Annotated in this window: 48 protein-coding genes and 1 tRNA gene (1 of these 49 running past the window's edge); 10 read left to right on the top strand and 39 right to left on the bottom strand. The window is 66.2% G+C overall.

Annotated elements, in window-relative coordinates; translation table 11 throughout:
- From CCR84_RS03995 to CCR84_RS03985, 3 genes are all read left to right on the top strand, one after another.
- Nucleotides 1–293, top strand: a 293-nt coding sequence (locus CCR84_RS03995) for a F0F1 ATP synthase subunit delta (protein WP_201209879.1), incomplete at its 5' end; no start/stop codon positions are given.
- Nucleotides 283–1,806 (top strand): F0F1 ATP synthase subunit alpha, encoded by a 1,524-nt coding sequence (locus tag CCR84_RS03990; RefSeq protein ID WP_201209877.1) that lies wholly within the window; start codon nucleotides 283–285, stop codon nucleotides 1,804–1,806. The genes CCR84_RS03995 and CCR84_RS03990, both read left to right, overlap by 11 nt.
- Entirely contained in the window at nucleotides 1,790–2,647 is an 858-nt protein-coding gene (locus CCR84_RS03985) for a F0F1 ATP synthase subunit gamma (RefSeq protein WP_201209874.1), read from the top strand. The genes CCR84_RS03990 and CCR84_RS03985 overlap by 17 nt, the downstream gene beginning before the upstream one ends.
- A 42-nt stretch (nucleotides 2,648–2,689) precedes the next feature.
- Here the strand turns inward: CCR84_RS03985 and CCR84_RS03980 are convergent, their stop codons facing one another.
- The 3 genes from CCR84_RS03980 to CCR84_RS03970 form a co-directional block, all read right to left on the bottom strand.
- Nucleotides 2,690–2,884, bottom strand: a complete 195-nt coding sequence (locus tag CCR84_RS03980) for a hypothetical protein (protein WP_207186202.1) — start codon at nucleotides 2,882–2,884, stop codon at nucleotides 2,690–2,692.
- A gap of 375 nt (nucleotides 2,885–3,259) precedes the next feature.
- The gene (glgP, locus tag CCR84_RS03975; protein ID WP_201209871.1) at nucleotides 3,260–5,797 is read right to left on the bottom strand and encodes an alpha-glucan family phosphorylase; all 2,538 of its coding nucleotides are present in this window, start codon (nucleotides 5,795–5,797) and stop codon (nucleotides 3,260–3,262) included.
- The gene (locus CCR84_RS03970) at nucleotides 5,794–8,196 is read right to left on the bottom strand and encodes a phosphoketolase family protein (RefSeq protein ID WP_201209870.1); all 2,403 of its coding nucleotides are present in this window, start codon (nucleotides 8,194–8,196) and stop codon (nucleotides 5,794–5,796) included. Before CCR84_RS03970 ends, glgP begins: the two co-directional genes overlap by 4 nt.
- Before the next feature lie 234 nt (nucleotides 8,197–8,430).
- Here CCR84_RS03970 and CCR84_RS03965 point away from each other — a divergent pair, with 234 nt between their 5' ends.
- Genes CCR84_RS03965 through CCR84_RS03950 form a run of 4 tightly spaced genes read left to right on the top strand, consistent with a single transcriptional unit; the run spans nucleotide 8,431 to nucleotide 13,128 of the window.
- Nucleotides 8,431–9,888, top strand: coding sequence for an efflux transporter outer membrane subunit (locus tag CCR84_RS03965; protein WP_201209869.1), 1,458 nt, complete (start codon nucleotides 8,431–8,433; stop codon nucleotides 9,886–9,888).
- On the top strand, nucleotides 9,885–11,180 hold the full coding sequence (locus tag CCR84_RS03960) for an efflux RND transporter periplasmic adaptor subunit (protein WP_201209868.1): 1,296 nt from the start codon (nucleotides 9,885–9,887) through the stop codon (nucleotides 11,178–11,180). The genes CCR84_RS03965 and CCR84_RS03960 overlap by 4 nt, the downstream gene beginning before the upstream one ends.
- Nucleotides 11,177–11,926, top strand: a complete 750-nt coding sequence (locus tag CCR84_RS03955; RefSeq protein ID WP_201209867.1) for an ABC transporter ATP-binding protein — start codon at nucleotides 11,177–11,179, stop codon at nucleotides 11,924–11,926. The genes CCR84_RS03960 and CCR84_RS03955 overlap by 4 nt, the downstream gene beginning before the upstream one ends.
- Entirely contained in the window at nucleotides 11,920–13,128 is a 1,209-nt protein-coding gene (locus CCR84_RS03950; protein ID WP_201209865.1) for an ABC transporter permease, read from the top strand. The genes CCR84_RS03955 and CCR84_RS03950 overlap by 7 nt, the downstream gene beginning before the upstream one ends.
- Nucleotides 13,129–13,194: 66 nt before the next feature.
- On the opposite strand, the gene CCR84_RS16680 is transcribed toward CCR84_RS03950, so the two are convergent.
- The 29 genes from CCR84_RS16680 to rlmE form a co-directional block, all read right to left on the bottom strand.
- Nucleotides 13,195–13,323, bottom strand: a complete 129-nt coding sequence (locus tag CCR84_RS16680; RefSeq protein ID WP_274610776.1) for a hypothetical protein — start codon at nucleotides 13,321–13,323, stop codon at nucleotides 13,195–13,197.
- 110 nt (nucleotides 13,324–13,433) lie between these two features.
- The gene (gene galE / locus CCR84_RS03945; RefSeq protein ID WP_201209863.1) at nucleotides 13,434–14,450 is read right to left on the bottom strand and encodes a UDP-glucose 4-epimerase GalE; all 1,017 of its coding nucleotides are present in this window, start codon (nucleotides 14,448–14,450) and stop codon (nucleotides 13,434–13,436) included.
- Nucleotides 14,451–14,483: 33 nt separating this feature from the next.
- Nucleotides 14,484–15,551, bottom strand: coding sequence for an NAD-dependent epimerase/dehydratase family protein (locus CCR84_RS03940; RefSeq protein WP_201209861.1), 1,068 nt, complete (start codon nucleotides 15,549–15,551; stop codon nucleotides 14,484–14,486).
- Nucleotides 15,552–15,627: 76 nt separating this feature from the next.
- Nucleotides 15,628–16,188: an NUDIX domain-containing protein gene (locus CCR84_RS03935; RefSeq protein WP_201209859.1), complete on the bottom strand. Its 561-nt coding sequence runs from the start codon at nucleotides 16,186–16,188 to the stop codon at nucleotides 15,628–15,630.
- 25 nt (nucleotides 16,189–16,213) lie between these two features.
- On the bottom strand, nucleotides 16,214–17,698 hold the full coding sequence (gene nuoN, locus CCR84_RS03930; protein WP_201209897.1) for an NADH-quinone oxidoreductase subunit NuoN: 1,485 nt from the start codon (nucleotides 17,696–17,698) through the stop codon (nucleotides 16,214–16,216).
- 30 nt (nucleotides 17,699–17,728) lie between these two features.
- Entirely contained in the window at nucleotides 17,729–19,213 is a 1,485-nt protein-coding gene (locus CCR84_RS03925) for an NADH-quinone oxidoreductase subunit M (protein ID WP_201209857.1), read from the bottom strand.
- A gap of 17 nt (nucleotides 19,214–19,230) precedes the next feature.
- Entirely contained in the window at nucleotides 19,231–21,258 is a 2,028-nt protein-coding gene (nuoL, locus tag CCR84_RS03920) for an NADH-quinone oxidoreductase subunit L (protein ID WP_201209855.1), read from the bottom strand.
- Nucleotides 21,259–21,262: 4 nt separating this feature from the next.
- A complete protein-coding gene (gene nuoK, locus CCR84_RS03915) occupies nucleotides 21,263–21,568 on the bottom strand; it encodes an NADH-quinone oxidoreductase subunit NuoK (protein ID WP_201209854.1) in 306 nt (101 codons plus the stop codon).
- A gap of 73 nt (nucleotides 21,569–21,641) precedes the next feature.
- On the bottom strand, nucleotides 21,642–22,244 hold the full coding sequence (locus CCR84_RS03910) for an NADH-quinone oxidoreductase subunit J (protein ID WP_201209852.1): 603 nt from the start codon (nucleotides 22,242–22,244) through the stop codon (nucleotides 21,642–21,644).
- Nucleotides 22,245–22,256: 12 nt separating this feature from the next.
- Nucleotides 22,257–22,745 carry an NADH-quinone oxidoreductase subunit NuoI gene (nuoI, locus tag CCR84_RS03905; protein WP_201209850.1) on the bottom strand — a complete coding sequence of 163 codons (489 nt, stop codon included), beginning with the start codon at nucleotides 22,743–22,745 and terminating at the stop codon, nucleotides 22,257–22,259.
- Between the two features lie 10 nt (nucleotides 22,746–22,755).
- On the bottom strand, nucleotides 22,756–23,808 hold the full coding sequence (gene nuoH, locus CCR84_RS03900) for an NADH-quinone oxidoreductase subunit NuoH (RefSeq protein WP_201209895.1): 1,053 nt from the start codon (nucleotides 23,806–23,808) through the stop codon (nucleotides 22,756–22,758).
- Entirely contained in the window at nucleotides 23,808–26,183 is a 2,376-nt protein-coding gene (gene nuoG, locus CCR84_RS03895) for an NADH-quinone oxidoreductase subunit NuoG (RefSeq protein WP_201209848.1), read from the bottom strand. The genes nuoH and nuoG overlap by 1 nt, the downstream gene beginning before the upstream one ends.
- Nucleotides 26,184–26,188: 5 nt before the next feature.
- The gene (gene nuoF / locus CCR84_RS03890; protein ID WP_207186201.1) at nucleotides 26,189–27,523 is read right to left on the bottom strand and encodes an NADH-quinone oxidoreductase subunit NuoF; all 1,335 of its coding nucleotides are present in this window, start codon (nucleotides 27,521–27,523) and stop codon (nucleotides 26,189–26,191) included.
- Nucleotides 27,523–27,996, bottom strand: coding sequence for an NADH-quinone oxidoreductase subunit NuoE (gene nuoE / locus CCR84_RS03885; RefSeq protein WP_201209847.1), 474 nt, complete (start codon nucleotides 27,994–27,996; stop codon nucleotides 27,523–27,525). Before nuoE ends, nuoF begins: the two co-directional genes overlap by 1 nt.
- Nucleotides 27,996–29,249 (bottom strand): NADH-quinone oxidoreductase subunit D, encoded by a 1,254-nt coding sequence (locus CCR84_RS03880; protein ID WP_201209846.1) that lies wholly within the window; start codon nucleotides 29,247–29,249, stop codon nucleotides 27,996–27,998. Before CCR84_RS03880 ends, nuoE begins: the two co-directional genes overlap by 1 nt.
- Nucleotides 29,242–29,847 (bottom strand): NADH-quinone oxidoreductase subunit C, encoded by a 606-nt coding sequence (locus CCR84_RS03875; RefSeq protein ID WP_201209845.1) that lies wholly within the window; start codon nucleotides 29,845–29,847, stop codon nucleotides 29,242–29,244. The genes CCR84_RS03880 and CCR84_RS03875 overlap by 8 nt, the downstream gene beginning before the upstream one ends.
- A gap of 12 nt (nucleotides 29,848–29,859) precedes the next feature.
- Nucleotides 29,860–30,336: a NuoB/complex I 20 kDa subunit family protein gene (locus CCR84_RS03870; protein ID WP_201209844.1), complete on the bottom strand. Its 477-nt coding sequence runs from the start codon at nucleotides 30,334–30,336 to the stop codon at nucleotides 29,860–29,862.
- 3 nt (nucleotides 30,337–30,339) lie between these two features.
- Entirely contained in the window at nucleotides 30,340–30,714 is a 375-nt protein-coding gene (locus CCR84_RS03865) for an NADH-quinone oxidoreductase subunit A (RefSeq protein ID WP_201209843.1), read from the bottom strand.
- A 60-nt stretch (nucleotides 30,715–30,774) separates the two neighbouring features.
- Nucleotides 30,775–30,859, bottom strand: a tRNA-Leu gene (locus CCR84_RS03860).
- Between the two features lie 74 nt (nucleotides 30,860–30,933).
- A complete protein-coding gene (secG, locus tag CCR84_RS03855; protein WP_201209842.1) occupies nucleotides 30,934–31,323 on the bottom strand; it encodes a preprotein translocase subunit SecG in 390 nt (129 codons plus the stop codon).
- Between the two features lie 9 nt (nucleotides 31,324–31,332).
- Nucleotides 31,333–32,088: a triose-phosphate isomerase gene (gene tpiA, locus CCR84_RS03850; protein WP_201209840.1), complete on the bottom strand. Its 756-nt coding sequence runs from the start codon at nucleotides 32,086–32,088 to the stop codon at nucleotides 31,333–31,335.
- A gap of 207 nt (nucleotides 32,089–32,295) precedes the next feature.
- Complete coding sequence (pstB, locus tag CCR84_RS03845; protein ID WP_274610775.1) at nucleotides 32,296–33,081, bottom strand: phosphate ABC transporter ATP-binding protein PstB; 786 nt, start codon at nucleotides 33,079–33,081, stop codon at nucleotides 32,296–32,298.
- A gap of 25 nt (nucleotides 33,082–33,106) precedes the next feature.
- Nucleotides 33,107–34,030, bottom strand: a complete 924-nt coding sequence (pstA, locus tag CCR84_RS03840) for a phosphate ABC transporter permease PstA (protein ID WP_201209833.1) — start codon at nucleotides 34,028–34,030, stop codon at nucleotides 33,107–33,109.
- Between the two features lies 1 nt (nucleotide 34,031).
- Nucleotides 34,032–34,970 (bottom strand): phosphate ABC transporter permease subunit PstC, encoded by a 939-nt coding sequence (pstC, locus tag CCR84_RS03835; protein ID WP_338052561.1) that lies wholly within the window; start codon nucleotides 34,968–34,970, stop codon nucleotides 34,032–34,034.
- 82 nt (nucleotides 34,971–35,052) lie between these two features.
- Nucleotides 35,053–36,039, bottom strand: coding sequence for a PstS family phosphate ABC transporter substrate-binding protein (locus tag CCR84_RS03830; protein WP_201209831.1), 987 nt, complete (start codon nucleotides 36,037–36,039; stop codon nucleotides 35,053–35,055).
- Between the two features lie 63 nt (nucleotides 36,040–36,102).
- Entirely contained in the window at nucleotides 36,103–37,479 is a 1,377-nt protein-coding gene (gene glmM / locus CCR84_RS03825) for a phosphoglucosamine mutase (protein ID WP_201209830.1), read from the bottom strand.
- 113 nt (nucleotides 37,480–37,592) lie between these two features.
- Complete coding sequence (gene folP / locus CCR84_RS03820) at nucleotides 37,593–38,414, bottom strand: dihydropteroate synthase (protein WP_201209829.1); 822 nt, start codon at nucleotides 38,412–38,414, stop codon at nucleotides 37,593–37,595.
- Nucleotides 38,415–38,772: 358 nt separating this feature from the next.
- Nucleotides 38,773–40,662 (bottom strand): ATP-dependent zinc metalloprotease FtsH, encoded by a 1,890-nt coding sequence (ftsH, locus tag CCR84_RS03815; protein ID WP_274610774.1) that lies wholly within the window; start codon nucleotides 40,660–40,662, stop codon nucleotides 38,773–38,775.
- 101 nt (nucleotides 40,663–40,763) lie between these two features.
- Entirely contained in the window at nucleotides 40,764–41,384 is a 621-nt protein-coding gene (rlmE, locus tag CCR84_RS03810) for a 23S rRNA (uridine(2552)-2'-O)-methyltransferase RlmE (protein WP_201209819.1), read from the bottom strand.
- Here rlmE and CCR84_RS03805 point away from each other — a divergent pair.
- Nucleotides 41,362–41,805 (top strand): YhbY family RNA-binding protein, encoded by a 444-nt coding sequence (locus tag CCR84_RS03805; RefSeq protein WP_242508518.1) that lies wholly within the window; start codon nucleotides 41,362–41,364, stop codon nucleotides 41,803–41,805. The two genes, rlmE and CCR84_RS03805, sit on opposite strands and share 23 nt — an antisense overlap.
- Before the next feature lie 134 nt (nucleotides 41,806–41,939).
- On the opposite strand, the gene CCR84_RS03800 is transcribed toward CCR84_RS03805, so the two are convergent.
- The 6 genes from CCR84_RS03800 to CCR84_RS03775 all read right to left on the bottom strand — a co-directional run bounded on the left by CCR84_RS03800 (nucleotide 41,940) and on the right by CCR84_RS03775 (nucleotide 48,893).
- Entirely contained in the window at nucleotides 41,940–42,428 is a 489-nt protein-coding gene (locus CCR84_RS03800) for a DUF4149 domain-containing protein (RefSeq protein WP_201209817.1), read from the bottom strand.
- A gap of 3 nt (nucleotides 42,429–42,431) precedes the next feature.
- Complete coding sequence (gene greA / locus CCR84_RS03795) at nucleotides 42,432–42,908, bottom strand: transcription elongation factor GreA (protein ID WP_201209816.1); 477 nt, start codon at nucleotides 42,906–42,908, stop codon at nucleotides 42,432–42,434.
- Nucleotides 42,909–42,976: 68 nt separating this feature from the next.
- Nucleotides 42,977–46,183: a carbamoyl-phosphate synthase large subunit gene (gene carB, locus CCR84_RS03790; RefSeq protein WP_201209815.1), complete on the bottom strand. Its 3,207-nt coding sequence runs from the start codon at nucleotides 46,181–46,183 to the stop codon at nucleotides 42,977–42,979.
- Nucleotides 46,176–47,357, bottom strand: a complete 1,182-nt coding sequence (gene carA, locus CCR84_RS03785) for a glutamine-hydrolyzing carbamoyl-phosphate synthase small subunit (RefSeq protein ID WP_338052560.1) — start codon at nucleotides 47,355–47,357, stop codon at nucleotides 46,176–46,178. Before carA ends, carB begins: the two co-directional genes overlap by 8 nt.
- A 326-nt stretch (nucleotides 47,358–47,683) precedes the next feature.
- On the bottom strand, nucleotides 47,684–48,490 hold the full coding sequence (dapB, locus tag CCR84_RS03780) for a 4-hydroxy-tetrahydrodipicolinate reductase (RefSeq protein WP_201209812.1): 807 nt from the start codon (nucleotides 48,488–48,490) through the stop codon (nucleotides 47,684–47,686).
- A 1-nt stretch (nucleotide 48,491) separates the two neighbouring features.
- Nucleotides 48,492–48,893, bottom strand: a complete 402-nt coding sequence (locus CCR84_RS03775) for an outer membrane protein assembly factor BamE (RefSeq protein WP_338052559.1) — start codon at nucleotides 48,891–48,893, stop codon at nucleotides 48,492–48,494.
- Between the two features lie 289 nt (nucleotides 48,894–49,182).
- Here CCR84_RS03775 and fur point away from each other — a divergent pair, with 289 nt between their 5' ends.
- Both fur and CCR84_RS03765 read left to right on the top strand, forming a co-directional pair.
- Nucleotides 49,183–49,653 (top strand): ferric iron uptake transcriptional regulator, encoded by a 471-nt coding sequence (fur, locus tag CCR84_RS03770; RefSeq protein ID WP_201209810.1) that lies wholly within the window; start codon nucleotides 49,183–49,185, stop codon nucleotides 49,651–49,653.
- 86 nt (nucleotides 49,654–49,739) lie between these two features.
- Complete coding sequence (locus CCR84_RS03765; RefSeq protein WP_201209806.1) at nucleotides 49,740–50,303, top strand: TMEM165/GDT1 family protein; 564 nt, start codon at nucleotides 49,740–49,742, stop codon at nucleotides 50,301–50,303.
- A 317-nt stretch (nucleotides 50,304–50,620) separates the two neighbouring features.
- On the opposite strand, the gene recN is transcribed toward CCR84_RS03765, so the two are convergent.
- Nucleotides 50,621–51,145 carry the final stretch of a DNA repair protein RecN gene (recN, locus tag CCR84_RS03760; RefSeq protein ID WP_201209805.1) on the bottom strand. The gene runs 1,128 nt beyond the window's last position, so the window shows 525 of its 1,653 coding nt (coding positions 1,129–1,653); its start codon lies off the right edge, out of view; it ends in the stop codon at nucleotides 50,621–50,623.

Here is a 51,145-nt window from a genome sequence, read left to right as displayed (position 1 = left end):
CCCCAAATGGCATAAAACGACCTAGATATGTTCGTTATGCGCCTGACAACCTCTATTTCTGCACAAAATTTAGGCAGATTGCCCCAAATCCACCTGCCGACGGACTCAAGTCCGACAGGCTGCTAGGCCAAGGAATCGCGCTAAATTTCGTCGTCGATCCCGCGCTGCTCGCTGGCGTGCGCCTGTCGCTCGGCGCCTGGCAGCTCGACTTCAGTCTGGCCGGCGAACTGGCTTTCTTTGCGCAGGCGTCGACGTCGGGTGAATGTGCGGAGGCCACGCATCGTGCCCAGTGAGTTACGCGATGGCTTGCGCGTTGCGTTGCCCGATGAGGCAAGTGAGCCGCCTGGCAGCGCATGGCGTTCCGACTACCGGCCGCAACTGCGTATCAGCGAAGTCGGCAAGCTGGTTGCCATCGGCGACGGCATCGCCCGCATCGAAGGACTGCCTTCGGCGGCCATGGATGAAATCCTGAGCTTCGAGGACGGCAGCGAGGCGCTGGTCTTCGATCTCGGACGCACGCGCATCGGCGCCATCCTGCTCAACCAGCGCGAGGGACTGGCAGCAGGCAGCTCGGCCAGTCTCACCGGGCGACGACTCGACATCGGCGTCGGCGATGCTTTTCTCGGTCGGGTGGTGGACCCGCTGGGACATGCGCTCGACGGCGGTTTGCCCATCCAGTGCAGCCGCCGGCGAGCGCTGGAGGTCTCGTCGCCGCCGATCACGGCGCGGGATTTCGTGCACAAGCCCCTGCTCTCCGGCAACAAGATGATCGACACGATGATCCCGATCGGCAAGGGCCAGCGTCAGCTGATCATCGGCGACGCGGGCACCGGCAAGAGCTCGCTCGCGCTCGACACCCTCGTCGCGCAGAAGGGGCGCGATGTCCTCTGCGTCTATGTGCTGATCAGCCAGAAGCGTTCGGCGGTGGTCGCCACCATCGAAACCCTGCGCGAGGCCGGCGTGCTCGACATTTCCTGCGTCGTGGTCGCCGAGGCCACGACCACGCCCGGACTGAAATTCCTCGCGCCCTTCGCCGGCTGCGCCCTGGCCGAAGAGTGGATGGGCGCCGGGCGCGACGTGCTCGTCGTCTATGACGACCTCACCACCCACGCGCGCGCCTACCGCGAGCTCTCGCTGCTGCTGCGCCGGCCACCGGGACGCGAGGCCTACCCCGGCGACATCTTCTACCTGCACTCGCGCCTGCTCGAACGCTCGACCTGTCTGGCAGCAAGTCTCGGCGGCGGCAGCATGACGGCGCTGCCGATCGTCGAAACCGAACAGGGCGAAATCGCCGCCTACATTCCGACCAATTTGATCTCGATTACCGATGGCCAGATCTACCTCGATCCGGCTCTGTACGCACGCGGTTTCCTGCCCGCGATCGACATCACCCGCTCGGTATCGCGAATCGGCGGCAAGGCGCAACTGCCGGCGATCAAGAGCGAAGCCGGCCGCATGAAGCTCGATTTCCTGCAGTTTCTCGAACTGGAGGTGTTCACCCGTTTCGGCTCGCGCTTGGAAGCCAGCGTCGACGCCAAGATCCGGCGCGGTCGTCTGTTACGCGAACTGCTCAAGCAGGACCGTCTGGCACCGCTGTCGCCCGAGCAGCAGATGGCCTGGCTGGTCGCCTATGGTGACGAGTTCTTTGACGGACTCGAAGGAACAGCGGTTCAGGAGCGCCTGCGCTCGCTGCTCGAACAAGCCGCCGGCAAGACCCCGGAACTGTCCGCGGGCGCGGAGGCCTGGCACGCCGCCGTCGCGGCCTGGTTACCCGCCGAGGTGAAGGTCGATGAGCCGTCGGCGTGAGATCGCCCGCCGTCTCGACGCGCTCGCCGACATCGCCGGCATCATGTCGGCGATGAAGGGACTGGCGCTGATGGAAGTGCGCATCCTGAGCGACCTGATCGCCAGCCAGCACCTCATGGTGGCGGGAATCGAGGCCGCCGCCGCCGAGTTTCTCGCGGCGCACGGCGAATTCGCCAGCTCGCCGAGCCCACTGCGCGAACTCTGGATCCTGGTCGGATCAGAACAGGGCTTCTGCGGAGATTTCAACGAATCCCTGCTGGCACGGATGGAGTCGCTGTGCCAGGACAAGGATGCCCCACCACGCTGGGTGGTGGTCGGGCGCCGCCTGGCGTCGCGAATCGGCGAACGCGACTGCGTCGAACACGCCCAGGCGGGGGCAAGCGTCGCCGACGAGGTGCCGGCAGTCCTGCTCCGCCTGACACGCGAAGTGAGCCGGATTCTCGCCCGCCCGGAACTGGCAGGCTTCGGCCTGTCGGCGCTCTACCACTGTGTCGGCACCGGTGAGATCCGCCTGCGCCCCCTGCTGCCGCTGCGCGATCTGCCGCCGACCGAGCGCGCTCTTCCTTACCCGGCAGAACTGAATCTCGCTCCGGAAGTATTCATGCGCGGACTGACCGGCCATTACCTGTACGCAGCGCTCAACCAAGTGCTCTACGCTTCGCTGATGACCGAGAACCAGCAGCGCGAGAAGCACATGGATCAGGCGCTGCGCCGGCTCGACGAAGACAGCGCGCGCCTGAAACTCAGCTACAACATGCGGCGCCAGGAAGAAATCACCGAGGAGATCGAGCTCATCCTGCTCTCGGCGGGGATGCTGAAGGAGGACGAACGCGGCGGCTGAGCTGCACCTTTGCGCGAGATCGAGCAGCTCAAACTGCGCACATTACTGTCTTGACGCGGGGATCCACTTCAGGACGAGCTTCACGACACCGCGCGTTGTCGGATCAGCCTTGACCCAGGCACCGACCAGAGCGTCTGCCCTGCCGATGTTGTTGACCGCTGCCGTCTCGGCAGAAGCCGTCGCTTGCGGCGCAGCGAAGTCTTCAAAGGCATTGGATGCGTACTTTGGCGTCATCATTCTCTCCTTGAATATCAGAGATTTTCATCTGCCCGACCGCTCTGCTTGAGGTGCAACCAGAGCGCCATAAAAATGACATCCGGCAATACGAAAACAGTATAGTCAGTTACGATGAGCGCCTCAATATCTATTTTGCATTTATTTCTGTCATTTGAATGCAGCGAATCGCCGTCTGCCGCGGCCGCCATAGGTCGGGTTAGCGCTGGGAAACCCGAGTATTGACCGTTGGCGGCAAACTCCGCGACGGTGGCGGTAGTACCGGATGCGGGCCGGCGCCGGCCAACACGGGCAGCTTGGCCTCCTCGCCGCACGCCGACAAGACCAGAAGTAGCGCCGCGACCGAACAAGACGCGAGTGCCCGGGGCGCCCACAGGATCAGCTTGAAAACCACCCGATCAGCCCGAGTTCGGCGGGCAGCACGGCTTCCGGGTGCGCGGGGACGACGCGCGGGGTGTAGTGCTCGGCGGGCCGGTCGGCCGGGACCAGGGCAACGTAGAGGAAGCCGCCGGTCGCGCCGCTGAGAGCATGGTCGCGGCGCATGTCGACGACGAGCGGCTGCCCGGGCGTGCTTTCGGCGTAGAGCTGGACGGCGACCGCGTCCGGATCGATGTCGCCGAGGTAGACCTGCACGCGGAAGCAGTGACCGCCCTCGCCCGTTTCGACCTCGCGGTTGCCCCAGTGGATGAAGGGCCAGTGCTGGATCAGTGCGCGGCTCCAGGCCTGCAGTTCGCTGGCCAGGCGGTGCCGGTCGGCGCGGCGCCTGCGGAAGCTCTCGGCAGCGGGCAGGTAGCGCTTTTCCAGGTACTCGGCGAGCATCCGGTTGCTGGAGAAGCGCGGCGTCAGCGCCGACAGGCTCGCGCGGATGCGCGCCACCCAGCGGCCCGGGATGCCCTCGGTGTTGCGCTCGTAGAACTCGGGAACCACCTGCTGTTCGAGCAGCGCAAAGAGTTGCTCGGTCTCGGCCTGATCCCAGCCGGTGTCGGCGTGCTCGTGGCCGTCGCCGATCGCCCAGCCGACCTCGGGCGAGTAGGCTTCGGCCCACCAGCCGTCGAGTTCGGAGAGGTTGAGCCCGCCGTTGACCAGCACCTTCATGCCGCTGGTGCCGCTCGCTTCCCACGGCCGGCGCGGCGTGTTGATCCAGATATCGACACCCTGCACCAGTTCGAGCGCCAGCGCGATGTCGTAGTCCTCGATGAAGACGACGTGCGAACGGATCTCGGGACGCCTGGCGAACTGCGCCCACTGGCGCACGAACTCGTGCCCTGGCTGGTCGCGCGGATGCGCCTTGCCGGCGATGATCAGCTGCACCGGGTGCGAGGGGTTGGTGAGCAGGCGGACGAGGCGCTCGGGCTGCGCCAGCAGCATCGTCGGCCGCTTGTACTCGGTGAAGCGGCGCGCGAAACCCAGGGTGAGCACGTTCGGGTCGAGCACTTTCCGGACTTCGGCGGCCGTCTCCACGCTCTCGCCGCGCTGGCTGACCTGCAGTTCCAGGCGCTTGCGCGCATACTCGATCAGGTCGCGCCGCTCGAAGGCGCGGAAATCCCACAGTTCGGCGTCGCTCAGCTTGGCCACCAGGTCCGGCAGATGCTCGTGCGCGCCCAGCCAGCGCGCCTTGCCGCAGGCGTCGGTCCACAGGCGGTCGGCCCAGGGCGAGTCCCAGGAGGGGACATGCACGCCGTTGGTCACGTGCCCCACGGGCACCTCGGCTTCGGGCCAGCGCGGGAAGAGCAGCGCGAAGATCGTCCGGCTGACGCGTCCGTGCAGCTCGCTGACGCCGTTCAGGCGCGCGCAGCAACGTGCGGCGAGGTAGGCCATGTTGAACCTGCCCTCACGATCGTCCGGATTCGCCAGCCCGAGCGCCAGCATCAGCGATCCCTCGATGCCGGCACGCCGCGCGTAGTCGGTGCCGTACTTCTGCAGCAGTGGTACCGGGTAGGTGTCGAAAGCGGCGGCGACCGGAGTATGCGTGGTGAATACGTTGCCGCCGCGCGTCGCCCACAGCGCGGTCATGAAGTCGCAGCCCTCGCGCTCGGCGAAGCTGCGCGCGCGCTCGAGCGTGGCCAGCGCCGCGTGGCCTTCGTTGAGGTGACAGACGTCGGGGTCGAGGTCGAGCGCCTGCAACGCGCGCCAGCCGCCGACACCGAGGACGATCTCCTGCATCAGGCGAGTCTCGCCGTCGTCACCGTAGAGCTTGGCGGTGATGCCGCGGTCGAACGGCGAATTGAGCGGGTCGTCGCTGTCGAGGAGGTAGAGCGGGATGCGGCCGACATCGACGCGCCAGATGCGTAGCCGCAGGCTGCGTCCCGGCAGCTCGATGGCCACGCGCAGCGGCGTCCCCTCGGCGTCGGTGACGAGGCGTACCGGCAGCGACGAGACTTCGTTGAGCGCATAGATTTCGAGCTGCCTGCCGTCGGCATCGAGCATCTGGCGGAAGTAGCCTTCGCGATAGAAGAGCCCGACCGCGACCAGCGGAACGCCCAAGTCGCTGGCGGTCTTCAGGTGGTCGCCGGCGAGCACGCCGAGTCCGCCGGAGTACAGCGGCAGCGCGTCGGAGAGGCCGTACTCCATGCTGAAGTAGGCGATCAGCGGCGGCGGATCGAGCGGCGTCCTTGGCGACGAACTGCGCTCGAACCAGCTCTCCCGCGACAGGCAGTCGCACTCCTGCCGTTCGAGCTGCTGCAGGCGGGCGATGAATGCCTCGTCCTGGGCGAGTTGGGCGAGCCGGCTGCGCGGCGTGTCGCGGATGACCAGGACGGGGTTGCGCGTGCGTCGCCAGACCTCCTTGTTGAGCGCCTCCCAGACGAAGTCGGCGGAGTGGCTCCACACCCAGCGCAGGTTGAAGGCCAGCGGCTCGATGCATTGCAGGACCTCCGGCCATTGCGCCGTCAGCGACAGGTGCGCGGCCGGGCTCATGGCCGCCCCCAGCGCCAGTCGCGCAGCTCGGGGCGGTCGACGCCGTACTCGTGCGCGTAGTTGCGGCAGTCGATCTGCAGGTCGCGCAGCTTCTCCTTGACGTGCGCGCCGGCCACCTGCAGCCGCGGCACGCGGTCGATCGCGTCGATTGCCAGGCTGAAGCGGTCGGTCTGGTTGTTGATCGCGAGTTCGAGCGGCGTGTTGATGTTGCCCTTCTCCTTGTAGCCGCGCACGTGCAGGTTGGCGTGGTTGCGCCGCCGGTAGGCCAGCCGGTGGATCAGCCAGGGGTAGCCGTGGAAGTTGAAGATGATCGGGCGGTCGGTGGTGAACAGCGAATCGAAGTCGCGGTCGGACAGTCCGTGCGGATGCTCGCTGGCCGGCGTCATCCGGTAGAGGTCGACGACATTGACGAAGCGGATCCTGAGGTCCGGGAAATGGCCGAGCAGGATTTCGGTCGCCGCCAGCGCTTCCTGCGTTGCGACGTCACCGCAGCCGGCGATCACCAGGTCCGGAAGCGAGCCGGCGTCGCTGCTCGCCCACGGCCACAGTCCGATGCCCTTGCTGCAGTGGCGGACGGCCTCGTCCATCGACAGGTACTGCAGGTGCTTCTGCTTGTCGCAGACGATCACGTTGATGTTGTCGCAGCTCTTCAGGCAGTGGTCGGCGACGGCGAGCAGGCAGTTCGAGTCGGGCGGCAGGTAGATGCGCGTCACCGCCGGGCTCTTGTTCACGACGAGGTCGAGGAAACCGGGATCCTGGTGCGTGAAGCCGTTGTGGTCCTGACGCCAGACGGTCGAGGTGATCAGGAGGTTCAGGGACGAAACCGGCGCCCGCCACGGGATCTGCCGGCTCATCGCCAGCCACTTGGCGTGCTGATTGAACATCGAGTCGATCACATGGACGAAGGCTTCGTAGGTCGAGAAGAAGCCGTGGCGGCCGGTGAGCAGGTAGCCTTCGAGCCAGCCTTCGAGCGTGTGCTCGGAGAGCATCTCCATGACGCGGCCGTCGGCAGCGAGTTCGCCGCCGTCCGCATCGACGGGCAGGAGGTCGGCAAGCCAGGTCTTCTTGCTCGCCTCATAGACCGCCTGCAGCTTGTTCGAAGTCGTCTCGTCGGGGCCGAAGACGCGGAAGTTGTCGGGATTCCCGAGCAGGATGTCGCGCAGGTATTCGCCGAGGCGACGCGTGTTCTCGGCCTCGCTGCGTCCACGCTCGGAGACCGTCACCGCGTAGTCCTGGAAGTCGGGCAGGCGCAGGGCACGGCGCAGGCGGCCGCCGTTGGCGTGCGGGTTGGCGCTCATCCGTCTCTCGCCGGAAGGCGCCAGCGCGCGCAGCGCCGGGTCGAACCTGCCCTCGGCCGAAAACAGCTCCTGCGGCCGGTAGCTCTGCAGCCACTGTTCGAGTTGCGCGAGGTTCTGCGGGTTGTCGCGGACGTCGGCGAGCGGAACCTGGTGCGCGCGCCAACTGCCTTCGACCTGGTGCCCGCCGACCCGCGCCGGCCCGGTCCACCCCTTCGGGCTGCGCAGTACGATCATCGGCCAGCGCGCGCGCCGGGCGAAGCCGCTGCTGCGGGCTTCGAGCTGGATCTGCCGGATGTCTTCGACGCAGCGCTCCAGCGTCGCTGCCATCAGCGCGTGCATCGTCGCCGGGTCGTCGCCCTCCACGAAATGCGGCGTCCAGCCGTAGCCGCGGAAGAGGTTGTCGAGCTCGTCGTGCGAGATGCGCGCCAAGAGCGTCGGGTTGTTGATCTTGTAGCCGTTCAGGTGCAGCACCGGCAGGACGGCGCCGTCGCGCAGCGGATTGAGGAACTTGTTCGAGTGCCAGGCGGTGGCCAGCGGCGCCGTCTCGGCCTCGCCGTCGCCGACGACGACCGCGACCAGCAGTTCGGGGTTGTCGAAGGCCGCGCCGAAGGCGTGCGCGATGCTGTAGCCGAGCTCGCCGCCCTCGTGGATCGACCCGGGCGTCTCCGGGGTGCAGTGGCTGCCAATGCCGCCGGGGAAGGAGAATTCCTTGAAGAATTCCCTGAGTCCGGCGAGGTCCTCGCCCTTGTTCGGATAGACCTCGCCGTAGGTGCCTTCGAGCCAGACCGGGGCGAGCACGCCCGGTGCGCCGTGACCGGGGCCGGCGAGGAAGATCGCGTCGAGGTCGTACTTCCTGATCAGCCGGTTGAGATGCACGTAGATGAAGCTGAGGCCGGGGCTGGAGCCCCAGTGGCCGAGCAGGCGTTGCTTGATGTGCTCGGGGCGCAAGGGTTCCTGCAGCAGCGGATTGTCCTGCAGGTAGATCATGCCGGCGGCGAGGTAGTTGCAGGCGCGCCAGAAGGCATCGATCCCTGCCAGCTCGCCGGGACTCAGGTTCGCGCCACCCGGATCCGGCGCCGATTGCGCTGCACTGTCGTCCATGCTGAAGTCCTCCCTTGGTCGAAGCGGATCCGCCGCCAGGTCTGGCGGGAAACCAGTCCTGATTATGGCCGTCATAATCGCCAATGTCATCAATCTTCCTGTATGCGGGGCGCGCCAGGACCGTCCCTGCTGCGACGTCTGCCGGCCTCCCGAAGAAAGGCGGATGCCGCGCGCGTGTTTACCGGCGGTTTTCGCGGTAGGATGAAGGGTTACCTTGCCGGCATCGGAGAATAGATGAACAGAGCTGTCTCAGGCCTGCTGATAATTTGCGCTGCCTCCCTGTCGGGTTGCACGCAGCTGCCGTCGCTCGGCCCGGACTTCCGCTCGCCCACCCTGCAGCTCCCCGAGCGCTGGGCCAACGCCCCGGCGGCCGGCAGCGCGAGCGCCCATTTGTCCGACTGGTGGCGCCAGTTCGGCGACGCGCAACTCGATGCGCTGATCGACGAAGCACTGCAGGGAAGCCTCGACCTGCAGCTGGCGCAGGCGCGCCTGCGCCAGGCACGCGCCCTGCGCGAACAGGCGATCGGTGGCTTCTTCCCGACCCTTTCGGCCTCGACCGGCGCCAGCGACAACTCGCCGGCAATGAACAGTCTGGCGACGCCGACCGTCTACGACGCCGGCTTCGACGCGAGCTGGGAAATCGACATCTTCGGAGGCTCCCGGCGCGCGCTCGAAGCGGCGACTGCCGAGCAGGAGGCGAGCGCCGCGTCCCTCGACCAGGCGCGCGTCTCGCTCGTCGCCGAAGTCGCGCGCAACTACGTCGAACTGCGCTCGTACCAGCGCCGGCTGCAGATCGCGATCGACAACCTGGCGAGCCAGAGCGAGACGCTGCAGATCACCGACTGGCGCTACCAGGCCGGGCTCGCCGCGGCCAGCGACGTCGAGCAGGCGCGCACCAGCCGCGAACAGACGCGTGCCTCGCTCCCCGACCTCGAGGTCGGCATCGCCAACGCCGGGAACCGCCTCGCCGTGCTGCTCGGTCTCAATCCCGGAACGCTGCGCGAGCGGCTCGCCGCGCCGGCGCCGCTACCCGAGTTGCCGGATTCGGTCGCCACGGGGATCCCCGCCGACGTCATGCGCCAGCGGCCCGACCTGATCGCCGCCGAGCGCAAGCTCGCCGCCGAGACCGCGCGCGTCGGGCAGAAACTGGCGCAGCGCTTTCCGAGCCTCAAGCTCGGTGGCTCGTTCGGCTGGCAGGCATACAGCTTCGCGGCGCTCGGCGGTGCCGACACCCTCGCCCGTGGCGCCAGCGCGACGCTGGCGGCGACCCTGTTCGATGGCGGCCGCCTGCGCACCGCGGTCGAGGTGCAGAGCGCGGTCCAGGAGCAGGCGCTGATCAGCTACCGCAGCAGCGTCCTCGGCGCGCTCGAAGAGGTCGAGAATGCCCTGAAGGCCTACGCCGCCGGGCGCGACCGGGTCGATGCACGGCGCGCCGCCGCCGTCGCCGCGCGCAACGCCGCGCAACTGGCGCGGCAGATGTACCAGTCAGGGCTCGCCGACTTCCAGAAGGTGCTGGAGACCGAGCGCACGCGCCTGTCCACCGAAGACAATCTGGCGAGCGCCGAAGCCGGCATGCGCCTGCAGCTGATCGCGCTGTACAAGGCGCTCGGCGGCGGCTGGGCCCTCGCCGCGCAGCGCCCGGACGCCGGCGCAACCTCCCCCGCACAACCCACCGCGCAGAACGCATCATGACCGACACGCCCGAAAAATCGCGCGACGAGCTCGTCGCCATCCTTGAATCGGCACCCCAAGGCTTGCTCACCGGCAGGAAGCTCTGGCTGGCGGTCGGCGCGGGCGTGCTCGTGCTGCTCGCGCTCTTCTGGATCTTCGCCTCGGGCAACAAGAACGGCAGCGGCCAGTACATCACCGAGGAAGCGACGGTCGGCAAGCTAGTGGTGACGGTCTCGGCGAGTGGCACCCTGCAGCCGACCAAGGCGGTCGATGTCGGCAGCGAGATGTCGGGGATGCTCGCCAGCGTCCTCGTCCAGGAAAACGACAAGGTGACGAAGGGTCAGCTGCTCGCCCAACTCGACACGGCCAAGCTCAAGGACGCGGTCACCAAGTCGCAGGCGTCACTGGCTTCGGCACAGGCCGCGGTCGCGCAGGCGCAGGCGACCGTCGCCGAGGCGAAGGCCTCGCTGTCGCGGATGCGCCAGGTGGCCGAGCTTTCCGGCGGCAAGGTGCCGGCCAAAACCGAGCTGGAAACCGCCGAGGCGGCGCTGCAACGCGCGCAGGCCAACGAAGCGAGCGCACGCGCGTCGGTGGTGCAGGCCCAGGCGGCGCTGAAGACCGACGAAACCAACCTCGCCAAGGCGACGATCCGCTCGCCGGTCGACGGCGTCGTGCTCACGCGCAAGGTCGAACCGGGACAGACCGTGGTCGCGGCGATGACCATCCCGGTGCTGTTCACGCTCGCCGAGGACCTCTCGCGCATGGAGTTGCAGGTCAAGGTCGACGAGGCCGACGTCGGCCACGTGCAGCTCGGCCAGGCCGCGACCTTCACCGTTGCCGCCTGGCCGGGCAGGAAATTCCCGGCGAGCATCAAGCGCGTCGGCATCGGTTCGACGATCAGCGACAACGTCGTCACCTACAAGACCGTGCTCGACGTCGCCAACGACGATTTCGCGCTGCGTCCCGGAATGACCGCGACCGCGTCGATCGTCACTGCCGAGCGCGAGAGCGTGCTGCTGGTGCCGAACGCGGCGCTGCGCTTCACGCCGCCACAGGCGAGCGCGCCGAAGCAGGGCGGCGGCAGTTTCGTCGGCAGCCTGCTGCCACGCCCGCCTTCGGAGCAGAAGCGCGTGACCGTGAGCGCCGCGCCGGGCGCGGCGCAGGTCTGGGTCCTCGGCGAAAAGCCGGAAAGCGAGCCGCAGGCCGTCCCGGTCAGCATCGGGGTCAGCAACGGTCGCCTGACCGAGGTGCTCGGCGGCGAACTGAAGGCCGGCATGGCGGTGATCACCGACTATCAGGAAGCGAAGCGATGAACGCGCCGGCGGCGAGCGACGCACTGATCGAGCTGCGCGGCATCACCAAGACCTATGGCCAGGGGCCGGCTGCCTTCCAGGCGCTGCGCGGCATCGACCTCTCGATCGCCGCCGGCGAGTTCGTCGCCGTGATGGGGCCTTCCGGGTCGGGCAAGTCGACGGTGATGAACATCGTCGGCTGCCTCGACACGCCGACCACCGGCGAATACCTCTTCCGCGGCATCCACGTCGAGAAGCTGCAGCGCAACCAGCGCGCGCTCCTGCGTCGCCACAGCCTGGGCTTCGTCTTCCAGGGCTTCAACCTGCTGGCGCGCACCTCGGCGCAGGAGAACGTCGAGTTGCCGCTGCTCTACCGCGGCGAGGAAGCGGCGGCGCGGCACGCGGCGGCGCGCGCGGCGCTGGCTCAGGTCGGGCTCGCCGGCTGGGAGTCGCACACGCCGGCCGAGCTTTCCGGCGGCCAGCAGCAGCGCGTCGCGATCGCGCGCGCCATCGTCACCCGCCCGCTGGTGCTGCTTGCGGACGAGCCGACCGGCAACCTTGACAGCCGGCGCGGGCACGAGATCATGGACCTGCTGGTGCAGCTCAACCGCGAACAGGGGATCACCGTGGTCATGGTCACCCACGAGGCCGACATGGCGGCCTATGCCAGCCGCTGCGTGCATTTCGTAGACGGGCTGGTCGACATCGACGAATCACGCGCGCAGCGTCCCGCCGGGGTCAGCCGGCAGGAGGGACCGACATGCTGATCAACGCGCTCCTGCTCGCGCTGCGCGAGATCCGGCGCAACCTCCTGCGCTCCTTCCTGACCGTGCTCGGCATCGTCATCGGCGTCGCCGCGGTCATCACCATGGTCACGCTCGGCAACGGCGCGACGCAGATGGTCTCCGACCAGATCTCCAGCCTCGGCAGCAACCTCCTCGTGCTGCGTCCGGGACAGAGGATGGGACCGGGACGCGATACCGCCGGCTCGCCCAACTTCAAGAAGTCCGACCTCGAGGCCATCCGCACGCAGGTTAACGGTCTGGAGGTGGTGGCACCGGTCGCCGGCAGTTCGGCGACGCTGGTTGCCGGCAACAACAACTGGTCGGCGACGATCAACGGGACGACCAACGACTACCTGTTCGCGGGCAACTGGAAGATCGGCGCCGGTCGCGAGTTCCAGGACGACGAGGAGCGTGCCGGCAAGGCCGTCTGCATCATCGGCGCGACCGTGAGGCGGGAGCTGTTCGGCAGCCGCAACCCGCTCGGCGACGAGATCCGCGTCAAGACATTCAGCTGTCAGGTCGTCGGCCTGCTCGCTGCAAAGGGCCAGGGCGCGATGGGGATGGACCAGGACGACATCGTGCTGATGCCGCTGGCGACCGTACAGCGCCGGCTGACCGGCAACCCGGACGTGCCGACGGCGCTGATCTCGCTCAAGGACAACGCCGAGCCGGCGGCGGTGATGGCGCAGATCCGCTCGCTCTTGCGCGAGCGGCGCAAGCTCGCCGAGAACGAGGCTGACAACTTCACGGTGATGGACACCAAGCAGATCGCCGAGACGCTCTCCGGGACGATCCGCACGATGACGGGCCTGCTCGGCGCCGTCGCCGCGGTGAGCCTCCTGGTCGGCGGCATCGGCATCATGAACATCATGCTGGTATCGGTCACCGAGCGCACGCGCGAGATCGGCATTCGCCTGGCGATCGGCGCGCTCGAACACGAAGTGCTGCTGCAGTTCCTGATCGAGGCCGTGGTGCTCTCGGCCTTCGGCGGGCTGGTCGGCATGGTCCTCGCCTTCGTCGCCTGCTTCGGTCTCTCCTCGCTGCTGGGGATGCCCTTCCTCTTCAACCCGGGGATCAACCTGCTCGCCTTCGGCTTCTCGGCGGCGATCGGCGTGATCTTCGGCTTCGTCCCGGCCAGGCGCGCCGCGCAACTCGACCCGATCGTCGCCCTCAGGCACGAGTGAGTTGCGGCGCTGACTACGGGAACGAGCAGGCGCCCGGGCTCGTGCCCTGCCCGGGGAGGGACGTGCTCAGCAGGCGCCGGCCGTGGCGCGGCGTGGCCAGCTCAGGCGAATCTGGCAGTCGACGCCCAGGTAGTCGCGCGAGGTGGACAGAAAATTCCCGATCGCATTGAGCAGTGGCAGGGCAGGAGGATTCATTGGGCGAGTCTCCGGAAGGATGGCGAAGCCCATTCTGCCGAAAGCCGGCCATGCCGGCTGTTGGAGTTGTGCGCCCAGTTGTTTCGCGGTGTTTCAGGCCCGCGACGAGCTCACGCCAGGTTCGCGGCCGCCCACTGCTGCCAGCGCCAGGCGTCGGCGCACATCGCGTCGAGACCGCGCTCGGCCTGCCAGCCGAGCAGTTCGCGCGCCAGCGTCGGATCGGCGTAGCACGCGGCGATGTCGCCGGGACGCCGGTCGACGATGCGGTAGGGAACCGGGCGAGCGCTGGCGCGCGCGAAGGCCTCGACCACCTGCAGCACGCTGTAGCCCTGCCCCGTCCCGAGGTTCACGGTGAGCACACCGGGATTCTTCGCCAGCGCGTTGAGGGCCGCGAGGTGGCCGCGCGCGAGGTCGACGACGTGGATGTAGTCACGCACGCCGGTACCGTCGACGGTCGGGTAATCGCCACCGAACACGGAAAGCTCTTCGCGCTGGCCGACCGCGACCTGGCTGATGTAAGGCATCAGGTTGTTGGGGATCCCGTTCGGGTCCTCGCCGATCAGTCCCGACGCGTGCGCGCCGACCGGGTTGAAGTAGCGCAAGAGCGCGATGCGCCAGGCGTCGTCCGAGCGCGCGGTGTCGCGCAGGATCTCCTCGATCATCAGCTTCGAGCGGCCGTAGGCATTGGTCGCCGACAGCGGGAAGTCCTCGCGGATCGGCACCGCATGCGGGTCACCATAGACGGTCGCCGACGAGGAGAAAACCAGCGTCTTCACGCCCGCTTCGGCCATCACCTCGAACAGCGCGACGCTGCCGGAGACGTTGTTGTCGTAGTAGCGCAGCGGCTGCGCGACCGACTCACCGACCGCCTTCAGGCCGGCGAAATGGATCACCGCGTCGATCGGGTGCGCGGCGAAGATGGCGCGCAACGCCGCGCGGTCGCGGATGTCGGCACGATGGCAGGCGAGCTTGCGGCCGCTGATCGCCTCGATCCGCTCGAGCACCGCCGGCTTGCTGTTGCAGAAGTTGTCGATGACGACGAGGTCGAAGCCGGCAGCGAGCAATTCGACGCAGGTGTGCGAGCCGATGTAGCCGCCACCGCCGGTGACGAGGATGGTCGATTTCATGGCGTCCTTGACAGGGAGAAGTGCGCTTGAACCTCAGCCGAGGAAGCGGATGTACCAGGGCATCGCGCTGCGGATTCCGGCTTCGATGTCGAAGCGCGGCGCGTAGCCGAGCAGGCGCCCGGCCTTGCCGATGTCGGCCTGCGAATGGCGCACGTCGCCGGCGCGGAAGTCGCGGTGGACCGCCTCCCTGTCGTAGCGGACGCCGTTATCGGCGAGCGCCTGCTTGAGGTAGGCGAACAGCTGCGTGAGGCCCGTACGCCCGCCGACGGCGACGTTGTAGACCTGGTTGCGCGCCGCCGCATCGGTCGTCGTCGCGGCGAGCAGGTTGGCCTGCACGGCGTTATCGACGAAGCAGAAGTCGCGGCTCGTCTCGCCGTCGCCGTTGATGAACACTTCTTCGCCCCTGATCATCGCCGCGGTCCATTTCGGGATCACCGCCGCGTAGGCGCCGTTCGGGTCCTGGCGCGGGCCGAAGACGTTGAAGTAGCGCAGGCCGATGGTCGTGAATCCATAGCAGCGCGCGAAGACGTCGGCGTACAGTTCGTTCACGTACTTGGTGACCGCGTACGGCGACAGGGGCTTGCCGATCACGTCCTCGACCTTCGGCAGTCCCGGATGATCGCCGTAGGTCGAACTGCTCGCCGCGTAGGTGAAGCTCGCCACACCCGCATCGCGTGCGGCGACCAGCATGTTCACGAAGCCGTCGATGTTGGCCGCGTTGCTGGTGATCGGGTCGTCCAGGCTGCGCGGCACCGAGCCGAGCGCCGCCTGGTGCAGCACGTAATCGACGCGCTGCGCCAAGCCCTCGCCTTCCTCCGGCGAGCGCGGCTGCCAGCACATTGCCGCACGGCAGTCCGCCAGGCTGCGGATATCGCCCTCGATGAAACGGAAGCGCGCCCATTGCTCGGCGCTCACCAGGCGCTCCACCTCGTCGAGGTTGCGCTGGTGGCCGGTCGCAAAATTGTCGAGGCCGACGACGCGCTGGTCGAGCCTGAGCAGGGTTTCGAGCAGGTTGCTGCCGATGAAGCCGGCGACGCCGGTGACGAGCCAGGTCTTGGGCGCGGCTTGCAGGCCGGTTTTCAGGGTTTCGTAAGCGGACATGGGCCTTCGGTCGGAGTAAGCTGCCGCCCCTGCAGCGACGCCCTTGCTGCGGACGCCAGCAGCACGGCAGACGGGTTCAGGCGCGCAAGCGGCGGTCGGCGTGGAACAGCGCGGCGATGGTCTTGGCGTCGGTGATCTCGCCACGATCGACCGCGGCCAGCGCCGCGTCGAGCGGCAGGGTCAGCAATTCGAGGAACTCGCCGTGGTCGAACTGCGGCTCGCCCACCTTGCGCACGCCGCGCGCGAAGAAGATCTCGATGCGCTCGTCGGAGTAGCCGATGCACGGATGCATGACACCGACGCGTTGCCAGTCGTCGGCGACGTGGCCGGTTTCCTCGAGCAGCTCGCGCTGCGCGGTGACGAGGATGTCCTCGCCGGGGTCGATCTTGCCGGCGGGAAGTTCGATGAAGGCGCGACGCAAGGGGTAGCGGAACTGGCGCTCGAAGAGCAGCCCGCCGTCAACCTCGGCGACCACCACCACGGCGCCGGGATGGACCACGTATTCGCGGGTTGACTCCGAACCGTCGGGCAGGCGCACGCGGTCACGGCGCACGTCGAGCAGGCGACCGCGGAAGACCTGCTCGCCGGCCAGAGTCTCCTCGTGCAACGAATCGCGAGTTAAATCCTGTGTCGCCATGCGCGCGGCCTCGCTCAGGGAAAACTCAGCCGAGCACCGCCAGCGAGAGGCGGATCGCCAGCAGGCAGAACCACATCAGGAGGTCGGGGAAGATCCCGAGCACGGCGACGGCGAGACCGTTGACCGAGATCAGTGCCTTCACCTCGAAGGGCGTGTGGATCGGCGTATCGTCGGTCGGCGCGTCGAAGTACATGAGCTTGACGACGCGCAGGTAGTAGAAGGCACCGATCAGCGACATGAGAACAGCGAAGATCGCCAGCCACAGGTAGCCGGCGGCGACCACCGACTGCAGCACCGAGAACTTGGCGAAGAAGCCGACGAAGAACGGGATGCCCGCCATCGAGAACATCAGCATCATCAGGATCGCCGCGTACCACGGGTTGCGCTTGTTCAGGCCCTTGTAGTCTTCGAGGCTGTCGGCCTCGAAACCCGAGCGCGCGAGCAGCAGGATCATGCCGAAGGTGCCGGCCGTCGACAGCACGTAGACGACGACGTAGAACATCGCCGAGCTGTAGGCGTTGAGCGCGTAACGCGGGTCGCCCTCGACGACGCCGCAGGCGAGCGCCAGCACCATGAAGCCCATGTGCGAGATCGCCGAATAGGCCAGCATGCGCTTCAGATTGTGCTGCGCGATCGCGGCGATGTTGCCGATCGCGATCGAGAGCACGGCCATCAGCATCAGCATCAGTTGCCAGTCGTGCGAGAGGACGATCAGCCCGTTGCCGAGCATGCGGATGACGATCGCGAACGCAGCGAGCTTCGGCGCGCTGCCGATCAGCAGCGCGACCGGCGTCGGCGCACCGTGATAGACGTCGGGGATCCACATGTGGAAGGGGACGAGGCCGAGCTTGAAGGCGAGGCCGGCGATGAGGAAGACCAGGCCGAAGACTAGGATGGTGTGGTTGGCGACGCCGGCGTTGATGCGCTCGGCGACCTCGCCGATCTCGAGCGAGCCGACCGCGCCGTAGATCATCGACATGCCGTAGAGCAGCAGCCCCGAAGCGAGCGCGCCGAGCACCAGGTACTTCATCGCCGCCTCGGCGGCCTTGGGCGAATCGCGGTCGAGCGCGACCATCGCGTAGAGCGACAGCGACAGCAGTTCGAGGCCGAGGTAGATGGTGAGGAAGTGATTGGCCGAGATCATCACCATCATGCCGAGGGTCGCGAACAGCGTCAGCGAGTAGAACTCGCCGCGACCGAGCAAGGGCCGCGCGATCACGTACGGGCGCGCATAGACGAGGACCACCATCACCGTCAGGTAGAGCATCAGCTTCAGCACGTCGCTCAGGAGGTCATGGACGTAGGTGTTGCTGAAGGTGTAGCTGACCTCGCCCGAGAGGCCGGACCAGGTGACGAAGGCAGCGCCGAGCAGGGTGAGCTGGGTCAGCGCGAACAGCGCGGTGCGCCGCGTATCCTTGACGACGATGTCGACGAACAGGATCACGCAGCTCATCGCCAGGACGAACAGCTCCGCGGCCGCAGGACGCAGGTCGGGGAGGATGAATTGCATTTCGGCGAGGGTCATGGCGCGGCTGCGTCCTTACTGGATCTTGCTGACGGCGATGTGGCGAACGAGTTCATTGACCGAGCTGTGCATCACTTCGGTGAATGGCTGAGGATAAAGGCCCATGCCCAGCACGGTCACGGCGAGCAGCGCGAGGATCGCGAACTCGCGGGCATTGACGTCGGTAAGCGCGGCGACGTGGTGGTTGGCCACGGCACCGAAGATGACGCGCTTGACCATCCACAGCGTATAGGCGGCGCCGAGGATCAGGGTGGTCGCGGCGGCGAAGCCGACCCAGAAGTTCGACTGCACCGCGGCGAGGATGACCATGAACTCGCCGACAAAGCCCGAGGTCGCCGGGAGGCCCGCGTTGGCCATCGCGAAGAGCATGAAGAAGGCGGCGAACTTCGGCATGGTGTTCACCACGCCGCCGTAGTCGGCGATGCGGCGCGAGTGCACGCGGTCGTACATGACGCCGATGCAGAAGAACATGGCGCCCGAGACGAAGCCGTGCGAGATCATCTGCACCAGCGCGCCCTCGATGCCGATCGCCGAGAAGACGAAGAAACCAAGGGTGACGAAGCCCATGTGCGCGATCGACGAGTAAGCGACCAGCTTCTTCATGTCCTCCTGCACCAGCGCGACGAAGCCGATGTAGACGATCGCGATCAGCGACATGGCGACGATCAGCCAGGTCAACTCGTGCGCGGCATCGGGGGTGATCGGCAGCGAGAAGCGCACCAGACCGTAGGCACCGAGCTTCAGCGCGATCGCCGCCAGGACGATCGAGCCACCGGTCGGTGCCTCGACGTGCGCGTCGGGCAGCCAGGTGTGCACCGGCCACATCGGAATCTTCACCGCGAAAGCCACGAGGAAGGCGAGGAAGATCCAGAACTGCTCCTGAGCGTCGAGCGGCACCTGGTGCCAGTCGAGGATCGCGAAGCTGCCGCCGGAGCTGAAGAACAGGTAGAGGATCGCGATCAAGAGCAGCAGCGAACCGGCCAGCGTGAACAGGAAGAACTTGAAGGCCGCGTAGATGCGGTTGGCACCGCCCCAGATACCGATGATCAGGTAGAGCGGGATCAGCGAGGCTTCGAAGAAGACGTAAAAGAGGACGCCGTCGAGCGCCGAGAAGATCCCGTTCAACAGCCCCGACATGATCAGGAAGGCGGCGTTGTACTGCGCGACCTTGTTGTCGATCACCTGCCAGCCGGCGAGGACGACGATCACCGTGATGAAGCTGTTGAGGATCACGAACAGCATCGAGATGCCGTCGACGCCGAGCAGGTAGTGGATGTTGAAACGTGCGATCCAGGTGTGCTGTTCGACGAACTGCATCGCCGGCGTCGTCGGGTCGAAGCCGGCATAGAGCGGCAGGGTCACCGCGAAGCCGACCAGCGCACCGGCGAGCGCGAGCATGCGCGCGAGCGGCGCGTTACGGTCGCCACCGGTCGCGAGCACGGCGAAGCCGGCGAGGATCGGTATCCAGATGGCGAGAGAAAGCAGCGGAGCCTCTGACATGGTATTCCCGTTCCGGATCAGGCGCGTCCGACCCAGAGCATCAGGCTCAGGAGGAGGAGCAGTCCGAAGATCATCGTGAAAGCGTACTGGTAGATGCGTCCGGTCTGGAAGAAGCGCAGCAGCGAAGCGCCCCAACCGACCAGTCTGGCCGCGCCATTGACCAAGCCGTCGATGGTGCGCACGTCACCGCCCTGCCACAGGCCGCGACCGAGCAGGCGGGAACCGCCGGCGAGGACCACCTCGTTGAAGCGGTCGAAGTAGTACTTGTTCTCCAGCAGCACGTAGAGCGGTTCGAGGCGCGCCTTGAACACGGCCGGCAGCTCGGGACGCTTGATGTAGAGGAACCAGGCGAGGACGACGCCGGCGGTGGCCAGCCAGAAAGGTGCCGTGCTCAATCCGTGCACCGCCATCGCCGCCGCACCGTGGAACTCGTGCGCGAGTTCGCGCATTGCCGGGTGCGCGTCGAGGTCGACGAAGATCGCGTCGGCGAACCAGTCACCGAAGAGCATCGGCTCGATCGTGAAGTAACCGATCAGGAGCGAGGGGATCGCCAGCAGAATGAGCGGCAGGGTCACCACCAGCGGGCTCTCGTGCGGCTTCTCGCCGGGCGCGAGGCCGTGGTGCTCGTCGTGCCCGTGCTCGTCGTGGTGCGCATGGGCGTGGGCGTCCTCCTGGCCGAAGCGCTCCTGGCCATGGAAGACCAGGAAGTACATGCGGAACGAGTAGAAGGCGGTGACGAAGACGCCGGCCAGCACCGCCGCGTAGGCGAAGCCTGAACCCGGGATGTTCGACGCGGCGACCGCCTCGATGATCGAGTCCTTCGAGTAGAAGCCGGAGAACAGCGGCGTGCCGATCAGTGCCAGCGAACCGATCAGCGAGGTGATCCAGGTGATCGGCAGGTAGCGCGCGAGCCCGCCCATCTTGCGGATGTCCTGCTCGTGGTGCATGGCCAGGATCACCGAGCCGGCGCCAAGGAAGAGCAGCGCCTTGAAGAAGGCGTGCGTCATCAGGTGGAAGATGGCCGCCGAGTAGGCGGAGGCGCCCAGCGCGACGGTCATGTAGCCGAGCTGCGACAGCGTCGAGTAGGCGACGACGCGCTTGATGTCGTTCTGGATGATGCCGAGGAAGCCCATGAACAGCGCGGTGATGGCGCCGATGACGATGACGAAGGACAGCGCCGTCTCCGACAACTCGAACAGGGGCGACATGCGCGCGACCATGAAGATGCCGGCGGTGACCATCGTCGCCGCGTGGATCAGCGCCGAGATCGGCGTCGGGCCTTCCATCGAGTCGGGCAGCCAGACGTGCAGCGGCACCTGCGCCGACTTGCCCATGGCGCCGACGAAGAGCAGGATGCAGATGGCTGAGAGCAGCGCGACGCCCTCGGCGTTCACGCCGAACAGCGAGATCGTCCGGCCGACGAGTTCGGGCGCCTTGGCGAAGACGTCCGCGTAGTCGAGCGTGCCGCAGGCGCCGAGCACCAGCGCGATGCCGAGGATGAAGCCGAAATCGCCGACGCGGTTGACCAGGAAGGCCTTCAGGTTGGCGAAGATCGCCGTCGGCCGCGTGTACCAGAAGCCGATCAGCAGGTAGGAGACGAGGCCGACCGCTTCCCAGCCGAAGAACAGCTGCATGAAGTTGTTGGCGGTCACCAGCATCAGCATCGAGAAGGTGAACAGCGAGATGTAGCTGAAGAAGCGGTTGTAGCCGGGGTCGTCGCGCATGTAACCGATGGTGTAGATATGCACCATCAGCGAGACGAAGGTGACGACCAGCATCATCGACGCAGTCAGGGGATCGACCAGGAAGCCGACCGCGAAGCTGTAGTCGCCGCTGGTCAGCCATTCATAGACCGGACCGTTGAAACGCGCGCCTTCCCTGACCTGCTGGAAGACCAGCAGCGAGGCGAGGAAGGAGACGGCGACGCCGGCGATCGTCGCACTGTGCGCGAGCGCACGCGGGATGACGCGGCAAAAGAGGCCGGCAACGGCGGCGCCGGCGAGCGGCGCCAGCGCGGCGAGGAGCGTCAGGCTTTTGAGATCCATGCGCTCAGCCCTTCAGTTGGTCGAGGTCATCGACATGGACGGTCCTCAGGTTGCGGAAGAGGACGACCAGGATGGCCAGGCCGATGGCGACCTCGGCCGCTGCGACGACGAGGATGAAGAAGACGAACACCTGCCCATCGACGTCGTTCATGAAGCGCGAGAAGGCGACGAAGTTGGTATTGACCGCGAGCAGGACCAGCTCGATCGACATGAGCAGCACGATCAGGTTTTTCCGGTTGAGGAAAATCCCGACGATGCCGATGGCGAAGAGGATCGCGGCAAGGATCAGATAATGCGACAGTGTCAGCAAGGCATCTCCTGTTCTTCCTGGCGTTGCAGCGACGCGGAAAGGGGCCTGGCGGCAGGCTTCATTCCGGTGCACTTCATTCTTGTTTCTCGATCGGCATGCTGACGATACGCAGGCGGTCGCTGGCCTTGACCCGCACCTGCTGCGCCGGGTCGATCGCCTTGTTGCCCGCCTTGGGCTTGCGCCCGGTCAGCGCGATGGCGGCGATGATGCCGACGAGCAGGATGATCGAGGCGAGCTCGAACGGATAGACGTAGTCGGTGTAGATCAGGCGACCGACCGCCTTGACGTTCGATTCGCCGCTGCCGGCGCCGATCGCGTGCTCGAACAGGCCGAGGTAGGAACCGGCGAGGATGACGCCCATCTCCAGCACCATCAGCGCGCCAACCGTCGCACCGAGCGGCAGGTAGCTCCAGAAGCCCTCGCGCAGGCGGTCGATGTTGATGTCGAGCATCATCACGACGAAAAGGAACAGCACCATCACCGCACCGACATAGACGAGTACCAGCGTGATCGCCAGGAACTCCGCTTCGAGCAGCATCCAGATGCCGGCGGCGGAGACGAAGGCGAGCACCAGGAAGAGCACGGCATGCACGGGGTTGCGCGCGGTGACCACGCGTAGCGCGCCGAATACCGCCAGCAGCGAGAAGAGGTAGAAGACGAAGCTCTTGAATTCCATCACGGCCGCCCGTCAGCGATATTTCGCGTCGCTCTCGCGGTCAGCGGCGATCTGCGCTTCGTAGCGGTCGCCGTTGGCCAGGAGCATCTGCTTGGTGTAGTAGAGGTCGCCGCGCTGTTCGCCGTGATACTCGAAGACGCGCGTCTCGACGATCGCATCGACCGGACACGCTTCCTCGCAGAAACCGCAGAAGATGCACTTGGTCAGGTCGATGTCGTAGCGGCTGGTGCGGCGCGAACCGTCGTCGCGCGGCTCGGCCTCGATGGTGATCGCCAGTGCCGGGCACACGGCCTCGCACAGCTTGCACGCGATGCAGCGCTCCTCGCCGTTCGGATAGCGGCGCAGCGCGTGCAGCCCGCGGAAGCGGAAACTCTGCGGCGTCTTCTCCTCGGGGTAGAAGACCGTGATCTTGCGCCCCGCGAAATAGCGCGCGGTTACCGCCAGCCCCTTGAACAGTTCCTTGAGCAGGAAGCTGTTGAGCAAATCCTTCATCGATCCCATGGCCGGCCTCTCATTTCCAGATGTTCAGGGGCGACATCATCCAGCAGCCGACGACGACGATCCAGACGAAGCACAGAGGAATGAACACCTTCCAGCCGAGACGCATGACCTGGTCGTAGCGGTAGCGGGGGAAGGTGGCGCGAATCCAGAGGAAGAAGAAGAGCAGCGCCGCAATCTTGGCGAACAGCCAGAAGATGCTGTCGGGCAGGAAGCCGACCGGCGACAGCCAGCCGCCGAGGAACAGCAAGGCCGTCAGCGCCGAGACCAGGATCATGTTCGCGTATTCGGCGAGGAAGAAGATGGCGAAGGCCATCCCCGAGTACTCGACGTGGAAACCGGCGACGATCTCGGCCTCGCCTTCGGCCATGTCGAAGGGCGCGCGGTTGGTCTCGGCGACGCCGGAGACCACATAGACGACGAACATCGGCAAGAGCGGCAGCCAGTTCCAAGACAGGAAGCCGGCGCCGAGGTCGACGAACATCCCCTGCCCCTGTGCGCCGACGATCGCGCCCAGGTTGAGGCTGTTCGACACCATCAGCACGGTGATCAGCGCCATCCCCATCGCGATTTCGTAGGAGATGAGCTGCGCTGCCGAGCGCATCGCACCGAGCAGCGCGTACTTCGAGTTCGATGCCCAGCCGGCGAGGATGATCCCGTAAACCCCGAAGGAGCTGAGCGCGAGGACGAAGAGCAGGCTCGCGTCGACGTCGGCGATCACCAGCGTGTCGTTGAACGGCACCACCGCCCACGCTGCCAGCGCCGGGATCATCGACAGCACCGGCGCCAGCAGGAACAGCGTCTTGTCGGCGCCGGTAGGGATGATGATTTCCTTGAACATCAGCTTCAGCGCGTCGGCAATCGGCTGCAGCAGGCCCTTGAAACCGACCCGCTGCGGACCGACACGCACCTGCATGAAGCCAATGATCTTGCGCTCGGCGTAGGTGAGGTAGGCGACCGCACCCAGGAGCGGCAGGACCACCGCGACGATCTTCAGGAGTGTCCACACGGCGAGCGCACCAGACTCGCCGAGGAACTCACCGAGAAACTGCTGGAAGGCTTCCATCATGCGGCCTCCACGCTGATCGGACCGAACATGTCACCGAGCGCCGCGGTGCCCGGATGCCCGGTGGACACGCGGACGCAACCGGCCGGAACGCCGTCGTCGATGACCGCGGTGAGCACCGCTTCGCCGACGCCGTGCGCCGACGCCTGCCGCAGGCGGACCGGCGCACCGGCGACCAGCCCGGCTTCAGCCAGCGTCGCCGCCGACATGCGCGCGCTCGGCGGCTCGGCGTCGCGCGTCTTCTGCAGCGCCGGCGCACGCCGCACCAGCGGGTCGGCGAAGTAGATCGGCACGTCGGCGATGCGTTCGAGAACACGGCCGCCGACGTCCTTCGCCGGAACCAGCGCCGTGGGGTCGATCGGCAGCCTGATGCTGTTGTCGAGGCCCGTCGCGAACTGCCCGTCCCTGAGCGAGGCCGGCGGCAGGACCGCGTCGCGCACTTCCTCGCTCGACGTGAACTCGAAACCGGGCAGGTCGAGCAGGTTGCCGAGGACGCGCAGGACCTTCCACGCCGGACGCGACTCGCCGAGCGGACGCACGACCCCCTTGAAGCTCTGCACCCTGCCCTCGCAATTGACGAAGGTCCCGGAAGTTTCGGTGAAAGGTGCGACCGGCAGCAGCACGTCGGCGTACTCGCGCATGGTGTCGCTGACGAAGGGCGAGAGGACGACACGCAGCTCGGCCTGGCGCAGCGCCTGCATCGCCAGTTGCGCGTTGTGACAGTCGAGCTCGGGCTCGACGTTGAGCAGGACATAGGCGCGACGCGGCTCGGCGAACATGGTGCGCGCGTTGCGCGCGCTCGGCAGCGCCCCGGACAGGTAGCCACCGACCCCGTTGCCGGAGTCGCCGATGAAACCGACGCGGGCGCCGGTGATGTCGGCCAGCTGCTGGGCGAGCACGTGCAGCTGCACCGCGTGCGGATGCTGCACGGCGACGCGGCCGAGGAAGATCATGCACTTGCCGCGCACGCGCAGGCTCGCCGCGATCTCTTCGGATTCGATGTCCGGGACGACCGCTTCGAGACCGGCCGGCATCGGCGCACGGCACTGCAGCGCCGCTGCCTTGACCACGCGCGCCAGCGCCATCGGCAGTTGCGAGGGCGACACCACGACGTGCTGGTGCAGGTCCATCAGCGGGTCGTCGTCGCCGAGCGAAATCAGGCTGATGCGCCCCCAGTTGTGCGTCGCCGCCTGACGCAGGCGGTGCGTGAACAGCGGCACGTCCTTGCGCACGAAGCTGCCGACGACCAGCGCCGCGTCGAGCTCGTTCAACTCGGCGATGCGCATGCCGAGCCAGCGCGCGCCGGCAGGAACGCCCTTGGTCGCGAAATCGGAGCGACGCGGGCGGAAATCGACGTTGCCCGAGCCGAGCCCACGCACCACCTTCTGCAGGAGGTGCAGCTCCTCGACCGTCGACCAGGGCGCGGCGAGCGCAGCGATTTCGTCGGCGCCGAAGTTGTCACGAATGTCGCGCAGGCCGTGCGCGACGTAGTCGAGCGCGACGTTCCACTCGACCTCGCGCAGCTCTCCGTCGATGCGGATCTGCGGCCGGGTCAGCCGTTCGGGGCTGTTCAGTCCTTCGTAGGAGAAGCGATCGCGGTCGGAGATCCAGCACTCGTTGACCGCCTCGTTCTCGCGCGGCAGCACACGCATGACGCGCTGTCCGAGCGTCTGCACGGTAAGGTTGGCGCCGACGCTGTCGTGCGGGCTGATCGACGGCAGCCGCGACAGCTCCCAGTTGCGCGCCGCGAAGCGGAAGGGCTTCGAAGTCAGCGCGCCGACCGGACAAAGGTCGATCATGTTGCCGGACAGCTCGGAATCGATGCTGCGCCCGAGGAAGGTGGTGATCTCCGCGTGCATGTTGCGGTTGACCATGCCCAGTTCCATGATGCCGGCGATTTCCTGGCCGAAGCGGACGCAGCGTGTGCAGTGGATGCAGCGGTTCATCTCCTGCATCGAGATCAACGGGCCGGGATCCTTGTGCACGACGACGCGCTTCTCTTCCTGGAAGCGCGAGGCGCCCTTGCCGTAGCCGACCGCGAGGTCCTGCAGCTGGCATTCGCCGCCCTGATCGCAGATCGGACAGTCGAGCGGGTGGTTGATCAGCAGGAATTCCATCACCCCCTGCTGCGCCTGCGCCGCCAGCGGCGAGTGCGTGAACACCTTCATGCCGTTGGTCGCCGGCGTCGCGCAGGCGGGCACCGGTTTGTTGGCGCCGGCGACCTGCACCAGGCAGGCGCGGCAGCTGGCGGCGATCGACAGCTTCTTGTGGTAACAGAAGTGCGGAATGTAGACGCCCAGCTGCTCGGCCACCTCCATGATGTTGGCGCCGTCGGCGAACTGCGTCACTTGACCGTCGATTTCGATTTCAGGCATCTGGCTCAACCTTCAGCCGGCGCAGTGAAGAAACTGCTGCCGGCGCGCTGCACCTCGACCGGAACGAGGCAGCGACCGTGTTCGATGTGATACGCGAATTCGTCGCGGAAATGTTTGAGGAAGCTCTGCACCGGCGCCGCCGCGGCGTCGCCGAAGGCGCAGATCGTCCGTCCCGAGATGTTGCCGGGCAGGCTGCCGAGGAGATCGAGATCCTCCGGCCGCCCCCGGCCATTTTCGATGCGATGGATGATCTTGTACAGCCATCCGGTGCCCTCGCGGCAGGGCGTGCACTGCCCGCAGGACTCCTCGTGATAGAAGAAGGCGAGGCGTTCGAGCGCCTTGACCATGCAGGTCGTCTCGTCCATGACGATGACCGCGCCCGAGCCGAGCATCGAGCCGGCCTTGGAAACGCCGTCGTAGTCGAGCGTCGCCTCCATCATCACGTCACCGGGAACGACCGGCGCCGAGACGCCGCCGGGGATCACCGCCTTCAGCTTGCGCCCGCCGCGCACGCCGCCGGCCATCTCGAGCAGGGTCGCGAACGGCGTTCCCATCGGCAGCTCGTAGTTGCCGGGACGATTGACGTGGCCGGACACGGAGAACAGCTTCGGACCGCCGTTGCCGGGCTTGCCCGCGGCGAGGTAGGCGTCGCCGCCCATGTTCATGATGAAGGGAACCGACGCCAGGGTCTCGGTATTGTTGATCGTGGTCGGCTGGCCGTAGAGGCCGAAGCTCGCCGGGAACGGCGGCTTGAAGCGCGGCTGGCCCTTCTTGCCCTCGATCGATTCGAGCAGCGCGGTTTCCTCGCCGCAGATGTAGGCACCGTAACCGTGGTGCGCGTACAGCTCGAACGAATGGTCGGAGCCGAGGATGTTCTGGCCGACGAACCCGGCGGCGCGCGCCTCGGCTATCGCTTCCTCGAAGCGCTGGTAGAGTTCCCAGATCTCGCCGTGGATGTAGTTGTAGCCGCGCGTCGCGCCGATCGCGTAGCCGGCGATCACCATGCCCTCGATCACCGCGTGCGGGTTGTAGCGCAACAGGTCGCGGTCCTTGAAGGTGCCCGGCTCGCCCTCGTCGGAGTTGCAGACGAGGTACTTGTCGCCCGGCAGCGTGCGCGGCATGAACGACCACTTGAGGCCGGTCGGGAAACCCGCACCACCACGACCGCGCAGCACCGACTTCTTGACTTCGGCAATGATCTCGTTCGGCGGAATGCGCTCGCCGAGCACCCGGCGCAGGGCCGTATAACCGCCGCGCGCGACGTAGTCGGCCAGACGCCAGGTCCGGTCGCCGTCGAGGCCGGCGGTGAGGATCGGATTGATCGAACCGAGGATCGCCATCAGGTGAGCTCCGCCAGCATTGCGTCGATCGCCTCCGGCGTCATCTTGCAGCACATGCGCCGGTTATTGACGAGGAGCACCGGCGCGTCGCCGCAGGCGCCCATGCATTCTCCCTGCTTCAGCGTGTACTTGCCGTCGGGCGTCGTCTCATCGAGGCCGATGCCGAGCTTTTCCTGCAGGTATTCGAGCGCATGCACGCCGCCGGACAGCATGCACGGGAGGTTGGTGCACACCGTGAGCTTGTGCCGTCCGACCGGCTTCAGGTCGTACATGTTGTAGAAGGTCGCCACTTCGAGCGCGGCGATCGGCTTCATGCCGAGGTAGTGGGCGACATACTCGATCGTCTCGTGCGCGAGGAAGCCCTTCTCCTCCTGGGCGATCGCCAGCGCGGACATCACCGCCGACTGACGCTGGCCTTCCGGGTACTTGGCAATCTCGCGATCGATACGGGCAAGGGATTCTGGAGTCAGCATCAGCGGTCGATCTCGCCAAAAACGATGTCCTGCGAACCGATGATCGTGACCACGTCGGCGATCATGTGACCGCGCGCCATCTCGTCCATCGCTGCCAGGTGCACGAAGCCCGGCGCGCGGATCTTCATGCGATAAGGCTTGTTGGCGCCGTCCGACACCAGATAGATGCCGAACTCGCCCTTCGGATGCTCGACCGCGGCGTAGGCTTCGCCCTCGGGCACGTGCATCCCTTCCGAGAAGAGCTTGAAGTGGTGGATCAGCTCTTCCATGTTCGACTTCATCGCCTCGCGCGACGGCGGCGCCACCTTGGCGTTGTCGGTGATCACCGGACCGGGATTGACGCGCAGCCAGTCGATGCACTGCTTCATGATGCGCGTCGACTGGCGCATCTCTTCCATGCGGCAGAGGTAGCGGTCGTAAGAATCGCCGGTGACGCCGACCGGCACGTCGAAGTCGACGCGATCGTAGGCGGCGTACGGCTGTTTCTTGCGCAGGTCCCACTCGACGCCCGAGCCGCGCAGCATGACGCCGGAGAAACCGAGCTGACGCGCGCGCTCGGCGCTGACGACGCCGATCCCGACCAGGCGCTGCTTCCAGATGCGGTTTTCGTTGAGCAGGGTGGCGTACTCGTCGATGTACTTCGGAAAGCGCGTGCAGAAGTCGTCGAGGTAGTCGAGCAGAGAGCCGCTGCGCGCCTCGTTCAGGGCCTTGACCGTGGCCGGGTCCTTCCACTTCGACTCGCGGTACTGCGGCATGCGGTCCGGCAGGTCGCGATAGACACCGCCCGGCCGGTAGTACGCGGCGTGCATGCGCGAGCCGGAGACGGCCTCGTAGGCATCGATCAGGTCTTCACGCTCGCGGAAGGTGTACAGCATGATCGACATCGCGCCGACGTCGAGCGCGTGCGTGCCGATGTTCAGCAGGTGATTGAGGATGCGCGTGACTTCGTCGAACAGCGTGCGGATGTACAGCGCGCGCAGCGGCGGCTCGATGCCGAGCAGCTTCTCGATCGCCATGCAGTAGGCGTGCTCGTTGCACATCATCGACACGTAGTCGAGGCGGTCCATGTACGGCACCGACTGCAGCCAGGTGCGGTGCTCGGCGAGCTTCTCGGTGGCGCGGTGCAGGAGGCCGATGTGCGGGTCGGCACGCTCGACCACCTCGCCGTCGAGTTCGAGGACGAGGCGCAGCACGCCGTGCGCAGCAGGGTGCTGCGGACCGAAGTTGAGGGTGTAGTTGCGCAGTTCAGCCATGGCGCGGGTTCCCGTACTTGTCCTCGCGCACGATGCGCGGTATCACCTCGCGTGGCTCGATGCTGACCGGCTGGTACACGACGCGCTGTTGCGTCGGGTCGTAGCGCATCTCGACGTGCCCCGACACCGGAAAATCCTTGCGGAAGGGATGGCCGACGAAACCGTAGTCGGTGAGGATGCGGCGCAGATCCTCGTGCCCCGGAAAGACGATCCCGAAGAGGTCGAAGGCTTCGCGCTCGAACCAGTCGGCACAGGTCCACAGCGGCGTCAGCGACGGCACCATCGGGAAGCCGTCGTCCTCGGCGAAGCAGCGAACGCGCAAGCGCCAGTTCCTGTCGATAGACAGCAGATGCACGACGACGGCGAAGCGGCGCGCGCGTTGCTCGCGCGCACCCCAGGTCGAGTAATCGACGCCACAGAGGTCGATCAACTGGTCGAAGGCGAGTTCGGGATCGTCGCGCAGGGTCTGCAGCACCTCGCGATAACGGTCGACGCCGACCTCGATGGTCAGCTCGTTGAGCGCACGCCGCTGCGCGACGATGCGGTCGCCGAGGCGTTCGTCCAGCAGTTGGGCAAGCGTATCCAGCTTTGCAGTCATTGGGCGCTCCGGTCAGCGGGCGATGGTGCTGGTACGCCGAATCTTGTTCTGCAGCTGCAGCACCCCGTAGAGCAGAGCCTCGGCGGTCGGCGGACAGCCGGGAACATAGACATCGACCGGAACGATGCGATCGCAACCGCGCACCACCGAATACGAATAGTGGTAGTAGCCGCCGCCGTTGGCGCAGGAACCCATCGACAGCACCCAGCGCGGCTCGGCCATCTGGTCGTACACCTTGCGCAGGGCCGGCGCCATCTTGTTGGTCAAGGTACCGGCGACGATCATCAGGTCGGACTGGCGAGGACTCGGCCGGAACAACATGCCGAAACGGTCGATGTCGTAGCGGCTGGCACCCGCATGCATCATTTCGACCGCACAGCAGGCGAGACCGAAGGTCATCGGCCACAGCGAACCGGTACGCGCGTAATTGATCAGCTTGTCGGTACTGGTCGTGACGAAGCCTTCGTGCAGGACGCCTTCAATCCCCATCGCTCACTCCCACTCCAGCGCGCCCTTGGCCCATGCATAGACGAAGCCGATCACCAGGATGGTGATGAAGACCATCATCTCGATAAAACCAAACCACTTGATTGCCTCGGTATCGACAATTTCCTTGAATATCGTCGCCCAGGGAAAGAGGAAAGCAATTTCCAGATCGAAAATGATGAAGAGGATGGCGATCAGGTAAAACCGCACATCGAATTTCATGCGCGCGTCTTCGAAAGCCTCGAAACCGCATTCGTAGGGGGAGAGTTTCTCGGAGTCAGGCCGGCTCGGCCCGAGAATCCAGCCGATCGCCATCGGCAGCGCACCGACAAGGGCACCAACGATGATGAAGAGGAATACCGGGAAGTAGTTTTCGAGCATGACCAGCCGCGCTATTTCTGCATTTCAAACCGGAATCATCACTTCCCTGATGATTCCACTTGGTGCCGACGATGAGACTCGAACTCATACGACCGAAGTCACTACCCCCTCAAGATAGCGTGTCTACCAATTTCACCACGTCGGCACTGCTACAGACAGATCACGAGATGATCGAGGAATACTGCTTTCTCGTGTCTGCTATTTCCACAACTGAGAATATCAGTTGGGAACATCCTTCGCCTTGGATCCGGAATCAACGGAAACGGCTGCCTTTTCTTCTGCGGGTTTCTCGTCGTTCGATGCCGCGGCTGGCGCAGGAACTGATGAGGAGTTTACCGCATTTTCCATCACACTGGAAGAGGTTTTTGGCTTATTCGACTGAATATATGCGAGGCCCAGGCTGGTGGCAAAGAAAATGGCGGCGAGTACAGCCGTGCTGCGCGACAGAAAATTGGCCGAACCCGTCGCACCGAACAGACTGCCGGAAGCACCACTACCGAAAGCCGCGCCCATGTCGGCGCCCTTGCCATGCTGCACCAGAACCAGACCGATCACCCCCAGCGCAACAGCGATGTGGACAACCAGAAGCAACGTAAAGAGAGTGTTCATTTCGTCCCGTCAGCGATCTGCAGCACGGCAGATCGTCAAAAAATCGTCAGCCACCAGCGACGCGCCACCGATCAAGCCACCGTCGATGTCGGGCATCGCAAAGAGCTCGGCGGCGTTCTGCGGCTTGACGCTGCCACCGTAGAGGATACGCACGCCCGCGGCAATGCCGGCATCGAGCACGGCGAGTTGCGCGCGCAGCGCTGCATGCACTTCCTGCGCCTGCGCCGAGCTCGCAGTGCGTCCGGTACCGATCGCCCAGACCGGCTCGTAGGCGACCACGATCGCAGCGAAGGCAGCGATGCCGACGCGTTCGAGCACGGCCGCCAGCTGGCCGGCAACGACCTCGTTGGTCTGCCCCGCCTCGCGCTGCGCCAGCGTCTCGCCGACGCAAAGCACCGGCCGCAGGCCGAGTGCCAGCGCTGCCTCGACCTTGGCCGCGACCTGCGCATCGCTCTCGCCGTACAGCGAACGACGCTCGGAGTGACCGACCAGCACGTAGCGGCAGCCGAAATCACCGAGCATCGCAGCGCTGACTTCGCCGGTGAAGGCCCCCTGGGCATGCTCGCTCAGGTTTTGCGCGCCCCAGGCGACGTCGGTCTCCGCCAGCAGCGACTGCACCTGCGCCAGATACGGAAACGGTGCAAAGACCGCGCTCTCGACGCGGTTCAGCTCCTTCGCGCCGGAAGCGACAGCCGACAGCAACTGCTCGTTGGCAGCCAGGCTGCCATGCATTTTCCAGTTTCCAGCGACAAGTTTGCGACGCACAGTAGATCCCCGTCGTTCAAAAGATGCCGATTATAGTGAGGCGGCGCGGCGCCGGTCAATGCAAAGTGAGCGCGGCGGCGTGAACAAGTCGTCCCTGGACAGCATTTCATCCGTGCCGACGTCGGCGCGCGGGCCTGAAAAAAATCGCCGGCGCAGGCAAGAATGCCCGCGCCGGCGCGGCGCTGCCGAGTCGAGGCAGCGACGGGATCAGCCGAAGCGACCCGTGATGTAGTCTTCGGTCTGCTTCTTCGCCGGCTTGATGAAGATCTCGTCGGTGACACCGAACTCGATCATCTCGCCCATGTACATGTAGGCGGTGTAGTCCGAGATGCGCGCCGCCTGCTGCATGTTGTGGGTGACGATGAGCACGGTGACCTTCTCCTTCAGCTCGGAGACGAGTTCCTCGATGCTGGCGGTGGCGATCGGGTCGAGCGCCGAGGTCGGCTCGTCGAACAGCATCAGCTCCGGATCGCTGGCCAGCGCGCGCGCGATGCACAGGCGCTGCTGCTGACCGCCCGACAGGTTGGCGCCCGGCTCCTTCAGGCGATTCTTCACCTCCTCCCACAGGGCCGCGCCGCGCAGCGCCGCCTCGACCTTGTCGTCGACCACCGAGCGGCTCTTCTCGCCGCGCACGCGCAGACCGTAGGCGACGTTCTCGTAGATCGACTTCGGGAACGGGTTGGGCTTCTGGAACACCATGCTGATGCGCATGCGCACTTCGATCGGGTCGATGTCCGGCGCCAGCAGGTTGGTGCGGTCGGGGTGAAAGTCGATCGAACCCTCGTAGCGGTTACCCGGGTAGAGGTCGTGCATGCGGTTGAAGCAGCGCAGGAAGGTCGATTTGCCACAGCCGGACGGGCCGATCAGCGCGGTGACCTTCTTGTCGTACACCGGCATGTTGATTCCCTTGAGCGCGTGAAACTTGCCGTAGTGGAAGTTGAGGTCACGCGCTTCGGCCTTCAGCGGCGGCAGCGATTGGGCTGCATTGGTCATTGCATTCATCCTGTTTGTTGATCGTTTACCACTTGATGCTCTTGCGCAGACGGTAGCGCAACCAGATTGCCAGCCCGTTCATGGCCAGGGTCATGAGCACGAGGAGGAAGCCGGCGGCGGCGGCATTGACCGCGAAGGCCGCTTCCGGACGCGAGGTCCAGTTGAACATCTGGATCGGCATCACCGTGAAGGGCGCGAACAGCCAGTCGAACATCCCGGCCGGCGGTTCGCCCGCGAACGGGGCCGGCGGCAGGAAGGCGATGAAGGTCAGCGCACCGATGGTGATGATCGGCGCGGTCTCGCCGATCGCGCGCGCCATGCCGATGATGATGCCGGTGAGGATGCCGGCCGACGAGTAGGGGACGATGTGGTCGCGCACCGTCTGCCAGGTGGTCGCGCCGCAGGCGTAGGAACCCTCGCGGATGATCTGCGGGATGGCACGGATCGCTTCGCGCGTCGCCACGATCACCACCGGAAGGATCAGCAGCGCCAGCGTCAGGCCGGCGGTGAGGATGCTCTGCCCGAGGCCGAAGGTGTACACGAACAGCCCCAGCGCGAGCAGGCCGTAGATGATCGACGGCACGCCGGCGAGGTTCGAGATGTTGATCTCGATGATGTCGGTGAGCCAGTTCTTCGGCGCGTACTCCTCGAGATAGACCCCGGCGGCGACACCGATCGGCACCGCGGCGAAGGCGGTGACCAGCATCACCAGCAGCGAGCCGACCCAGGCCGACAGGATGCCGGCATTGGCCGCGCGCCGCGACGGGAACGAGGTGAGGAAGTCGGCATCGATGCGGCCGATTCCGTCGATCGCCATGTTGGCAAACAGCGCAGTGAAGGTGAGCACGCCGATCATCAGCGCGAAGACACCGAGCAGCCCGAACAGCCAGTCCCAGCGCTTGTGCGACGCGATCAGCTCGCGCAGCGCCTGCAATTCCTGTTGATTCATCTCAATACACCTCGCGGAACTTCTTCCGCATGTAGTAGCCGAGCAGGTTGAAGACCAGAGTCATCAGCATCAGCATCAGGCCGGCCGCGAAGATCGTCTGGTAACCGATGCTGCCGTGCGGCAGGTCACCGAGCGCCACCTGGACGATGTATGAGGTGACGGTCGCGCCGGGCTCGGCCGGATTGAAGGTCAGGTTCGGCTGCATGCCGGCGGCGACCGCGAGGATCATCGTCTCGCCGACCGCGCGCGAGATGCCGAGGATGTAGGCCGAGGCGATGCCCGAGGTGGCTGCCGGCATGACCACGCGCAGCGCGGTCTGCAGGCGCGTCGCGCCCATCGCGTAGGAGCCTTCGCGCAGGGACATCGGCACCGCCCGCATCGCGTCCTCCGAGAGCGAGGCGACGTAGGGGATGATCATGATGCCCATGACGATGCCGGCGGCGAGCAGGTTGAAGCCGGGCAGGTCCGGGTAGATCATCTGCAGCAGCGGGGTGACGACGACCAGCGCGAAATAGCCGTAGATGATGGTCGGCACGCCGCCGAGCAGCTCGAGGAAGGGCTTGGCCACCTCGCGCACGGTGAAGGGCGCGAACTCGGACAGGTAGATCGCGATGATCGTCCCGAGCGGGATGGCGACCAGCAAGGCCACCGCCGAACTGGTGATGGTGCCCGAGAGCAGCACCATGATGCCGTAGTGGGCGTCGTCGAACAGCGGCGTCCACTGCGTGTCGAAGAGGAAGTCGGACAGCGGCACCCTCTGGAAGAAGACGATCGATTCGCTGACCAGCACATAGACGATGCCGAGCGTCGTCATCACCGAGACGAACGCGGCCAGGAACATCAGCGCTTCGATGCCGCGTTCCTTGACGTTGCGCAGACGGTTGAACTTCAGCCGCCCGATGGGAACCGCGGACTCGGCGGGAAGGGGAATTGAACTCACGAGGAAGACTCTCGAAGGGTGGCGAACAAGCAAACAACCCCCGGGCATGGGCCCGAGGGTGTTCGCGTCATGGATGCTGGAATTACTTGGCTTCCAGCTTCATCAACTGTTCGATCGTGGTGCCGACCTTGTTCTCGCCACCGAACTTCGTTCCCTTTACGCGCTTGGCGAAGTGCTCGAGGTTGTAGGCGTAGGCCTTGGCCGGCAGCGAGACGTACTTCACTTCCTTGGTCAGCGCCTCGGCGTTCTTCATGTAGAACTCGACGAACTCCTTGACCTCGGGCTTGTCGGCCGACTTGGCATTGACGTAGATGAAGATCGGACGCGCCAGCGGCTGGTAGCTGCCGTCGATCACCGTCTGCATCGACGGAGCAACCGCGGGCTTGCCCTCGCCGGCGACGATCGGCACCGCCTTCAGCTTGGCGCGGTTTTCCTCGTAGTAGGCGTAGCCGAAGAAGGCCAAGCCACCGATGTCACGGGTGACGCCCTGGACCAGGACGTTGTCGTCTTCCGAGGCGGTGAAGTCGCCGCGGCTGGACTTCGACTTGCCGTTGATCGCTTCGGTGAAGTAGTCGAAGGTGCCCGAGTCGGCGCCGGCGCCGAACAGCTTCAGCGGACGGTCAGGCCAGGCCGGGTTGATCTGCTTCCAGCTGGTGATCTTGCCTTGCGCCGCCGGCTCCCACATCGTCTTCAGTTGCTCGACGGAGAGCGACTTGACCCAGTCGTTCTTCGGGTTGATCGCGACGGTCAGCGCGTCGTAGGCGATCGGCATCTCGATGTATTCGACACCCGCCGCCTTGCAGTCGTCGATCTCCTTCTTCAGGATCGGACGTGAGGCATTGGAGATGTCGGTCTCGCCGCGACAGAACTTCTTGAAACCGCCGCCGGTGCCGGAGATGCCGACGGTCACATTGACCGTGTTCTTCTTGGCTTTCTGGTATTCCTCGGCGACCGCCTCGGTGACCGGATACACGGTCGAAGAACCATCGATCTTGACCACGGGGGTGGCCAGTGCCGACGTGGAAACGGCGAAACCGGCCAGGGCCAGTGCAGCAGCGATTTTATTCATGTTCGACTCTCTCTCAAGACACTGCAAGGAAGCAGTACAGGCGCGGAGTCTAGCGATCGATTGTTACGCGTCTGTTACATGTCCACCGACGGCCTCGCGCACTGCGCCCGCCAGCTTCTGCGCTGCCGCCTCGACCCGTTCGGCGTCGCGGCCTTCGACCATCACGCGCAAGAGCGGCTCGGTCCCCGATGCGCGCAGCAGCAGGCGCCCCTGCCCTTCCAGCTCGGCCTCGACCTCGCGCTGCACGGCAAGGATGTGCGGGTGATCGCGCCAGGCGAAGCCCTTGGCCAGCGGCACGTTGATCAGCCGCTGCGGATACAGGGTGAAGCTGCCGAGCAGCGCGCGCAGGTCGCCACCGGAACTGCGCAGCGCCGACAGCACCTGCAGCGCCGAGACGATCCCGTCGCCGGTCGTGTGCTTGTCGAGGCAGAGGATGTGCCCTGAATTCTCGCCACCGAACAGCCAGCCGCGCTCGACCAGCATCTCGAGGACGTAGCGGTCGCCAACCCCGGCACGGGCGAAGGGGACGCCGAGCTCGGCAAAGGCGTGCTCGAGCGCGAGGTTGCTCATCAGCGTGCCGACGACGCCGGCGACCGGCCCCTGCTGCAGGCGGCTCTTCACGATCGCGTAGAGGAGCTGGTCACCGTCGTAGATCGTGCCGTCGGCATCGACCATCATCACCCGGTCGCCGTCGCCGTCGAGCGCGATGCCGAGATCGGCGCCCTCGGCCAGCACCGCCTTGCGCAAGGCCAGCGGTGCCGTCGCGCCGACGCCGTCGTTGATGTTGAGACCGTTCGGCTCGGCGCCGATGCTGATCACGTCGGCGCCCAGTTCGTGCAGCACGTGCGGCGCGATGTGATAGGCGGCGCCATGCGCGCAGTCGACGACGATCTTCAATCCGCGCAGGTCGAGGTCGTTGGGGAAGGCGCTCTTGCAGAACTCGATGTAGCGCCCGGCAGCGTCGTCGATGCGGCGCGCGCGCCCGAGTTGTGCCGACTGGACGCAGTGCATCGGCGCCGCGATCCCGGCCTCGATCTGCGCCTCGACCGCGTCGGGCAGCTTGGTCCCGTGCGCCGAGAAGAACTTGATCCCGTTGTCGTAGTAGGGGTTATGCGAAGCCGAGATGACGACGCCGGCCTGCAGGCGCAGCGCGCGCGTGAGATAAGCAACCGCCGGCGTCGGCAGGGGCCCGACCAGGCAAACGTCGACACCGGCAGCGGCAAAGCCGGCTTCCAGCGCGGCCTCCAGCATGTAGCCGGAAACGCGGGTGTCCTTGCCGATCAGCACCGCCGGCCGCTCGCCGGTCCGGATGTGGCTACGCTCCTGATCGACGAGCACGCGGCCCGCCGAATAGCCGAGCCGCATCACCAGTTCGGGCGTGATCGGCGCCTCGCCAACGCGACCACGAACACCATCCGTTCCGAAATACTTGCGCATCACTGTCTCCCGTCCGGGCTATCGGCAAAGGGCGACATCATACGCAAACATCGCGCGTTTGGCATCGGCAGGCCGCGCCGGTAATGGCGCGGCGGTAGGCGCCGCGCCTTGCCGCCTCAGCCAGCGTCGACCGCGCGCCAGACCGCCAATGCGTCGCGGGTCGCGGCGACGTCGTGCACGCGCAAGATGCGCGCGCCGCGCTGCGCGGCGATCAACGCTGCGGCGACGCTCGCCGGCACGCGCGCATCGACCGGCCTGCCGGTCACCGCACCGAGCATCGACTTGCGCGACATGCCGGCCAGCACGGGCAGGCCGTCGATCGCGAACTCCGGCAGGCGGCGCAGCATCGCGTAGTTGTCGCCGACGGTCTTGCCGAAACCGAAGCCCGGGTCGAGGACGATCCGGCTGCGCGCGATGCCGGCCGCGTCGGTCGCCGCCAGACGCTGCGCGAGGAAGTCGCGCACCTCGCCGACCAGGTCCGCGTACTGCGGATTGTGCTGCATGTCGACAGGCTGCCCCTGCATGTGCATCAGGCAGACGCCGACGTCACTCGCGGCGACCACCTCCAGCGCCCCCGGCCGGCACAGCGCCTCGATGTCGTTGATCATCGCCGCGCCGGCGGCGATCGCCGCTCGCATCACCTCGGGCTTGTAGGTGTCGATCGACACCGGAACCCCGCAGTCGGCGAGCCCTTCGAGCACCGGCAGGAGGCGGCGCAGTTCCTCGTCGAGCGGCGTCGGCGGCGCCCCCGGGCGCGTCGATTCGGCACCGAGGTCGAGGATGTCGGCACCGGCGGCGATCTGCGCATGCGCATGCGCGAGCGCCCGCTCGGCCGCGACGCCGTCACCGGAAAACGAGTCCGGCGTCAGGTTGACGATGCCCATGATCAGCGGGCGATCGAGTTCGAGGGAAAATTTACCGCAATCGAGTCGGGACATTGCTTTGCTTGTGCTTGGGTTGATTGAGGGCCCCCGCTGACGGGGACCAAGGTAAAACTGCGTGTAGCCTGAACGCGGTCCGGTCAAGCCTGCTCGCGCATGAGCGCGCCGCGACGAGTTTCCGTCCTCGGGCCGGCGACGGCAGCGCACACGCGGCGGATGGCCTCGGCCGTCGGCGCAAGCCACGCTCGTGGACGATCGCCGATTCGCGCCTTACGGCGCTCCCACATCCGCTGCCAAGTCGGCCATCTGCGCCACAAAGACAAAGCGCCCCGGCGCGGTCGATACCGCTTCCGGGGCGCTCCTACGGGGACGGCATGCTTGATTCTTGCGAATCAAGTGTCCCGTCCCCGATGCCTCAGGCCGGCGCGGTGGCGCTCGGCGCCGCGCCCGGGGTGCTGCTGCCGGCGCCGGGCTTGGCGGGAGCCGACATCTGCGACGGCTTCGGCGGACGCGGCGGGCGGCCGGCCATGATGTCATCGACCTGCTCGGCGTCGATGGTTTCCCATTCGAGCAGCGCCTGCGCCATCGCTTCGACCTTGTCACGATTGGCTTCGAGCAGGCTGCGCGCGAGTCCGTACTGCTCGTCGATGATGCGGCGGATCTCGGCGTCGACCTTCTGCATGGTCGCTTCGGAAACGTTCTTGTGCGTGGTCACCGAGCGGCCGAGGAAGACCTCGCCTTCGTTCTCGCCATAGACCATCGGGCCGAGCACGTCCGACATCCCGTAGCGGGTGACCATGTCGCGCACCATCTGCGTCGCGCGCTCGAAGTCGTTCGAGGCGCCGGTGGTCATCTGGTTCATGAACAGCTCTTCGGCGATGCGACCACCGAAGAGCACGGCGACGCGGCTCATCAGGTACACGCGGTCGTAGGCGTAGCGGTCCTCCTCGGGCAACTGCATGGTGACCCCGAGCGCACGCCCGCGCGGGATGATCGTCACCTTGTGCACCGGGTCGGACTTCGGCACCAGCTTGGCGACCACCGCGTGGCCGGATTCATGGTAGGCGGTGTTGCGCTTCTCTTCCTCGTTCATGACCATGCTGCGGCGCTCGGCGCCCATCATGATCTTGTCCTTGGCCTTCTCGAAGTCGTCCATGTCGACCAGGCGCTTGTTGCTGCGTGCGGCGAACAGCGCGGCCTCGTTCACGAGGTTGGCGAGGTCGGCCCCCGAGAAGCCGGGCGTGCCGCGCGCGATGATGTCGGCCTTGACGTCGGGCGACAGCGGCACCTTGCGCATGTGCACGAGCAGTATCTGCTCGCGGCCGCGGATGTCGGGCAGCGGGACCACCACCTGGCGGTCGAAGCGGCCCGGACGCATCAGCGCCGGGTCGAGCACGTCGGGACGGTTGGTCGCGGCGATGACGATGATCCCCGTCTGTCCCTCGAAGCCGTCCATCTCGACCAGCATCTGGTTCAGGGTCTGCTCGCGCTCGTCGTTGCCGCCACCGAGGCCGGCGCCGCGCTGGCGGCCGACCGCGTCGAGTTCGTCGATGAAGATGATGCAGGGCGCCTGCTTCTTCGCCTGCTCGAACATGTCGCGCACACGCGCCGCACCGACGCCGACGAACATCTCGACGAAGTCGGAGCCCGAGATCGAGAAGAACGGCACCTTCGCCTCACCGGCGATGGCCTTGGCGAGCAGGGTCTTGCCCGTACCGGGGTTGCCGACCAGCAGCACGCCCTTCGGGATGCGCCCGCCGAGCTTCTGGAACTTGGACGGGTCGCGCAGGAAATCCACGAGCTCGGAGACTTCTTCTTTGGCTTCGTCGCAGCCGGCGACGTCGGCGAAGGTCACCGTGTTCGACGATTCGTCGAGCAGGCGCGCCTTGCTCTTGCCGAAGGAGAACGCGCCACCGCGTCCGCCGCCCTGCATCTGGCGCATGAAGAACACCCAGACACCGATCAGGATGAGCATCGGGAACCACGAGACGAAGACGCTCATCAGCACCGAGGGTTCTTCCTCGGGGCGCGCCTCGATCTTGACGTTGTTCTTCAGCAGATCGGAAACCATCCACAGGTCGGCCGGCGCGTACGACGAGATCTTCTTGCCGTCGGTCGTCGTCGCCTTGAGCACGCGGCCCTCGATCACCACCTTGGCGATCCGCCCCTCCTCCACCTCGGCGATGAATTCGGAGTACTCCATCGGCGTCTGCGTGGTCTGACGGTTGTTGAACTGGTTGAAGACCGTCATCAGGACCAGACCGATGACCAGCCACATCGCCAGGTTCTTGAACATGTTATTCAATGCGATACCTCTTTCAGGTTGCGGCACGGGAAACACCGCACGGACCGGCAACAACAGCCGGAATCTCTCATTCTAAACCCATTTTCCGCCCGTACACGGGATCAAGCCTTCAATCCCTTGCCCAGCAGGTAGGTTTCCGAACTTCGATCGCGCGATGCGTCGGGCTTGCGCGTGGCGACGGTCTTGAAAGTGCTCCTCATGGCGCGGACGTAATCGTCGAATCCGTGCCCTTGGAATACTTTGACCAGAAAAGCCCCGTCGGGTTTCAGCCAGTTCCGCGCAAACTCGAGCGCCAGTTCGCACAGGTACATCGCCCGCGCCTGATCGGAGATGGCGATACCCGATATATTGGGGGCCATGTCGGAAAGCACAAGGGCGAGTTTTTCACCGGCGAGCGCGTCCTCGAGTTGCTGCAAGACCTCGTCCTCGCGGAAATCGCCCTGGATCACGGTGACACCGGCCAGCGGCGTCATCTCCAGGAGGTCGAGCGCGAACACCCGCCCGCGCCCCTTGAGCCGCTGCGCGACGACCTGCGTCCAGCCGCCCGGGGCGGCCCCGAGGTCGACAACGGCCTCGCCGGGGCGAATCAGGTGGTCGCGGTCGTCGATTTCCATCAATTTGAAGGCTGCGCGCGAGCGGTAGCCCTCGGCCTTCGCGCGCTGCACGAAGCTGTCGTTAACATGCTCGCGCATCCATGCCTTGCTCGTTCGCGTTCGCGCCATAGTTCAGAACCCGTTAGAATCCATGTTTTGCGGCCAATCCTTCCTGCCCATGTCCATCCCCACGCTTACCGCCGATCAACGCCGCGCCCTGCGCGCCCGCGCCCACGCCCTCAATCCCGTCGTCTCGATCAGCCAGAACGGCCTGTCGGAGGCCGTGATGAAGGAGATCGGCACCTCGCTCGCCGCCCATGCCCTGATCAAGATCCGCGTCTACAACGACGACCGCGAAGAGCGGGAGCGTTATCTTGCCGAAATCTGCGAACATTTCAATGCCGCCCCAGTCCAGCACATCGGCAAGTTGCTGGTTGTCTGGGACCCGGCTGCTGCAGCCCGCCAGGAAGCCGCAGCGAAAGCGACCGCCGCGCGCATCGTCCGCCGCCAGCCGCCGCGGCGCAACAAGCGCAGCTTCCAGAACGACTGAAAACGCCGAAGTCGGCGGCACGTTCGCGGCGGCCGCCGCTCCCACGAAAAGTGCTCCCGCGCTGGCTGAAGCTGCCGTGGGAGGGCCGTAAGGCCCGCATCCGGGATTCGAGGACGTGCGTCGGGCGACGACCATCAGCGCCGCGTGCGCCCGCCGGTGCGTGCGCCGGCAAGCACCACCATCGCCGCGCCGAGCAGGCTCTGCACCAGGTAGAGGATGCTGGAGACACCATGCCAGGTGGCGAAGCGATCCTTCAACAGGACATCGACCGCAGCGGCGACCGCTTCGCGTGCCGCGGCCTCGGCCTTGATCTGCGCGATCAGCGGCTGCACGCCGAACTGCCCGACCAGGGACAGCAGCAGCATCAGGAACGGCAGCCAGAACAGCGCGCGGCGAAAGGCGCCGAGGCGGTGAAGCAGCAGCTGGTAGAGCAGGAGGTAAGCGGCGCTGCCGATGCCGATCCAGCCGATCAGCGAGAACAGCCGGCCGGCGACGTTGCCGGCGAGCTGGCGGTCGGGGAGGACCGAGAAAAGCGTCGGCGCGACCAGGTAGCCGATGCTCCACAGCCCGCCGACCCACAGGGTCAGCAGGAGCCAGAAGAGTGCGTCGCCGAGTCTGCGCACCGCTTACTCGTAGCGGATGTCGAGGATTTCGTACTCGCGCATGCCACCGGGCGCCATCACCTGCGCGACGTCACCGGCGAACTTGCCGATCAGCGCGCGGGCGATCGGTGAATTGACCGATACCTTGCCGGCCTTGATGTCCGCCTCGTCCTCGCCGACGATCTGATAGGTCGCCGCTTCGCCGGTATCCTGATCCTCGATGTCGACGGTGGCGCCGAAGACGCAGCGCCCGCCGGCGTCGAGCAGCTTCGGATCGATGATCTGTGCGTGCGAGAGCTTGCCCTCGACCTCCTGGATGCGGCCTTCGACGAAAGCCTGCCGTTCCTTGGCCGCGTCGTACTCGGCGTTTTCGGAGAGGTCACCGTGCGCGCGCGCTTCGGCGATCGCCGCGATCACCGCCGGCCGCTCGATGGTCTTCAGTTTGTGCAGTTCGGCGCGCAGTCTTTCGGCACCGTTCAGCGTCAATGGAACCTTGCTCATGGGGGATCACCAAAACAAAACCGCCGCCAGCCGGCGCGTTTGCAGGCTGGCGGCGGTTGAAGAGTGGATCAAACGAGCTGCGCGTGCAGCTCCTGGATGGGATAGACGACGAGTTCGCCGCTGTTGCGGATGCCTTCGGCAGCGGCTTCAGCGCCCCAGATGGTCGTGTAGCTGGTGACGCGGGCGGCCAGACCCGAGGTGCGGATCGAGCGCGAGTCGTTGATCGCCTGGCGCTTCTCGTCGACGGTGTTGATGATCAGCACGATCTCGTTGTTCTTGATCATGTCGACGATGTGCGGACGGCCCTCGACCACCTTGTTCACCGGCGTCACCGGGATGCCGGCGGCGGCGATCGCCTTCGCCGTGCCGCGCGTGGCGACGATCAGGAAGCCGGCCTCGTGCAGGTCGCGCGCGACGGCGACGGCCTTGCCCTTGTCGGACTCCTTGACGCTGATGAAGACCTTGCCCGAACTCGGCAGACGCACGCCGGCGGCGAGCTGCGACTTGAAGAAGGCCTCGGCGAAGCTGACGCCGACCCCCATCACTTCGCCGGTGGACTTCATTTCCGGGCCGAGGATCGTGTCGATGCCGGGGAACTTGTTGAACGGGAAGACCGCTTCCTTGACCGAGAAGTAAGGCGGGATGACCTCCTTGGTCACGCCCTGGTCCTTCAGTTTGCGCCCGACCATGCAGCGCGCGGCGATCTTCGCCAGCTGCAGTCCGGTCGCCTTGGAAACGAAGGGCACCGTGCGCGAGGCGCGCGGGTTCACTTCGAGCACATAGACTTGGTCGCCCTGGATCGCGAACTGCACGTTCATCAGGCCGACGACGTTGAGCGCCTTGGCCATCGCCGCGGTCTGCCGGCGCAGTTCCTCCTGGATCTCGCCGGACAGCGAGTAAGGCGGCAGCGAGCACGCCGAGTCGCCCGAGTGCACCCCGGCCTGCTCGATGTGCTCCATGACGCCGCCGATGATCACTTCATCGCCGTCGGAGAGCGCATCGATGTCGACCTCGCAGGCATCGTTGAGGAAGCGGTCGAGCAGCACCGGCGAGTCGTGCGAGACCTTGACCGCCTCGCGCATGTAGCGCTCGAGGTCCTTCTGCTCATGCACGATTTCCATCGCGCGGCCGCCGAGCACGTACGAGGGACGGACCACCAGCGGATAGCCGATCTCGTCGGCCAGGCGCAGGGCGTCGGCCTCGGTACGGGCGGTGCGGTTGGGCGGCTGCTTCAAGCCGAGCTCATGCAACAGTTGCTGGAAGCGCTCGCGGTCCTCGGCGGCGTCGATCATGTCCGGGCTGGTGCCGATGATCGGCACGCCGTTGGCTTCGAGCGCCAGCGCCAGCTTCAGCGGCGTCTGGCCGCCGTACTGGACGATGACGCCGACCGGCTTCTCGACGGCGACGATTTCGAGCACGTCCTCGAGCGTCAGCGGCTCGAAGTAGAGGCGGTCGGAGGTGTCGTAGTCGGTCGACACGGTCTCCGGGTTGCAGTTGACCATGATGGTCTCGTAGCCGTCCTCGCGCATCGCCAGTGCCGCATGCACGCAGCAGTAGTCGAACTCGATGCCCTGGCCGATGCGGTTCGGTCCGCCGCCGAGCACCATGATCTTCTTCCGGTCGCTCGGGTTCGCCTCGCACTCTTCCTCGTAGGTCGAGTACATGTAGGCGGTGTCGGTCGCGAACTCGGCGGCACAGGTATCGACGCGCTTGTACACCGGACGGACGCCGAGCGCGTGGCGGCGCTCGCGCACGGCCTGCTCGGTCGTGCGCAGCAGGTGCGCCAGACGACGGTCGGCGAAGCCCTTGCGCTTCAGGAAGCGCAGTTCGTCGGCCGAGATCGAGGCGAGTTCGCGCTTCTCGACCGCGAGTTCGAGGTCGACGATCTCCTTGATCTGTTCGAGGAACCACGGATCGATCCGGGTCAGCTCGAACACCTTGTCGATGCTCATGCCGACGCCGAAGGCATCGGCGACGTACCACAGGCGGTCGGGGGTCGGACGCGCCAGTTGCTCGTCGATCGTCTCCGGGTCCACCGTCTTCAGGTTGAAGCCGTCCACGCCGACCTCGAGCCCGCGCAGGGCCTTCTGCAGAGATTCCTGGAAGGTGCGGCCGATCGCCATCACTTCCCCGACCGACTTCATCTGCGTGGTCAGCGTCGAGTCGGCCTGCGGGAACTTCTCGAAGGCGAAGCGCGGCACCTTGGTGACGACGTAGTCGATCGACGGCTCGAACGACGCCGGCGTCTTGCCGCCGGTGATCTCGTTGGCGAGTTCGTCGAGCGTGTAGCCGACCGCGAGCTTGGCGGCGACCTTGGCGATCGGGAAACCAGTGGCCTTGGAAGCGAGCGCCGACGAACGCGACACGCGCGGGTTCATCTCGATAACGATCATGCGGCCGTCGTCGGGGTTGATCGAGAACTGGACGTTCGAACCACCCGTATCGACGCCGATCTCGCGCAACACCGCGATCGACGCGTTGCGCATGATCTGGTATTCCTTGTCGGTCAGCGTCTGCGCCGGCGCCACCGTGATCGAGTCACCGGTGTGCACGCCCATCGGGTCGAGGTTCTCGATCGAGCAGATGATGATGCAGTTGTCCGCCTTGTCGCGGACGACTTCCATCTCGTATTCCTTCCAGCCGAGCAAGGACTCCTCGATCAGGAGTTCGCTGGTCGGGCTGGCTTCGAGACCGCGCTTGCAGATCTCGACGAATTCTTCCTGATTGTAGGCGATGCCGCCGCCCGAGCCGCCCATGGTGAACGACGGACGGATGATCGCCGGGAAGCCGATCATCGCCTGCACCTGCTGCGCCTCTTCCATCGAGTGCGCCGTCGCCGAGCGTGCCGAGCCGAGGCCGATCTTGGTCATCGCCTGCTTGAACTTCTCGCGGTCCTCGGCCTTGTCGATCGCCTCGCGCGAGGCACCGATCATCTCGACGCCGAATTTCTCCAGCACGCCGTGGCGTGCGAGGTCGAGCGCACAGTTCAGCGCGGTCTGGCCGCCCATGGTCGGCAGCAGCGCATCGGGACGCTCGCGTTCGATGATCTTCTCGACCACCTTCCAGGTGATCGGCTCGATGTAGGTGACGTCGGCCATCTCCGGGTCGGTCATGATCGTCGCCGGATTGGAGTTGACCAGGATGACGCGGTAACCCTCCTCGCGCAGCGCCTTGCACGCCTGCGCGCCGGAGTAGTCGAATTCGCAGGCCTGACCGATGACGATCGGGCCGGCGCCGATGATGAGGATGCTCTTCAGGTCTTCGCGCTTAGGCATTTTTCGCCCTATTGTCTTGCATCAGCTTGATGAATCGGTCGAACAGGTAGGCCACGTCGTGCGGGCCGGGGCTCGCCTCGGGGTGTCCCTGGAACGAGAACGCCGGCACGTCGGTACGCTCGATGCCCTGCAGCGAGCCGTCGAACAGCGAGACGTGCGTCGCGCGCAGGTTCGCCGGCAGCGACTGTCCATCGACCGCGAAGCCGTGGTTCTGGCTGGTGATCAGCACCTGGTTGGTGCCGAGGTCCTTGACCGGATGGTTGGCGCCGTGGTGGCCGAACTTCATCTTCAGCGTACGCGCACCGGAAGCGAGTGCCAGCAGTTGGTGGCCGAGGCAGATGCCGTAGGTCGGGATCTTCCTGGCGAGCAGCTCCTGGATCGCCGCGATCGCGTAGGTGCAGGGCTCGGGGTCACCGGGGCCGTTCGAGAGGAAGACGCCGTCGGGATTCAGCGCCAGCACGTCGGCAGCCGGGGTCTGCGCCGGGACGACGGTGACGCGACAGCCGCGGTCGCTCAGCATGCGCAGGATGTTGCGCTTGACGCCGAAGTCGAAGGCGACGACGTGGAAGGACGAGGCCGGAGCCGCCTGGTAGCCCTGCAGCGTCCACTCGCCGGCGCCCTTGCCGGCGGCCGCGCAGGTGTTCCACTCGTAGGCCGCATCGACCGAGACGACCTTGGCGAGATCCATGCCGGCCAGACCGGGGAAGGCCTGCGCCTCGGCGATCGCGGCTTCCGCGTCTTCGCCGGTGAGGATGCAACCGGCCTGGGCACCCTTCTCGCGCAGGAGACGGGTCAGGCGGCGCGTATCGACGCCGGCGATGGCGACGACACCGTGGCGCTTGAGGTACGAAGACAGGTCCTCCTGCTTGCGCCAGTTCTGCGCGCGGGCAGGCAGGTCACGGATGACTAGGCCGGCGGCGTGGTTGGCGGCCGACTCGAAGTCTTCGTCGTTGCAGCCGACGTTACCGATATGCGGATAAGTGAGGGTGACGATCTGCCGGCAGTAGGAAGGATCGGTGAGGATCTCCTGGTAGCCGGTCATCGCCGTGTTGAAAACCACCTCGCCGCTGACACGGCCGGTGGCGCCGATGGCATGTCCACGAAAGAGCGAACCGTCGGCCAGGGCCAGAATCGCGGGTGGGAAATCGGGATGCAGGGTGGGGGACGACGACACGAATCACTCCTGTTGATGCGATTGGACGCGCAGCCCGGAGAATGGCGGGCTTTAGATACGCAAAAGCGGAAGGGCTCGCAGCCCTCCCGCTTACATCCAAACGGACCGGGTAATTATAGCCGAAAAGCACCCCTCACGGCAACGCGGGCGCCGCCAAGGCCCGCGCGAGCCGAGGCGCAGGCGCCCTTGACGCCCGATCATTCGCCGCAACGCCGCTGCTGCGCACGCGTTCCCGGCTGCCGCCGCTCCCACGAAAAGCTCCCGCGGCATCGGAACCGCCGTGGGAGGGGCGGAAGGCCCGAATCGGTGACCGATGCAAGCCGGATTCAGCGCAAATTCAGCACGTCCTGCATGTCGAACAGCCCGTTCTTGCGACCGGCGAGGAAACGCGCGGCGCGCAGGCTGCCGAGCGCGTAGGGCATGCGGCTCGCCGACTTGTGCGTGATCTCGACGCGTTCGCCGTCACCGCAGTACATCACCGTGTGGTCGCCGACAATGTCGCCGCCGCGCACCACCGAGAAGCCGATCGTTCCTTCCTCGCGCTCGCCGGTGACGCCCTCGCGCGCATAGACCGCGCAGTCCTTGAGCGTGCGCCCCTGCGCCTGCGCGATCACCTCGCCCATGCGCAGCGCGGTGCCCGAGGGCGCATCGACCTTGCGCTTGTGGTGCGCCTCGAAGACCTCGATGTCGTAGCCCTCGGTCATGATCCGCGTCGCCATGTCGAGCAGCTTGAAGACGACATTCACGCCGACGCTCATGTTCGGCGCGAAGACGACCGGAATCTCCTGTGCCGCGTCGGCGATGGCCTGCTTGCCGGCGTCGTCGAAACCGGTGGTACCGATCACCGCAGCGACGCCGTGCCGGCGGCAGATCGCCAGGTGCTGCAGCGTCCCTTCCGGACGCGTGAAATCGATCAGGCAGTCGGCTGCGGCGATGCCGGCTTCGACGTCGCTCGTGACGGCCACGCCGGCGTGCATGCCGATCGCCTCGCCGGCGTCACGGCCGATCCCGGGCGTACCCTCACGATCGATCGCGGCGACCAGCACCGCCTCGCTGTCCTTGAGCGTCGCCTCGATCAGCATCCGCCCCATGCGCCCGCAGGCGCCAACAATCGCAATCTTCACCGCACTCACCTCACAAACCTACCTTTTCCAGAATCTTGCCGACGAAGCCGCGCTCCTCAGCAGGCGGCAGCGTGGCCCCTTCGGCCAGCGAGCCGAGATCGATCACCCGCGAACGCTCGGCCGGTTCGCCCTGCGCATCGAGCGCAGTGGCCGGATCGACGTCGCCCGCGACGCGCGCGAGACGCCCGTCGGCACCAAAATAAACCGTGAATTTCCGCGCCTCGACCTCGTTGGTCTTGCCCTTGCGCAGCCGGTAGACGTAGTCCCAGCGATCGGCATGGAACATGTCGACCAGGAGGGGTGTCCCGAGGATGTAGCGCACTTGATCACGGGTCTGTCCCGGGCGCAGTTGCGAGACCATCTCCTGGGTCAGCACGTTGCCCTGCTGGATGTCGATTCGATACTCGGTCACCAGTTTCGGGACGGAGGAGCAGCCGGAAACAGCTGCCAACAGGAGGGCGGCGCCCAGGAATCGCGTTGAAATCATGCGCAGAAGAGCTCAGGTGTGATGGGCAAGGGATCGGTCGGGAAAGCGGCCGCGCGCGGCGGCGTCTTGCGAAAGATTCTCCGTTGGAGAGTTCTCCCCCGCTCGGCGGTCCGATATCATAACCGAAAACCCGCGACCGACGCCCCGCGCAGGAAGCCCTGCACGCCGGGCTTCGTCCACCGCGATCCACCACGATCCGCCGACAAGGAAAACGATGAGCACGCCAGAAGAGCTCCGGAGCCTGGGACTGAAAGCCACCACGCCACGCCTGAAGATCCTTGAACTCTTCGAACGCTCGAGCGTGCGCCACCTCGCCGCCGAGGACGTGCATCGCATCCTCGTCGCCGAAAACGTCGACATCGGCCTGGCGACGGTCTATCGGGTATTGACTCAGTTCGAGCAGGCCGGCCTGCTCGAACGGCACCACTTCGAATCGGGCAAGGCGGTCTTCGAGAAGCACCTGGGCACACACCACGACCACCTGGTCTGCGTCGACTGCGGCCGCGTCGAGGAATTCTACGACGCGGAAATCGAGCGCCGGCAGACGAAGATCGCCAAGGAGCGCGGCTTCGCCATCCAGGGGCACGCACTCTACCTCTACGCCGAGTGCCGGAAACCCGACTGCCCGCACCGCGAATCGGGTAACGCCCGCTCCGTGGACGCCGGGCCGGGCGCTGACGACTGAACCCGCGGCGGCCTTCGCCGCCCCCTCTCCCAACGACCTGCACTGCCGCACGGTGCGCACCGCGCGCTCCGCCCTCGCCAATCCCCATGGAAGCCTTCATCACCTCGACGCTGCTCGTCGCGCTCGCCGAAATCGGCGACAAGACGCAGCTACTCTCCTTCGTCCTTGCCGCGCGGCTCAGGCGGCCGCCGGCGATCATCGCCGGCATCCTCGTCGCCACCCTCGCCAATCACGGTCTGGCCGGCTCGCTCGGCGCCTGGATCGCGTCCTTCTTCAGCGCGGAAGCACTGCGCTGGACCACCGGCATCCTCTTCATCGTCTTTGCCGCATGGACGCTGAAACCCGACGAACTCGACGAGGACGAAGCGCCGGCAGTCGGCCATGCTGGCGCCTTCATGACCACGCTGGTGGCCTTCTTCCTCGCCGAGATGGGCGACAAGACGCAGTTCGCGACCATCGCGCTGGCGGCGCGCTTCGACGCGCTGGCCTCGGTCGTCGCCGGAACGACCATCGGCATGATGGCCGCCAACGTGCCGGCGGTGCTGCTCGGCGAGAAACTCGCCGGACGGCTGCCGCTGACCGCCATCCGCTGGACCGCGGCGGGCGTGTTCGCGCTGACAGGGGTATGGACCCTGCTCGCCGGCGGCTGAGTCGGCGCCGAAAGCGCACCACGTGGCACCGCGTAGATCGGGTCAAGGTGAAACTGCAAAGGGATGAAGCAAAGGCGCTGCCCCGGAGCAGCAGCCCGTCATCGCGAGCCCGCAGGGCGTGGCGATCCAGTTCGTGGGGGAGTTCAAGATTCACCCACGTCTATCTGCAACGCCGCAAGTACAGATGAACGAACTGGATTGCCACGGCGCTACGCGCCTCGCAATGACTGAATGTCGGCGAACGGGCTCGGGTCATGCTCCGGGGCGGCGGAACTCGCCATGACCGTCAGCGAAGCGTAAGCCGACACCTCGCTCGCTCAGTCCCCGAGCATCTCGCGCGCGTGCTGCCTGGTGATCGCGGTGATCTCGACGCCGCCGAGCATGCGCGCGATTTCCTCGACGCGGCCGTCGGCGTCGAGTTGGACGAGGCGGCTGCGGATGCCGTCTTCGCAGCGCTCCTTGACCACGCGCCACTGCCAGCCGGCACGCGCGGCGACCTGCGGCAGGTGGGTGACGCAGAGCACCTGCCGGCCGTCGCCAAGTTCGCGCAGCAGGCGGCCGACGACTTCGGCGACGCCGCCGCCGATGCCGACGTCGACCTCGTCGAAGACCAGCGTCGGCACCTGCGCCGCCTGGCTGGCGATGACCTGGATGGCGAGGCTGATGCGCGACAGCTCGCCGCCGGAAGCGACCTTGGCCAGCGAGCGTGCCTCGCCGCCGGCGAGCCCGGCGATGCGGAACTCGACCTGCTCGTTGCCGTTGGCGCTGCCCGCGGCGATCGGCAGCAGGGCAATCTCGAAGCGCCCTCCCCCCAGCGCCAGCTGCTGCATGACGCGGCTGAC

The sequence above is a fragment of the Rhodocyclus purpureus genome, from assembly GCF_016653115.1.
In the GTDB taxonomy this organism is placed as follows: domain Bacteria; phylum Pseudomonadota; class Gammaproteobacteria; order Burkholderiales; family Rhodocyclaceae; genus Rhodocyclus; species Rhodocyclus purpureus.
The sequence above is the reverse complement of the archived record's forward strand: the minus strand, read 5'-3'. Positions and strand labels throughout refer to the sequence as shown.

Coding starts and splice junctions, on each gene's coding strand:
- greA (WP_201209816.1), bottom strand. CDS start 42,908: ATGAGCAAGGTTCCATTGACGCTGAACGGTGCCGAAAGACTGCGCGCC.
- CCR84_RS03980 (WP_207186202.1), bottom strand. CDS start 2,884: ATGATGACGCCAAAGTACGCATCCAATGCCTTTGAAGACTTCGCTGCG.
- CCR84_RS03955 (WP_201209867.1), top strand. CDS start 11,177: ATGAACGCGCCGGCGGCGAGCGACGCACTGATCGAGCTGCGCGGCATC.
- CCR84_RS03910 (WP_201209852.1), bottom strand. CDS start 22,244: ATGGAATTCAAGAGCTTCGTCTTCTACCTCTTCTCGCTGCTGGCGGTA.
- CCR84_RS03940 (WP_201209861.1), bottom strand. CDS start 15,551: ATGTCCGCTTACGAAACCCTGAAAACCGGCCTGCAAGCCGCGCCCAAG.
- nuoF (WP_207186201.1), bottom strand. CDS start 27,523: ATGGCGATCCTCGGTTCGATCAATCCGATCCTCACCGCCGGCCTCGAC.
- fur (WP_201209810.1), top strand. CDS start 49,183: ATGAGCACGCCAGAAGAGCTCCGGAGCCTGGGACTGAAAGCCACCACG.
- CCR84_RS03830 (WP_201209831.1), bottom strand. CDS start 36,039: ATGAATAAAATCGCTGCTGCACTGGCCCTGGCCGGTTTCGCCGTTTCC.
- CCR84_RS03875 (WP_201209845.1), bottom strand. CDS start 29,847: ATGACTGCAAAGCTGGATACGCTTGCCCAACTGCTGGACGAACGCCTC.
- CCR84_RS03985 (WP_201209874.1), top strand. CDS start 1,790: ATGAGCCGTCGGCGTGAGATCGCCCGCCGTCTCGACGCGCTCGCCGAC.
- galE (WP_201209863.1), bottom strand. CDS start 14,450: ATGAAATCGACCATCCTCGTCACCGGCGGTGGCGGCTACATCGGCTCG.
- secG (WP_201209842.1), bottom strand. CDS start 31,323: ATGAACACTCTCTTTACGTTGCTTCTGGTTGTCCACATCGCTGTTGCG.
- nuoE (WP_201209847.1), bottom strand. CDS start 27,996: ATGCTGACTCCAGAATCCCTTGCCCGTATCGATCGCGAGATTGCCAAG.
- CCR84_RS03935 (WP_201209859.1), bottom strand. CDS start 16,188: ATGGCGACACAGGATTTAACTCGCGATTCGTTGCACGAGGAGACTCTG.
- rlmE (WP_201209819.1), bottom strand. CDS start 41,384: ATGGCGCGAACGCGAACGAGCAAGGCATGGATGCGCGAGCATGTTAAC.
- CCR84_RS03970 (WP_201209870.1), bottom strand. CDS start 8,196: ATGGACGACAGTGCAGCGCAATCGGCGCCGGATCCGGGTGGCGCGAAC.
- glgP (WP_201209871.1), bottom strand. CDS start 5,797: ATGAGCCCGGCCGCGCACCTGTCGCTGACGGCGCAATGGCCGGAGGTC.
- CCR84_RS03865 (WP_201209843.1), bottom strand. CDS start 30,714: ATGCTCGAAAACTACTTCCCGGTATTCCTCTTCATCATCGTTGGTGCC.
- nuoI (WP_201209850.1), bottom strand. CDS start 22,745: ATGGGATCGATGAAGGATTTGCTCAACAGCTTCCTGCTCAAGGAACTG.
- CCR84_RS03765 (WP_201209806.1), top strand. CDS start 49,740: ATGGAAGCCTTCATCACCTCGACGCTGCTCGTCGCGCTCGCCGAAATC.
- pstB (WP_274610775.1), bottom strand. CDS start 33,081: ATGACCAATGCAGCCCAATCGCTGCCGCCGCTGAAGGCCGAAGCGCGT.
- CCR84_RS03880 (WP_201209846.1), bottom strand. CDS start 29,249: ATGGCTGAACTGCGCAACTACACCCTCAACTTCGGTCCGCAGCACCCT.
- pstA (WP_201209833.1), bottom strand. CDS start 34,030: ATGAATCAACAGGAATTGCAGGCGCTGCGCGAGCTGATCGCGTCGCAC.
- CCR84_RS03870 (WP_201209844.1), bottom strand. CDS start 30,336: ATGGGGATTGAAGGCGTCCTGCACGAAGGCTTCGTCACGACCAGTACC.
- nuoL (WP_201209855.1), bottom strand. CDS start 21,258: ATGGATCTCAAAAGCCTGACGCTCCTCGCCGCGCTGGCGCCGCTCGCC.
- nuoN (WP_201209897.1), bottom strand. CDS start 17,698: ATGCAATTCATCCTCCCCGACCTGCGTCCTGCGGCCGCGGAGCTGTTC.
- CCR84_RS16680 (WP_274610776.1), bottom strand. CDS start 13,323: ATGAATCCTCCTGCCCTGCCACTGCTCAATGCGATCGGGAATTTTCTG.
- CCR84_RS03965 (WP_201209869.1), top strand. CDS start 8,431: ATGAACAGAGCTGTCTCAGGCCTGCTGATAATTTGCGCTGCCTCCCTG.
- nuoG (WP_201209848.1), bottom strand. CDS start 26,183: ATGCCTGAAATCGAAATCGACGGTCAAGTGACGCAGTTCGCCGACGGC.
- CCR84_RS03960 (WP_201209868.1), top strand. CDS start 9,885: ATGACCGACACGCCCGAAAAATCGCGCGACGAGCTCGTCGCCATCCTT.
- nuoH (WP_201209895.1), bottom strand. CDS start 23,808: ATGGAAGCCTTCCAGCAGTTTCTCGGTGAGTTCCTCGGCGAGTCTGGT.
- CCR84_RS03950 (WP_201209865.1), top strand. CDS start 11,920: ATGCTGATCAACGCGCTCCTGCTCGCGCTGCGCGAGATCCGGCGCAAC.
- folP (WP_201209829.1), bottom strand. CDS start 38,414: ATGTCCCGACTCGATTGCGGTAAATTTTCCCTCGAACTCGATCGCCCG.
- CCR84_RS03925 (WP_201209857.1), bottom strand. CDS start 19,213: ATGTCAGAGGCTCCGCTGCTTTCTCTCGCCATCTGGATACCGATCCTC.
- carB (WP_201209815.1), bottom strand. CDS start 46,183: ATGCCTAAGCGCGAAGACCTGAAGAGCATCCTCATCATCGGCGCCGGC.